At 37.9% G+C, this 57,671-nt stretch carries 57 protein-coding genes; 45 read left to right on the plus strand and 12 right to left on the minus strand.

Translation table 11 applies throughout. From position 1 onward, the window contains the following. Positions 1-141: 141 nt before the first annotated feature. The 3 genes from ACYSNQ_RS15325 to ACYSNQ_RS15335 all read right to left on the minus strand — a co-directional run bounded on the left by ACYSNQ_RS15325 (position 142) and on the right by ACYSNQ_RS15335 (position 2,461). Positions 142-1,164: a peptidylprolyl isomerase gene (locus ACYSNQ_RS15325; protein ID WP_426084458.1), complete on the minus strand. Its 1,023-nt coding sequence runs from the start codon at positions 1,162-1,164 to the stop codon at positions 142-144. Positions 1,165-1,673: 509 nt separating this feature from the next. Then, positions 1,674-2,033 (minus strand): YtxH domain-containing protein, encoded by a 360-nt coding sequence (locus ACYSNQ_RS15330; RefSeq protein WP_426084459.1) that lies wholly within the window; start codon positions 2,031-2,033, stop codon positions 1,674-1,676. Beyond that, complete coding sequence (locus tag ACYSNQ_RS15335) at positions 2,030-2,461, minus strand: HIT family protein (protein WP_426084521.1); 432 nt, start codon at positions 2,459-2,461, stop codon at positions 2,030-2,032. Before ACYSNQ_RS15335 ends, ACYSNQ_RS15330 begins: the two co-directional genes overlap by 4 nt. 193 nt (positions 2,462-2,654) lie before the next feature. Here ACYSNQ_RS15335 and pdxR point away from each other — a divergent pair, with 193 nt between their 5' ends. The 9 genes from pdxR (at position 2,655) to ACYSNQ_RS15380 (ending at position 11,270) form a co-directional block, all read left to right on the plus strand. Beyond that, on the plus strand, positions 2,655-4,043 hold the full coding sequence (pdxR, locus tag ACYSNQ_RS15340) for a MocR-like pyridoxine biosynthesis transcription factor PdxR (protein ID WP_426084460.1): 1,389 nt from the start codon (positions 2,655-2,657) through the stop codon (positions 4,041-4,043). A 92-nt stretch (positions 4,044-4,135) separates the two neighbouring features. Beyond that, entirely contained in the window at positions 4,136-4,555 is a 420-nt protein-coding gene (locus ACYSNQ_RS15345) for a GNAT family N-acetyltransferase (RefSeq protein WP_426084461.1), read from the plus strand. Between the two features lie 165 nt (positions 4,556-4,720). Continuing rightward, on the plus strand, positions 4,721-5,434 hold the full coding sequence (locus tag ACYSNQ_RS15350) for a B3/B4 domain-containing protein (RefSeq protein WP_426084522.1): 714 nt from the start codon (positions 4,721-4,723) through the stop codon (positions 5,432-5,434). 282 nt (positions 5,435-5,716) lie between these two features. Beyond that, a complete protein-coding gene (locus tag ACYSNQ_RS15355; RefSeq protein ID WP_426084462.1) occupies positions 5,717-6,454 on the plus strand; it encodes an ABC transporter ATP-binding protein in 738 nt (245 codons plus the stop codon). 1 nt (position 6,455) lies between these two features. Continuing rightward, positions 6,456-7,673 (plus strand): ABC transporter permease, encoded by a 1,218-nt coding sequence (locus ACYSNQ_RS15360; protein WP_426084463.1) that lies wholly within the window; start codon positions 6,456-6,458, stop codon positions 7,671-7,673. Between the two features lie 4 nt (positions 7,674-7,677). Beyond that, the gene (dat, locus tag ACYSNQ_RS15365; RefSeq protein WP_426084464.1) at positions 7,678-8,532 is read left to right on the plus strand and encodes a D-amino-acid transaminase; all 855 of its coding nucleotides are present in this window, start codon (positions 7,678-7,680) and stop codon (positions 8,530-8,532) included. Between the two features lie 174 nt (positions 8,533-8,706). Further along, the gene (trmB, locus tag ACYSNQ_RS15370; protein ID WP_426084465.1) at positions 8,707-9,354 is read left to right on the plus strand and encodes a tRNA (guanosine(46)-N7)-methyltransferase TrmB; all 648 of its coding nucleotides are present in this window, start codon (positions 8,707-8,709) and stop codon (positions 9,352-9,354) included. Between the two features lie 265 nt (positions 9,355-9,619). After that, the gene (locus ACYSNQ_RS15375) at positions 9,620-10,348 is read left to right on the plus strand and encodes a DNA alkylation repair protein (protein ID WP_426084466.1); all 729 of its coding nucleotides are present in this window, start codon (positions 9,620-9,622) and stop codon (positions 10,346-10,348) included. 328 nt (positions 10,349-10,676) lie between these two features. Continuing rightward, complete coding sequence (locus ACYSNQ_RS15380) at positions 10,677-11,270, plus strand: TetR/AcrR family transcriptional regulator (protein ID WP_426084467.1); 594 nt, start codon at positions 10,677-10,679, stop codon at positions 11,268-11,270. A 247-nt stretch (positions 11,271-11,517) separates the two neighbouring features. Here the strand turns inward: ACYSNQ_RS15380 and galE are convergent, their stop codons facing one another. From galE to ACYSNQ_RS15395, 3 genes are all read right to left on the minus strand, one after another. Beyond that, positions 11,518-12,507, minus strand: a complete 990-nt coding sequence (galE, locus tag ACYSNQ_RS15385; RefSeq protein WP_426084468.1) for a UDP-glucose 4-epimerase GalE — start codon at positions 12,505-12,507, stop codon at positions 11,518-11,520. A 150-nt stretch (positions 12,508-12,657) separates the two neighbouring features. Beyond that, the gene (locus tag ACYSNQ_RS15390; protein WP_426084469.1) at positions 12,658-13,161 is read right to left on the minus strand and encodes an LURP-one-related/scramblase family protein; all 504 of its coding nucleotides are present in this window, start codon (positions 13,159-13,161) and stop codon (positions 12,658-12,660) included. An 88-nt stretch (positions 13,162-13,249) separates the two neighbouring features. Continuing rightward, positions 13,250-13,585: a peptidase gene (locus ACYSNQ_RS15395; RefSeq protein ID WP_426084470.1), complete on the minus strand. Its 336-nt coding sequence runs from the start codon at positions 13,583-13,585 to the stop codon at positions 13,250-13,252. Positions 13,586-13,818: 233 nt separating this feature from the next. On the opposite strand from ACYSNQ_RS15395, the gene pepA reads away from it, so the two are divergent. The 3 genes from pepA to ytpR all read left to right on the plus strand — a co-directional run bounded on the left by pepA (position 13,819) and on the right by ytpR (position 16,030). Beyond that, on the plus strand, positions 13,819-14,895 hold the full coding sequence (gene pepA / locus ACYSNQ_RS15400; protein ID WP_426084471.1) for a glutamyl aminopeptidase: 1,077 nt from the start codon (positions 13,819-13,821) through the stop codon (positions 14,893-14,895). A 9-nt stretch (positions 14,896-14,904) separates the two neighbouring features. After that, positions 14,905-15,216 carry a thioredoxin family protein gene (locus ACYSNQ_RS15405; protein ID WP_426084472.1) on the plus strand — a complete coding sequence of 104 codons (312 nt, stop codon included), beginning with the start codon at positions 14,905-14,907 and terminating at the stop codon, positions 15,214-15,216. Between the two features lie 199 nt (positions 15,217-15,415). Further along, positions 15,416-16,030, plus strand: a complete 615-nt coding sequence (gene ytpR / locus ACYSNQ_RS15410) for a YtpR family tRNA-binding protein (protein WP_426084473.1) — start codon at positions 15,416-15,418, stop codon at positions 16,028-16,030. A gap of 94 nt (positions 16,031-16,124) precedes the next feature. On the opposite strand, the gene ACYSNQ_RS15415 is transcribed toward ytpR, so the two are convergent. Next, on the minus strand, positions 16,125-17,417 hold the full coding sequence (locus ACYSNQ_RS15415) for a S1C family serine protease (RefSeq protein ID WP_426084474.1): 1,293 nt from the start codon (positions 17,415-17,417) through the stop codon (positions 16,125-16,127). 399 nt (positions 17,418-17,816) lie between these two features. Between ACYSNQ_RS15415 and rlmH the strand changes: the two genes are divergently transcribed. From rlmH to ACYSNQ_RS15440, 5 genes are all read left to right on the plus strand, one after another. Next, positions 17,817-18,296, plus strand: coding sequence for a 23S rRNA (pseudouridine(1915)-N(3))-methyltransferase RlmH (gene rlmH, locus ACYSNQ_RS15420; protein ID WP_426084475.1), 480 nt, complete (start codon positions 17,817-17,819; stop codon positions 18,294-18,296). Positions 18,297-18,689: 393 nt separating this feature from the next. After that, positions 18,690-19,790, plus strand: coding sequence for a DUF4062 domain-containing protein (locus ACYSNQ_RS15425; protein ID WP_426084476.1), 1,101 nt, complete (start codon positions 18,690-18,692; stop codon positions 19,788-19,790). 156 nt (positions 19,791-19,946) lie between these two features. Further along, a complete protein-coding gene (locus ACYSNQ_RS15430) occupies positions 19,947-20,741 on the plus strand; it encodes a DUF5677 domain-containing protein (RefSeq protein ID WP_426084477.1) in 795 nt (264 codons plus the stop codon). Positions 20,742-21,209: 468 nt separating this feature from the next. Beyond that, complete coding sequence (locus ACYSNQ_RS15435) at positions 21,210-21,674, plus strand: hypothetical protein (RefSeq protein ID WP_426084478.1); 465 nt, start codon at positions 21,210-21,212, stop codon at positions 21,672-21,674. Positions 21,675-22,031: 357 nt separating this feature from the next. Continuing rightward, the gene (locus tag ACYSNQ_RS15440) at positions 22,032-22,823 is read left to right on the plus strand and encodes a hypothetical protein (protein ID WP_426084479.1); all 792 of its coding nucleotides are present in this window, start codon (positions 22,032-22,034) and stop codon (positions 22,821-22,823) included. 414 nt (positions 22,824-23,237) lie between these two features. Here ACYSNQ_RS15440 and ACYSNQ_RS15445 read toward each other — a convergent pair whose 3' ends face one another. Next, positions 23,238-24,116 carry a hypothetical protein gene (locus ACYSNQ_RS15445; protein WP_426084480.1) on the minus strand — a complete coding sequence of 293 codons (879 nt, stop codon included), beginning with the start codon at positions 24,114-24,116 and terminating at the stop codon, positions 23,238-23,240. A gap of 410 nt (positions 24,117-24,526) precedes the next feature. Between ACYSNQ_RS15445 and ACYSNQ_RS15450 the strand changes: the two genes are divergently transcribed. From ACYSNQ_RS15450 to ACYSNQ_RS15500, 11 genes are all read left to right on the plus strand, one after another. Beyond that, the gene (locus tag ACYSNQ_RS15450) at positions 24,527-26,035 is read left to right on the plus strand and encodes an AAA family ATPase (RefSeq protein ID WP_426084481.1); all 1,509 of its coding nucleotides are present in this window, start codon (positions 24,527-24,529) and stop codon (positions 26,033-26,035) included. Next, a complete protein-coding gene (locus ACYSNQ_RS15455) occupies positions 26,013-26,864 on the plus strand; it encodes an HNH endonuclease (RefSeq protein WP_426084482.1) in 852 nt (283 codons plus the stop codon). Before ACYSNQ_RS15450 ends, ACYSNQ_RS15455 begins: the two co-directional genes overlap by 23 nt. A gap of 241 nt (positions 26,865-27,105) precedes the next feature. Further along, positions 27,106-27,408 (plus strand): hypothetical protein, encoded by a 303-nt coding sequence (locus tag ACYSNQ_RS15460; RefSeq protein ID WP_426084483.1) that lies wholly within the window; start codon positions 27,106-27,108, stop codon positions 27,406-27,408. A 278-nt stretch (positions 27,409-27,686) separates the two neighbouring features. Beyond that, a complete protein-coding gene (locus tag ACYSNQ_RS15465) occupies positions 27,687-28,346 on the plus strand; it encodes a hypothetical protein (protein WP_426084484.1) in 660 nt (219 codons plus the stop codon). A 368-nt stretch (positions 28,347-28,714) separates the two neighbouring features. Further along, positions 28,715-29,542, plus strand: a complete 828-nt coding sequence (locus tag ACYSNQ_RS15470; protein ID WP_426084485.1) for a phosphate acyltransferase — start codon at positions 28,715-28,717, stop codon at positions 29,540-29,542. A 5-nt stretch (positions 29,543-29,547) separates the two neighbouring features. Continuing rightward, entirely contained in the window at positions 29,548-30,624 is a 1,077-nt protein-coding gene (gene buk / locus ACYSNQ_RS15475; RefSeq protein ID WP_426084486.1) for a butyrate kinase, read from the plus strand. A gap of 282 nt (positions 30,625-30,906) precedes the next feature. Further along, a complete protein-coding gene (locus ACYSNQ_RS15480) occupies positions 30,907-31,623 on the plus strand; it encodes a DUF5131 family protein (RefSeq protein ID WP_426084487.1) in 717 nt (238 codons plus the stop codon). 365 nt (positions 31,624-31,988) lie between these two features. Beyond that, entirely contained in the window at positions 31,989-32,693 is a 705-nt protein-coding gene (locus ACYSNQ_RS15485; RefSeq protein ID WP_426084488.1) for a GntR family transcriptional regulator, read from the plus strand. 167 nt (positions 32,694-32,860) lie between these two features. Further along, the gene (locus ACYSNQ_RS15490) at positions 32,861-34,204 is read left to right on the plus strand and encodes a PTS sugar transporter subunit IIC (protein WP_461731387.1); all 1,344 of its coding nucleotides are present in this window, start codon (positions 32,861-32,863) and stop codon (positions 34,202-34,204) included. A 57-nt stretch (positions 34,205-34,261) separates the two neighbouring features. Beyond that, the gene (locus tag ACYSNQ_RS15495; RefSeq protein WP_426084489.1) at positions 34,262-35,647 is read left to right on the plus strand and encodes a glycoside hydrolase family 1 protein; all 1,386 of its coding nucleotides are present in this window, start codon (positions 34,262-34,264) and stop codon (positions 35,645-35,647) included. Between the two features lie 675 nt (positions 35,648-36,322). Beyond that, positions 36,323-37,843, plus strand: a complete 1,521-nt coding sequence (locus tag ACYSNQ_RS15500) for a flavocytochrome c (protein ID WP_426084490.1) — start codon at positions 36,323-36,325, stop codon at positions 37,841-37,843. 313 nt (positions 37,844-38,156) lie between these two features. Here the strand turns inward: ACYSNQ_RS15500 and ACYSNQ_RS15505 are convergent, their stop codons facing one another. Both ACYSNQ_RS15505 and ACYSNQ_RS15510 read right to left on the minus strand, forming a co-directional pair. Further along, on the minus strand, positions 38,157-38,456 hold the full coding sequence (locus tag ACYSNQ_RS15505; protein WP_426084491.1) for a hypothetical protein: 300 nt from the start codon (positions 38,454-38,456) through the stop codon (positions 38,157-38,159). An 80-nt stretch (positions 38,457-38,536) separates the two neighbouring features. Next, positions 38,537-39,439, minus strand: a complete 903-nt coding sequence (locus tag ACYSNQ_RS15510) for a helix-turn-helix transcriptional regulator (RefSeq protein WP_426084492.1) — start codon at positions 39,437-39,439, stop codon at positions 38,537-38,539. Positions 39,440-39,862: 423 nt separating this feature from the next. Here ACYSNQ_RS15510 and ACYSNQ_RS15515 point away from each other — a divergent pair, with 423 nt between their 5' ends. Further along, positions 39,863-40,099 (plus strand): hypothetical protein, encoded by a 237-nt coding sequence (locus ACYSNQ_RS15515; protein WP_426084493.1) that lies wholly within the window; start codon positions 39,863-39,865, stop codon positions 40,097-40,099. A 245-nt stretch (positions 40,100-40,344) separates the two neighbouring features. Here the strand turns inward: ACYSNQ_RS15515 and ACYSNQ_RS15520 are convergent, their stop codons facing one another. Next, complete coding sequence (locus ACYSNQ_RS15520; RefSeq protein WP_426084494.1) at positions 40,345-41,499, minus strand: ROK family protein; 1,155 nt, start codon at positions 41,497-41,499, stop codon at positions 40,345-40,347. A 286-nt stretch (positions 41,500-41,785) separates the two neighbouring features. Here ACYSNQ_RS15520 and xylA point away from each other — a divergent pair, with 286 nt between their 5' ends. The 9 genes from xylA to ACYSNQ_RS15565 all read left to right on the plus strand — a co-directional run bounded on the left by xylA (position 41,786) and on the right by ACYSNQ_RS15565 (position 48,956). Next, positions 41,786-43,093: a xylose isomerase gene (gene xylA / locus ACYSNQ_RS15525; protein WP_426084495.1), complete on the plus strand. Its 1,308-nt coding sequence runs from the start codon at positions 41,786-41,788 to the stop codon at positions 43,091-43,093. A 118-nt stretch (positions 43,094-43,211) separates the two neighbouring features. Next, entirely contained in the window at positions 43,212-43,445 is a 234-nt protein-coding gene (locus ACYSNQ_RS15530; RefSeq protein WP_426084496.1) for a hypothetical protein, read from the plus strand. Between the two features lie 274 nt (positions 43,446-43,719). Next, complete coding sequence (xylB, locus tag ACYSNQ_RS15535) at positions 43,720-45,219, plus strand: xylulokinase (RefSeq protein ID WP_426084497.1); 1,500 nt, start codon at positions 43,720-43,722, stop codon at positions 45,217-45,219. A 255-nt stretch (positions 45,220-45,474) separates the two neighbouring features. Continuing rightward, a complete protein-coding gene (locus tag ACYSNQ_RS15540; protein ID WP_426084498.1) occupies positions 45,475-45,990 on the plus strand; it encodes a YehS family protein in 516 nt (171 codons plus the stop codon). 340 nt (positions 45,991-46,330) lie between these two features. After that, on the plus strand, positions 46,331-46,789 hold the full coding sequence (locus tag ACYSNQ_RS15545) for a DUF1310 family protein (RefSeq protein ID WP_426084499.1): 459 nt from the start codon (positions 46,331-46,333) through the stop codon (positions 46,787-46,789). 44 nt (positions 46,790-46,833) lie between these two features. Next, positions 46,834-47,286, plus strand: coding sequence for a DUF1310 family protein (locus ACYSNQ_RS15550; protein ID WP_426084500.1), 453 nt, complete (start codon positions 46,834-46,836; stop codon positions 47,284-47,286). Beyond that, positions 47,279-48,544, plus strand: coding sequence for a hypothetical protein (locus tag ACYSNQ_RS15555; protein WP_426084501.1), 1,266 nt, complete (start codon positions 47,279-47,281; stop codon positions 48,542-48,544). The genes ACYSNQ_RS15550 and ACYSNQ_RS15555 overlap by 8 nt, the downstream gene beginning before the upstream one ends. After that, on the plus strand, positions 48,541-48,684 hold the full coding sequence (locus tag ACYSNQ_RS15560) for a hypothetical protein (protein WP_426084502.1): 144 nt from the start codon (positions 48,541-48,543) through the stop codon (positions 48,682-48,684). The genes ACYSNQ_RS15555 and ACYSNQ_RS15560 overlap by 4 nt, the downstream gene beginning before the upstream one ends. After that, on the plus strand, positions 48,681-48,956 hold the full coding sequence (locus ACYSNQ_RS15565) for a hypothetical protein (RefSeq protein ID WP_426084503.1): 276 nt from the start codon (positions 48,681-48,683) through the stop codon (positions 48,954-48,956). Before ACYSNQ_RS15560 ends, ACYSNQ_RS15565 begins: the two co-directional genes overlap by 4 nt. 194 nt (positions 48,957-49,150) lie before the next feature. Here ACYSNQ_RS15565 and ACYSNQ_RS15570 read toward each other — a convergent pair whose 3' ends face one another. After that, positions 49,151-49,642: a cysteine hydrolase family protein gene (locus tag ACYSNQ_RS15570; protein ID WP_426084504.1), complete on the minus strand. Its 492-nt coding sequence runs from the start codon at positions 49,640-49,642 to the stop codon at positions 49,151-49,153. Between the two features lie 156 nt (positions 49,643-49,798). Between ACYSNQ_RS15570 and ACYSNQ_RS15575 the strand changes: the two genes are divergently transcribed. The 7 genes from ACYSNQ_RS15575 (at position 49,799) to ACYSNQ_RS15605 (ending at position 57,628) form a co-directional block, all read left to right on the plus strand. Beyond that, positions 49,799-50,731 carry a helix-turn-helix transcriptional regulator gene (locus tag ACYSNQ_RS15575; protein ID WP_426084505.1) on the plus strand — a complete coding sequence of 311 codons (933 nt, stop codon included), beginning with the start codon at positions 49,799-49,801 and terminating at the stop codon, positions 50,729-50,731. Positions 50,732-51,184: 453 nt separating this feature from the next. Next, positions 51,185-52,117 (plus strand): PLP-dependent cysteine synthase family protein, encoded by a 933-nt coding sequence (locus tag ACYSNQ_RS15580; protein ID WP_426084506.1) that lies wholly within the window; start codon positions 51,185-51,187, stop codon positions 52,115-52,117. Position 52,118: 1 nt separating this feature from the next. Beyond that, positions 52,119-53,264, plus strand: coding sequence for a cystathionine gamma-synthase (locus ACYSNQ_RS15585; protein ID WP_426084507.1), 1,146 nt, complete (start codon positions 52,119-52,121; stop codon positions 53,262-53,264). A 2-nt stretch (positions 53,265-53,266) separates the two neighbouring features. Then, entirely contained in the window at positions 53,267-53,908 is a 642-nt protein-coding gene (locus tag ACYSNQ_RS15590; RefSeq protein WP_426084508.1) for a class I SAM-dependent methyltransferase, read from the plus strand. A 16-nt stretch (positions 53,909-53,924) separates the two neighbouring features. Continuing rightward, positions 53,925-54,386 (plus strand): S-ribosylhomocysteine lyase, encoded by a 462-nt coding sequence (locus tag ACYSNQ_RS15595; RefSeq protein WP_426084509.1) that lies wholly within the window; start codon positions 53,925-53,927, stop codon positions 54,384-54,386. A gap of 850 nt (positions 54,387-55,236) precedes the next feature. Further along, on the plus strand, positions 55,237-56,391 hold the full coding sequence (locus ACYSNQ_RS15600) for a hypothetical protein (protein WP_426084510.1): 1,155 nt from the start codon (positions 55,237-55,239) through the stop codon (positions 56,389-56,391). 184 nt (positions 56,392-56,575) lie between these two features. Next, on the plus strand, positions 56,576-57,628 hold the full coding sequence (locus tag ACYSNQ_RS15605; RefSeq protein WP_426084511.1) for a serine hydrolase: 1,053 nt from the start codon (positions 56,576-56,578) through the stop codon (positions 57,626-57,628). Positions 57,629-57,671: the final 43 nt, after the last annotated feature.

Below are 57,671 nucleotides of genomic sequence, written 5' to 3' on the forward strand. Positions count from 1 at the left end.
TAAAAGCACGCTCCTTTTGATTTGGTTTAGTCACTTTAATCTTACACGGTTGCGTGCTTTTTGTGTACCCTAAAATCAAAAAAGTAGGACAATAATCAGATTTTCTTCTGACTATTGTCCCACTCCCATTTTTTTATGTCATTATTTAGAAGAGTCCTCTGTTGAGCTTTCTTCTGTTTCAGAAGAATCAGTTGAAGCAGATTCTTTTTTACTTGAAGAGCTTTCAGTCTTATCGTCAGCAGATGTGCTGTCAGTTGAGCTTTCTTCTGTTTGGATATATTGAGCTAAGACGTCTTTGAAGGCGTCATCTTTAATTTTCACGTTAGCAGCTTTCAGTTCATCACTGATTACTTTAGCAGTAAATGTCTGATCAGAAGCTTTTGCTGTTTCAGCAATTTCTTTCAGCTGTTTCTCATAAGGCTTCATATCGTTGCCTTTAGCAGAAGTTTTTGTCATTTTTACTAAATAGTAAGTTGTTTGATAGCCAGTACTGTCAGTTGCTGGGATTGGCTCGCTGACTTCACCGTTTTTCAGAGTGAAGGCTTCAGTTTGAACAGCAACTGGAACAGTTGTTGATGTTGAATCAAATTTAACTTTTCCGCCATCTTCTTTTGTTGTTGTATCAGTAGATTTTTCTTTAGCAATCTTTGTGAAGTCGCCGCCGTCATCTAATTGTTTTTTGATTTCTTTTGCTTCATCTTCAGTAGCAACTTGAATAATTTGTGCTTCTACTTCAGGGTGGAAGCTTTCCCAAGCTGTTTTCACATCTTCATCTGTGATATCGATGTTTGCTTCAATCCCTTTTTGGTAAGCAAGACTTTGTTTGATACGTGCTTTATAAGATTCTACAGTAAAGCCGTTTTGTTTCAAGTAATCTTCAAGATTGGTTCCTTGAGATTCAGCAGACTCTTTTGCTTCGTTGTATTTTTCATCAACATCCTTGCTTTTAACCTTATCGCCGTATTTATCTTCAAAGACTTTAAAGATAATCATTTCAGCAACTGTTTGTTGACTTGTACTGTCACTCTTGATACGGTCATAGAAATCTTCTACAGTGATTGTAGAACCTTTCATTGTTGCGATTTTTTCAGAACTGTTTGAACAAGCAGCTAATGCAAAGACAGAAAACATACCTGCAGCAGCTAGAATTAGTTTTTTCTTCATTAATTTAGCACTCCTAATAGTTGATTTGTATTTTTTATTATGTAGAAAAGAATTTCTCACGTTTACTACTATACCACAATCTTTCCTATAAAAGAAATAGTGATTTGATACTTTCGAACAATTTTCAAATTTTGGACACAATTTAAGAAAGATGTGAATTGTTATGAAATTTTTGATTTTTTAGTAATATTTATCATCCTTTTGAGCGATTATAAATATCTAAAAGAAGAGAAAGACGTTGTTGGAAGATATTCGTTTTTAGAAGTTTTTTTGCGGCAGATTGAATGTGTAGAAGGAGAATTTATTTGAAGTCCTTAGAATGTCCTGCACTGATTTTTTTGAATAAGGGAGGAGCTATTTGAAGTGCTGCTATTCAGAGTATAAGGTAAGAACGAAATAAGAGAGCTTAGTTTTGAGAACTAGGCTGCGTTTGCGGCTATCTGTTAGTTTTTCAGAATTAAAGAGCGAAACAAAACCGTTTGGCCGTTTAGTTTCGCTCTTCTCCAGAACTATTTCACGTTTTGTTTTAGTTCGGTTTCCGGCATTTCAGGAAGCTCGCTTTGAATTTTCTCCAGCTGCTCCTGCAACTGTTCAATCCGTGGTTCTGCCTGAAATTTGAAATTTTCGATGTCCCTGTTTAATCCCTCTACAAAGGGAGGAATAACTGTTTCGGTTGTTACCTGAAAGTCAGTCAAGGCTGATTTGAATCCTTCCAGTTTATGATTGAAATCCTCTGTTAAGTATTTCCAATCATCCAGCTCATCAATAATTTTTTCCTGCGTTTCTTTTCCGCTTCTTGGGGCAAGCAATAGGCCGCCGATTCCTCCGACTACAGAGCCGAAAATTAGTCCTTTTAGAAAACCCTTCATCCGTTAGTCACCTGCTTTGCAATTTGTGCTGCTGTATTCTGCATCTCTTCAGCAGTGTATTTCTCTTGGTTATTTTCAAAATGCATAGAGAAGCCGTCCTGTTTGCTGTATCTTGGGATTAGATGGATATGGGAATGGAAGACAGACTGATAGGCCAGCTCTTTATTATTGTTAATGATATTCAAGCCTTCCATTTCGGGAAAAGCCTGTTCAAGCGCTTTAGCAATTTTGGGGATGCGGGCAAAAATATCAGAAGCTAAAGCAGCATCGTAGTCAAAGATATCTGTTACGTGGGTTTTAGGAACGACTAGGGTATGTCCTTTCGTTGCCTGGCTGATATCTAAAAAGGCATATACTACATCATCTTCGTATATTTTATAGCTGGGAATTTCCTGATTAATAATTTTACAAAAAATACAATTTTCCATCATAAGCCTTCTTTCCTGATTGTTTTTCTTCTCCTACTTTACCATAGATAGAATAGAATGTGTAAAGTTTGTTTCAGGAAAGGAGCAGGCAAAAGCTGGTCTTTGCTGGTTTTTCTGCTAAACTGTTCTTGTCTCCTCGTACAGAGAATGAACCAATAGGAAACATAGAATATAGGAAAGCAGGTAGCCCAAAATGTATCATTTAGATCGGATGATTTCAAAACCGATGTATCAGCAATTATATGAACAGATAAAAAAGGAATATCAGGTGGAAGCAAAACAAGTAAAGCTGCCTTCTATTCGTGAACTGGCAAAAGAGTTGAATATTTCTAAAACAACTGTTGAGCAGGCCTATAATCAGCTGGTTGCAGAAGGACTGCTGCTAAATATTCCTCAATCAGGTTTCTATTTTTTACCTGCAGAGCCGGATTCAAAATGGGAACAGGAAATAGACAATGAAGTACTGGAACGAAGACAGCAAGTGGATTTCGATTTTCGATATGGGACAACATTTTTTTATACCGCTTCGTGGAATAGCTGGAAACGTTGCGTCAAAAAAGCAATGGAACAGGAATTTCTGGATGAGCGATCAGCTTATCAGGATGTGCAGGGAAACGACAGACTACGGTCTGAGCTGGTTAAAATGCTGGGACGAACGAGAGGTGTCCGCTGCCGCAAAGAGCAGATAGTTATTACAAGCGGCAGCTTGGATTCACTAGATATTGTTTTAAATCTGCTAAAAAGGAAAAGTCGGCATTTTCAAGCAGCTATTGAAGATCCTGGCTACTATGCAGCTGGACATATTTTTACCAGAAATGGCTTCCCTCTGCAGAATATCCCTGTTGAATCTGAAGGAATATCAATAAGCAAACTAGCCCTTTCGGCAGCTGATTTAGTTTATGTTACGCCTTCCCATCAGTTTCCTATGGGCTATCGAATGTCTGTAGCCAGACGGCAGCAGCTTTTACAGCTGATTCGTGAGCGTCAAGGCTACATTATTGAAGATGATTACGATAGTGAGTTTCGCTACACGACACAGCCGCTGCCCTCTCTCCAGTCTTTGGACCGACAGGATTGTGTTATTTATCTGGGGAGTTTTTCAAAAACGATTAGCCCTACTCTGCGTCTCGGGTATATGGTGCTTCCCAGACATCTAGTAGGAGAATACCGGACTTTGTATCAGTTTGATCATGAACGAGCGGCGTACATGATTCAAGAAGGTATGGCGGAGTTTCTTTCTTCCGGCAGCTATTATCGGCATATTAGTAAGGCAGTTGGAACGAACAAAGCAAAGTATCATCTATTGGAAGATCAGCTGAACTTGCTAAAGGCAGAGGGTAGGATTGATTGGATACCATCGGATGGCGGATTACATGTTGTCATGGAAGTACTGAATTTGCAGGAAACAGATGTGTTTTTACAGCAGCTGCAGCAGCACAGCTTACGTCTTTATCCTTTGTCGAAATACTCTTTTTCAGTATGTAGAGATCAGTTTTTCCTTTTAGGATACGGTGGTCTTTCTTTAGAAGAACTGACCCATGGATTAAAGCTCTTAAAGCAAGTTGTTCAAAATTTGTCGTAACTGTCCTCTATAAAAGAAAAAAATTGTCTATTTTTTAAAAGTCACTCTATTGATAAGCTAGTTGGTACAACAAAGGAAGTGGAGTGAAGACAATGGTTAAATATAAAATCAATGAACCAATAACAGTAGAACAGTTTAAGGAAATTATTCAGCAGACAGGGCTAAAGAGAAGACTAGATGATCGCAAAAAATTGATAAACATGTTGAAAAATGTTGATTTTCTGATGACTGCCTGGGAGGATGAAAAGCTGGTTGGTTTTGCCCGAGGCTTTTGTGATTTTGGCTCTATCGTTTATGTGGCAGAGTTAGGAGTTCATAAAGATTACTGGAAGCAGGGGATTGGCCGGAAATTAATGGAGGCAATAGTTGCTTATGTAGGAACAGATATTCATATTGTTCTGCTGGCATCAAAGCTGGCAGAGAATTATTATAGCAAACTGGGCTTTGATAAAGATCCCCGAGGGTATGTCAAGCTGCCCGAGCCCCTTCATCCAGATGACTGGCAAGTATAATGAAAAAATAAGTACAACAATTAGCAGAGAGTATTTTTAAATCAGTAAAAACAACTGTAGCGAATTTTATCGCTATAAAGAGAAAAGATAAAGATAGCTGGCTTTTACAAAGTTTTGCATTGCTTATCATGAGGGTATACAATGAATGGAAGGAGGGATTTTATGATGAAAAAAGTGAGTGTAGAAGATGCATTTTGGGAAATTTTTCCAGAAGCTCAAATCAATATTTTAGTTGTGAAAAACATTGATAATCATGTGTACGAAAAAAATACTCCCTATTTTACTAAGTTGTTAAAGCAGGCCGCAAAGGAAGCGGAGCAGTTTTTAGGGGATGAGAACTTTAGCAGTAACCAAGTCGTTGCCCAATGGCGCGACGGGTTTAGTCAATTTAAAACGAAAAAGGGTGCGCGCTCATCGATTGAGGCTCTGTTAAAAAGAGTGAGTCAGCAGAGAGAATTTCAGCCCATCAATCCGCTTGTGGACATCTATAACAGCATCTCTTTAAAATATGGAGTTCCCAGCGGTGGTGAAGATATAGATAAAATAGAAGGCAGCCTGTATTTAGGCAAAGCGAAGGGCGGCGAAAGCTTTCTGCCTCTTGGTGCTGAGAAAGATGCGCCTGCTTTACCAGAAGAGATTATTTATTATGATGATGAAGGAGCTATCTGCCGCTGTCTGAACTGGCGTGAAGCGCAGAGAACCATGTTAACAGAAGAAACCAAAGCTGCGGTTCTGGTGATTGAATCCATCAATGAGGAACAGAGCAAACGTGCCGATAAGGCAGTGATTGAACTGAAAGAATTGGTAGACGCTTATTTTAATTCTGAAAGTACGATATATAAGCTATCGCAAGCGTCGGCAGAAGCCATATTGGAATAAAGCAGCCTACTATAATATAGTAGCTTTAGTTAGTGTAAGCAGTATTTTTCTAATAATACTAGAGGAGAATGACCGATTCAGCCCCTTCTGTTTCATTTACTGCAAAGAGCCCTCGTTGCTCGGTTTTCATTTTTTGATTCTTTCTATGCAGCTGCTTCAACAACAAGTGATTAAAGTGAGTTCGCAGCAAAAGCCTGATAGAGTATTCTATTGCTCTCTTGGGTTTTGTTGTTTTATGGAAGATGTTATAATGAAAGCATTAAAAAATTTGGAGGCAATGAAATGAGCTTGAAAATTGAGCATTTAACTGGCGGTTACGGTCACGTTCCCGTCCTAAAAGATATAAATTTCGAAGTTAAAGCGGGTGAAATGGTTGGACTAATTGGACTGAATGGTGCTGGGAAAAGTACGACAATCAAAAATATCATCGGTCTGCTGACTCCGCAGAAAGGGAAAATTTCCATCGACGACCAAACGCTTAGTCAAAGTCCGGAAAGCTACCGAAAGAAAATCGGCTATATTCCCGAAACGCCTTCATTATATGAAGAGCTGACATTGAAGGAACACATTGAAATTACTGCGATGGCTTACGATATACCTGTAGAAGAGGCTTTCAGACGTGCAGAAGTACTATTGAAGACGTTCCGACTGGAAAATAAACTGGAATGGTTTCCAGCTCATTTTTCCAAAGGCATGAAGCAGAAGGTTATGGTTCTCTGTGCCTTTCTGATTGAGCCAAGCTTGTATATCATTGATGAGCCGTTTTTAGGTCTGGATCCGCTGGCGATTCATGCACTGTTGGAGCTGATGGATACAATGCGCAATCAAGGATCGGCTATTCTGATGTCTACGCATATTCTGGCGACTGCTGAAAAATATTGCGACCGTTTTGTTGTGCTTCACGAGGGAGAAGTGCGGGCAATCGGCTCAATGGATGAACTGAGAGCAGAATTTAATTTACCGGACTCTTCTTTAGATGACATCTATCTTGCATTAACTAAGGAAGAAAAGGTGGGGTAACATGGCAGATTTATATCGGATGCGATTATCCCGTCATTTGAAAAAAATGATGAAGTATATGCAATACGTTTTTAACGATCACTTTGTTTTAGTCTGTATTTTTCTGCTTGGCGGTTTAGGCTTCTATTATTCAGAAATTTTGAAAAATTTACCGGAGGAATTCAGCTGGGGCAAACCACTGATTTTACTAATGTGGCTAGCTGTGTTGTGGATTGGTCAACTGGCAACCTTGACTCAGGAAGCAGATAAGGTGTTTATCCTGCCGAAGGAAGCTGAAATGAAAGGCTATCTGCAACGGGCGCTGCGGCATTCCTTTATTCTTCCTGCTGCATGTTGTCTATTGCTGGGTGGAATAACGATGCCTTTTGTAGTTGTGGCGACGGGTCAGCCCTTCAGTTCTTTTATTTTTTATCTGATTATGCTGTTGCTTTTGAAGCTTAGTCATCTGAAATGGCAGGAATATGATTTGTATCAAGTGGGTACCAATGAAAGCCGCCTTTGGCTGTTAATCTGGCTAGGCGCCAGTGCGGGAGCGATTGTGGCCAGCTTATATATCCAGCCGCTTATCGGATTAGGCGCTGCAGCCGGAATATTTGGGCTCTTTTCAGTGCTGCTTGCTCAGAAGCTGCAGGGTGTATCTCTGGATTGGGAAAAAATGATTCGAAAAGAAAACAACCGGCTTCACCGGATTTACCGATTTATTCATCTGTTTACAGATGTACCGGAAATTACCGGGAGCATCAAGCGTAGGAAGCTGCTTGATCCTCTATTGAAACAAATTAAGCAGACCACTAAAAATACCTATCTCTATTTATATACCCGCAGCTTCGTAAGAGGTTCGGAATATAGCGGGTTATTTCTCAGACTGCTGGGCGTGGGCGGGATTATCCTGTACTTCTCCAATGAATTCTTGATGTCCTTGGGAATTGCAGCGATTTTTATCTATTTAATGGGTTTTCAGCTAATCCCCATCTATTCACAGTTTGACTATATGGTCATGACCCATCTTTATCCGGTTTCTATAAAGCAGAAGAAACAGGCAGTTAGCTTTTTACTAACAGTCATTTTATCAGTAGCAGCCGTTGTTTTTAGTATTCTTGTTTTAGTGGTTCTGCCGAATAAGCAAGAGGCACTAATTGTAGTGGGCGTCTTAATAGCTGAAATAGTTATTTTTACAAAACTCTATGCACCACAGCGTTTGAAGAAAATGGAGGGATAACTGTATGAAGGTTTTATGGAAGGATCAGATTGTCGAACGGGAAGAGGTTCAAATTGATATGGAGGACCGCGGCTATCAGTATGGCGATGGTCTGTATGAAGTTATTCGTGTGTACAATGGCCAGCTCTACATGCTGACTGAACATTTGGACCGTCTTTGGGCCGGGGCAGAAAAAATCAAGCTAGTTTTGCCTTTTTCAAGAGACGAACTAACCGATCGTCTAAAGAAACTGACAGAAGTTGAAAAAATACAAGAGGGAAAGCTGTATCTGCAGGTTACCCGCGGCATTGATTCGCCCCGCAACCATGCTCTACCTGATCCTAAAAAAGTACAGGGTGTGTTGACTGCTAATATCATTCCATTTGCACGCCCGATTGAAAAACAAAGTAAGGGCATTAGCTGTGGTATCGTTCAGGACACCCGCTGGCTGCATTGTGACATTAAATCACTCAGTCTGTTGGGCAATGTTCTGGCGCTGGATGAAGCACGGAGCAGAGGCTTCGATGACGCGGTACAAATCCGTGACGGCAAGGTTACAGAAGCTTCAGCTGCTAATTTCTGGATGATTAAGGATGGGACTGTCTACACACATCCGGATGGGGCATTGATTTTGCCTGGCATTACGAAAATGAAGCTGTTAAACGTGGCGCAAGAGCTGAAAATTCCTGTAAAGGAAGAAGCTTTTAACGAAACAGAGCTATTGGCAGCGGACGAATGCTTTATCTCCGGATCGCTTATTGAAGTGGTTCCAGTGGTAAAAATTGAAGATCAGCTTATCGGCAGCGGCAAGCCGGGAGAAATCACGAAGCAGCTTCATAAGAAATATCTGGAAGCTGTCGAACAAGGAACAAATCGCTAGAGAATAACCTTGAAAAGCAGGACTGTCTACGGCGGCTGTCTTCAGATAGTTCCTATTTTTCCCGGGTTGACATTCTTATAAAAAGCAAGTATAAATGAATAGAACTGTGAGGCTGGGTGAAATACCTCAGTCTCTTTTAATGAGAAAAAGATAAAATAAGCGAGGAAAAAACGAATGCGTGTAAGAAAAAGACCAGGGGCAGCGGAACTGCTGGCTGCTCATCCAGAATATGTAGTTGCGGGACCAGAACAATGGCAAGGGAAATGGCAGAAACGATTTGGAAATAATCACCCCATTCATATAGAAATAGGCACAGGCAAAGGTCAGTTTGTCATGGGAATGGCAAAAGCCCATCCGGAAATTAATTATATAGGGATTGAAATGCAGGTTAGCGTGCTTTCTATTGCGTTGGAAAAGGCATTAGAGGAGGAACTTCCCAATCTACAGCTGCTTCATGTAAACGGTGAGGAGCTGACGCAGTATTTTGCTGAAAATGAAGTAGATCAGATTTACCTGAATTTTTCTGATCCATGGCCGAAATCCCGTCATGAAAAGCGCCGTTTAACATCTAAAAGCTTTCTCACGGTGGATGAAACAATCTTGAAGCCGAATGGAGAAATTCATTTCAAAACAGATAACCGCGGATTGTTTGAGTATTCTTTGAGCAGCTTCTCTAAATACGGTATGGTGCTTGAACAGGTTTGGCTGGATTTACATGACAGCTCCTATGAAGGAAATATCATGACAGAATATGAAGAAAAATTTTCTGCTAAAGGACAGCCGATTTATCGGGTTGAGGCCCGTTTTCAAAGTGAAAAGTAACCGTTGCTACGGGTTTATCAGGTGCGTAGAACAGATGGATTAAAATGAAATACTTAACAGAAGTGAAGTAGCAAAATGCTAAAGAGCTTCTGTTTTTTGCGTGGAAATGGGGAAAATAGTCTAGCCAATAAAAGCAGCTGGCAGGAATCGATTAAGTTATCAGGCGTTTATTGTAATAGCTATAGCTTTATAGACGTACATACAGGATGTATGTTATTATGAATGTAATAAGTACAGACATAAATAAGTGGAGGTGAAAAGAAAGATGAAGCACAAAGACCATTATAATGATCAGTATATTTTAGATTTTTCATCAAAGCTATCTTCTGTTATTCAAGATTTTGATGGGACTGCCTTTTCTAACGAGCTGCTTGGACAGTTGGAGGACAAAACGCTGTTTGAACGGTTTGATGCCATTGTGGATGGGATGGAAAGACATTTAGGAAACGACTATACAAAAAATATTTCAGCGTTCTATGGTATGCTGGGACCTGAGCTAACTAAGTCAGAGGGCATGTTTACTTTTGGCTGGTGGTTATGGCCGGTGGGCAGGTATGTTGAGCGCAACGGCAATCAGGATTGGCAGGTCTCTTTAGCTTTTTTGAAGGAATTAACCAAACGGTTTACCGGCGAGTATGCGATTCGTCCTCTATTGCAGGAGCACCCGGCAGAGGTGCTGGAGGAGCTGATTATCTGGACGAAAGAAGACAATGTTCATGTGCGGAGACTGGCAAGCGAGGGCGTTAGAATTCGTCTGCCGTGGTCGCCCAAGCTGTATACTGCACTGGAGGAATTTAACCAGTATGTTGTGCTGCTTACCAATCTAAAGGATGATGACGAAAAGTTTGTACAAAAGAGTGTAGGTAATAATTTAAATGATTTATACCGGGAAGCACCCGAAAAAGCCGAATACATTATCGAGGAGTGGAAGAAGACGCCGGGCAGTAAAGCTCAGGACTGGATTATTAAGCATGGGATGAGAAATCAAAAATAAATAAGCGGTTTGACTGAGGTTGTGACAAAAGTGTTCAACTCCGAGAACCAAGTAGGTACTGTTTAACATCAGCTCGTCCCTCACTGTGTTTCACAGCAATAAGAAGAATAATCCGAAAATTGTCAAGAAACACTACGAGGGAACCGAGTGACTGTTGATTGATACCTACCTGGAGCTTCTCATATTTTTGAGATTATTCGGCTTATTTCCGAGAAAAGCTGCTTTTGGAATGCCGTTTATTCGGTTTTAGGGATGTCAAAAGTCTGGGATTTTGTTTATGTCCCAGACTCAGTAAAGTAATAACGAGCTAGTTGAGAGGGCTGAATAGATGAAAAAAGAAGAAGCAAAGCAGAAAACAATTGCCAGTCTGCTGAAGATTGCGCGAAAGCATTTTACAGATCAGGGATACTATGATGCATCTCTTGAAGAGATTGCTGAAGAAGGCAATGTAACTAGAGGCGCAGTCTATCATCATTTTAAGAATAAAAAGGGGCTTTTTCTGGCAGTTTTGGATAAGGTTCAGGCAGATGTGGCTCGCCAAATCGAAGAAGAAGCCATGAACAGCACTGATCTCTGGGAACAGTTGATTTTGGGAAGTGTGGGCTTTGTTAAAGGAGCGAACACAAAGGAAAGCCGTCGCATTTTACTGACGGATGCACCAGTCGTAGTTGGCTGGGAGGCTTGGAGAAAGGCAGATCAGGAAAACTCGATGGGCGTTCTGCAAAAGCATCTTGATGAGCTTAAGGAAGAAGGATACCTGAAGGAAAATACAGAGACAAAACTAATGACATATGCAATTTCAGGTGCATTAAATGAGCTGGCTTTGAACTATTCAACGAATAAGGCCGAAGCGTACGATCAAAAGGTTTATGAGACAATCAGTCAAATGGTTGGCGGGTTTCGAAAAACAAGTAGTAAATAGACCTATGCCGGAATACTTAGCTGCTTAACTTGCTGAATAAAAAACACCGCAGTCACTGACAGCGTTTCAGCACAAATTAGACCAAGGAATCAAGCAACGTTGGTTAGCCCAGTTTTCAGGGATGATGACAAGAGGTGCAAGCTTCTGTCATCGTCCCTATTTATTTCTGCGGGTAGAATGTTAGCCAGCTAAAGCGTTCAAACGCAACAGCCATTCTCTTGAGAACATTTTTCCTATTTATCCTCAGTCAGTCCTCGTAGCCATTTGGATGATTTTTATGCCAATTCCAGGCAGTGCGGATGATAGTGTCCAAATCTGTATATTTAGGCTGCCAGCCTAACAAATCTTGAATTTTTTTACTGGAGGCAACAAGTGAATGTGCGTCCCCTGATCGCCGCTCTCCATAAGTAATCGGAATAGTTGTTCCCGTATATTCCTCCACTTTACGAATAATTTCCAAGGTGGAAAATCCAGTAGCACTGCCAACATTGAATAGAGTACTTTCATTACCCTCAAGTAAGTACTGCATAGCGGCTAAGTGTGCATTAGACAAATCTGTAACATGGATATAATCTCGTACTGTCGTTCCATCTTTTGTCGGATAGTCTGAACCAAGAATAGTAATTCCTTCCCGCGTTCCTAGTGGTACTTCAAGAACTACTGGAATTAAATGTGTTTCCGGGCGATGGTCTTCTCCGATTTCACCTGCTAAATCAGCGCCGGCTACGTTAAAGTAACGTAAAATCACGTAGTTTAAATCATAAGCTGAATGGCACCATTGAAGAATAGTTTCCATCATATGCTTGCTTTCACCGTATGGATTTTTAGGTCTAACCTCAGTTTCTTCAGTGATTGGTCCTTCAGAAACGTCCCCATAAACAGCGGCAGTAGAAGAAAAAATCAAATTCTTTACAGAGAACTGATTCATTGTCTCTAGAAGAGCGAGCAGACCGCCGACGTTATTATCAAAATATACTAACGGTTTTTCTATAGATTCACTGACAGAAGCACTAGCAGCTGTATGGAAAACCATATCAAAGGACGTGTCGGAAAAAATCATTTTAAGTAGTGCTTTGTCACGGACATCTCCCTTGATAAAAGCAGCAGCCTTATGGACAGCGGCTTGATGTCCAGTCTGCAGATTGTCCAGAGCAACTACTTTATGATCAGCTTCTATAAGCTGTTTAACAATATGAGAGCCTACATAACCAGCTCCTCCTACAACTAAAATATTCATCGTATCCTCCTGACTAAAAATCATCTGTACTGTGTGGTAAGTCAAACTCTGATTTTTAGTATACACACTCTAATGGAAAAATGCGTCTGAAGAGCTTTGCTGCTTCCTTAGAAAAAACTACAAGTAGCGGAGAGGTAGCGGTTTCTACGCTTAATTTGAGGTATTGTTAGAGCTGGATGCTGCACTTTCCTGCTGTTTGACGAAGTCAATGGCGATGACTAAGGAAATAATTGTGTGTTCTAATTCGTCATCGAAAATATCTATTTCAAAGGAGTCCCCCCAGCTGAACCATTTTTCAGAAACACTGCCGATGCGGCTGCCGTTTTTTAAAATCTCAAAATTTTTATTCCACCAGTCACCTTGAATTTCCAAATCTTTTGCGGAGATATGGTAGCGGGATTTAAAGAGTGTAAACTCTTTTTCAATAACTAGAGCCTCTTCTCCGTCGATTTCTACAAAGAATTTTGGCAGCAGGCTAAAGACCTTCTTAGTAATCGTACCCACAGTCTGTCCGTTCATATCCAAAATAGTGAAGGTTTTGGGAACAGAAAGAAAGCTCCCCTCTACGATATACTGATCCTGCTCACGGCTGTCTTTTACGGTGTAATGTCCGCCTAAACTAAACACTTTCTGTTTAATATAAAGCTTTTTCATCAAGTACGCCTCCTTGGAATTGCTGCTTTTTTGGCTAAAACAAAAAGATGAAGTGTGCAGCAGCATACCACCTCATCTTTTTTTGTTTTTATAAACGAGTAACCTCGATTACTGTACCAGTTTGTGCATCCGCAACAAAAGCATACTGAACAAGTGTGCCGTCTTCTACACGGGAAACACCGCCGTTGTATGTTTTGGAATGAATCGCAAACTTTCTCAGTGGTTTTTTCTCAAACTCAATCCAGGAGCCTTCAATTGGTCCCTCTTTCAAAAAAGCGTCCTTTACATTTTCCAGTACAAGATCTGCATCCAGCGTGCGTTGCTTTTGATACCATAAGGTAGACAGGACACCGCTGATGACCCCTAAACCAGCTCCTAAAGCCAGTCCGCTCTTGAAATAGCTTATTTCGTTTTCTTCACCCATCAGGAACCCCCTCCATCTATTCCCAAATATTGATAAATCAATGTTATCATAATACTATGATAACACAGTCTACCGAAAATAAAAAAACGAAAAAATGTTCATTGAAATATTTTTGCGTTATAATGGAAACGATTCTTGAAACTGAGAGAATAAGTCGTTTTTGGCGGCTTAAAATGGCTGAAAGTCGACAGTTCAAGTTAATTAAATGAACAAGATAAGGCAGGGATTAGAAAATGGAAGAAAAAACATTCCAACGAATCAAAGAACTGACAGAATTACAGGGAACCAGCGGAGCAGAGGACGATATCCGAGCGTATATGAAGCAGCACATTACACCGCTAGTGGATGAGGTTCAATATGACGGACTAGGCGGCATATTTGGTATTAAGCGTGGGAAAGAAGCTGACGGACCGCGGGTAATGGTTGCTGCACACATGGACGAAGTCGGATTTATGCTGACCCAAATCAAGGATAACGGATTGTTCCGAGTAGTTCCTTTAGGCGGCTGGAATCCCTATGTGGTTTCTGCACAGCGCTTTACGCTGAAAACAGCGAAGGGAGATTATCCATGTATTTCTTCTTCTATTCCCCCTCACTTGCTGAGAGGTACTAATGGTCAAAAACAGCTGGAAGTAACAGATGTTTTGTTTGATGCCGGCTTTGAATCAAAAGAAGAAGCAGAAAGCTACGGTGTTCGCCCAGGAGATACGATTGTTCCTCAAACTGAAACAATAAAAACAGCGAATGGCAAGAATATTATCGCCAAATCATGGGATAACCGCTACGGCTGTACCTTAGTTCTTGAAGCGCTGGAAGCTTTGCAGAACGAAACACTGGGGCATACACTAATTGCCGGCGCTAATGTTCAGGAAGAGGTTGGGTTACGCGGAGCTAAACCATCTGTGCATAAATTTAAACCAGACTTGTTTTTTGCAGTAGACTGTTCGGCTGCAGATGATATCAATACTAAGAAGGACACTTATGGTCATTTAGGTGAAGGAACGCTACTGCGTATTTTTGATCCGGGAATGATTACACTACCGCGTATGCGTGAATTTTTATTGGACACAGCTGAAACCAATAAAATTCCTTATCAGTATTTTGTTTCAAAAGGCGGCACGGATGCTGGTGCTGCCCATACTACAAATGCTGGTGTACCAAGCTCTGTGATTGGTGTCTGTGGACGCTACATTCATACCCATCAAACAATGTTCAGTATCAAAGACTTTGAAGCAGCGAGAGAAATGCTGATTCAAGTGTTGAAAGGGCTGGATAAATCTACTGTTAACACGATTATTTACGGAAAGTAGAGGAAATCAATGATTATACCAACGAGTTTAGAGGAATTAGCTGAATACGTAGAGAATGGCAAGAATGTTTTCTTTTTCACGGCTGACTGGTGTGGCGACTGCCGGTTTATCAAGCCTGTTCTGCCGGAAATTGAAAATGAATTTCCGGAATATCAGTTTATTCAGGTGGATCGGGATGAATTTATCGATGTTGCGGCGAAATGGAATATTTTTGGGATACCAAGCTTTGTTGTTTTAGATGAAGGCAAAGAATTAGGTCGTCTGGTAAATAAAGACCGCAAAACAAAAAAAGAAATTACTGATTTTCTTCGGAGCTTGTGAGAAACAGAGAGGGTGGGAGCGGATGATTCTCACCCTTTTATTGTATTGAAAAATAGTAATAACAGGGATTCCCACCCTTTTTTGCCTAGCAGCTGTCGGTTAGGTTTATTAGCAAATCGAGATGTTGCCTAAAAATTGCGTGCACCCAAATGCTTTTTTTGATAAGATTAGACAGGAAAACAGTCAAGGAGGAGAATAAATGATTTTTTCATATAATAAAGAACATGTAGGCGACACCTTACTGGTGATTGTCGCAGATGATCTGGGACAGGAAAACAGTGTAGAGCGCAAGGGAAATGTTGCAAAAGTAACTGCGGGTTCTAATCAAGTGGTTGCCTGGAACATTTTTAATGTTTCTTCGATTATTTCTATTGAGGGCAGTGGACAGGTAGAATTAACAGAAGAACAACTAAATCGCCTGAATGAAGAATTAAAAGCAAATGGATTTTCTGAAGAGCTGATACTGGATGAAACACCTAAAATTGTTGTTGGATTTGTTAGATCCTGTAAAAAACACCCGGACTCGGACCATTTATCTGTTACTCAAACAGAAGTGGATAATGGCGAAGTTCTGCAGATTGTCTGCGGCGCGCCGAACATCAAAGCCGGACAAAAGGTTGTTGTAGCGAAACCGGGAGCAATGATGCCGGATGGTATGATGATTTGGCCAGGAAAGCTGCGGGGAGTAGAGAGTTTGGGTATGATTTGTTCTGCTAGAGAACTGAATGTACCCAATGCTCCAGAAAAGAAGGGAATTATGGAACTGCCGTTTGATGCAGTAGTTGGAACTCCATTTTCAGCTGAGGATTATTGAGAAGAGTAATAATTGCTGACCTATTTTGCTCAGTGTGCATTAAATAAAAAAAGCCGCCTCCGTCGATGGTCGACGAAGGCGGCTTTTTCCTGTTTTATTCTTGTGATTGTAATGCTGTTTGATCAATAGTTAGTTCGATTTTTACGGTCTGTTCTTTAGAACCGCGGTAGAAGGTAACTTCCATCGTATCACCAACTTTTTTCTTATAAAGAGCACTTTGAACATCCGTTGAAGACTCTACGTCTTCGCCGTCAATTTTAGTGATAACATCATATTTTTCAAGACCCGCCTTGTCTGCTGGAGTTGCTGATTGTACAGAACGAACGACTACGCCAGTCGTTAATTCCTCAGGCGTCTTCAGAATCTGCTCTCTTTGCTGAGTAGAAATGTTAGTCATATCAACCATAGATACACCCAATGCCGGACGAGTAACTTTACCTTCTTTTTCCAGCTGGTTAATAATGTTGACTACATCATTACTTGGAATCGCAAAGCCCATACCTTCAACACTGACAGAGTCGTTGGATTGGACAATCTTCACAGAGTTAATCCCGATAATCTGACCTTCGATATTGACTAGCGGACCACCGGAATTTCCTGGGTTGATAGCTGCATCTGTTTGAATCGCATTGATACTAATTGTTTCACCATCATCATTAGTATTTGTGATATTTCTGTTTAAAGAAGAAACAATCCCTTGTGTCACAGAGTTTGCATAGTCAGAGCCCAAAGGAGAACCAATCGCAATTGCAGGCTCGCCGATTTTCAGACTGTCGGAATTACCGAATTCTGCAACCGCATCAATATTGTCAGAAGTAATCTTAATCACTGCAAGGTCAGTATAAGAATCTGTTCCCACAAGCTCGCCCTTTACTTTAGTACCATCATGCAGAACGATTTCCAAACCTTCAGCACCGCTAACTACGTGGTTGTTGGTAACAATATAAGCTGTTTTTCCGTCTTTCTTATAGATAACCCCGCTGCCTTCACTGGCCGCCTCTAAATCCGCCCCATCAGCAGCATCAGAATTGCTGTCGCTGCCGCCGCGGTTGCCTTCATCAAACAAACCGCCGTAGAGTCCAGATTGTTGATTGCTGACACTCTGCATATTGATAACTGAAACAACTGCGTTCTGAACCTTATCCACAGCTTTTGTGATGTCGCTGTTGACATTCACATTTACGTTGCTGACTTTTGTATCCCCGTCATTACTTTCAGGCGTCAGCTGCTCAGATGAGCTAGGTGTATTGTTATTGGACATATCGGTTACTGCATATAGACCGCCGAAGGCCAACGCACCACCGAGCAGACCGCTTGCAAGTCCAATACCAAATTTTTTAAATAAACCATTTTTATTTGAATTAGGTGTAACATCTCTTCTATCCATTATAAACATCCTCCGATTTATTATTCATTTATCTAATTAATAGTATAGCTTTCCTAGACAACATTAGTCTACAGGATAGCTTTGAACTTTTTATGAAAAACTTTGGTAAAAATTCATTTAAGTGAGAAAAAAATAACCCTAATTATGAAAAAATAAAGAAGAAAGATGTGGAAAACATCTAAAAAAAGTTATCCACAGAATTGTGGATAATGTGTATAAATCAGCAGGGGAATACATGTTTGTATTGAAAAAGTTGTAAAAATAGTGCTGAAACGATGTCTAAACTGTGGATAAGTCTGTGTATATGTGCATAACTTTGTGGAAATTCTGTGGAATACAAATCTCCTTCATGATAAAATTAGTGGAAAACATGAGAAAAAGAAGAAAAGATGTGAAGAAATGCGTATAAAAATCATTACTGTGGGAAAGCTAAAAGAAAAATATCTGGTTCAGGGAATTAATGAATACCTGAAACGTCTGCAGAGCTATAGTAAAGTAGAAGTCATTGAAGTACCCGACGAAAAGGCGCCGGAAAAGCTTAGCGAAGCCGAAATGCTTCAAGTGAAGGAAAAAGAAGGCGAACGCATTCTTGCCAAGCTCTCAGACAGCGACTACCTGTTTGCCCTAGCCATAGACGGCAAACAGCCCAGCAGCGAAGACTTTGCCAAAGACATCGAGCAGCTGGGCATCTCCGGCAAGTCACAGCTGGCCTTCGTCATCGGCGGCTCACTAGGACTTAGCGACAAGGTATTAAATAGAAGCAATCAAAAAATCTCTTTCGGCAAAATGACTTATCCACACCAGCTAATGCGGCTGATTCTGGTGGAGCAGATTTATCGGGCCTTTCGGATACAGAAGGGGGAACCGTATCATAAATAGGGATATAAATGATAATAAAAGGAATCGTACTTGTGTCTTATCAGGTACGATTCTTTTTTATTAGGAGAGAAGAATCAACGGATTAATAGTATTGTATATGATATAGTCCGTTACGATTTTTCTCATATTGCAAATAGCTGAGGTGATCGTTACGGAGGTGCGTAACGACAAATTGAATACTATTTATATGGAAAACTATTCTCAAAATAAATAATGATGCTATAATTATTTTAATGAAATTCTTTTTTTTGTTGGAGCAGTGGATTTAGCATAAGACGATGAAAGCGTATTACTATCAAGTAGTGAATAAACTAGATGAAATTCTAGATTTTTTGAAATATCAGTTTTATTGCTAGTAAAAGAATACAAGAATATCTGGAGGCATATTTTATTATGAATAGCGAGAAAAAGTTACAAGTATTTATTTCTTCTACGTATAAAGATTTAATAGATGAGAGGCAGGCTGCTGTTGAAGCTGTGTTAAATGCTGGGCACATCCCAGCAGGAATGGAGTTGTTCAAAGCAGGGGACCAAACTCAGAAAGACATCATAAGAGAGTGGATAGAAGAATCAGATGTATATTTATTAATATTAGGTGCTAGATATGGTTCAGTGGATTCCGAGCTGAATATCAGTTATACAGAATGGGAATATGATTTAGCTGGTGAATTGGGTATCCCTAGATTTAGCCTAGTATTAACAGATGATTATATAAATGAAAAAGTTAAAAAAGAGATATTAAACATTAGTGACATAGAGAGGAATATAGCACCATTTAAAAATTTTAGACTTAAAGTCGAATCTCATATGGTCGAGTATATTGATCATAAACAGGCAATTAAAGGTGCTGTTCTGGGCTCTCTTAATAACACAAATAGAAGAAATCCTGATTTAAAAGGCTGGATTAGATATTCTGATAAGGTTGACGAAGGAAAATTTTATCAACTGGTTAAAGAAAATCAAGATTTGAAAGATCAACTTCAGAAAAGTAAAATAGCACTAAAAAAACAAACTGAAAATTTGAAACAAGATGATGATATTATTGTAGTGGAAATTCATTTTGACATTTATAATAAAACGACAAAAATAAATAAAAATGGTAACTCATATGTTAGGTATGAATATTCTAGTTCTGATGTTACAAAAATAGATGTTTCTGTAAATGAAATGACACGAGCTTTGCTACCTGTGCTGATTCAATATGGAGAAAAAGGTTTAATTAAGAGAGAATTTGATAATATATTGGAGGAATTAATATTTTCTAAGGCTGGTATTCGTGAGTCTAAAGAATACTTTAATGAAAAAGAAGGCTACAACTCCGATTTTAAAATTCCAGAATTGGATCGACTGATTACTCAACTAAAACTATTAAATTTTATTGATTTTAATCAATCGATAGATAAGGATTCTTATTGGACAAAAACGAATGTTTATATCTATATTACTGAATTAGGTACGGAAGAAATCCAGAGGTTGTTTGCTTACAAAAAATAAAAAATATAAAGTGAATATAAAATTTAATTAAACGCGAGAAAAAGCTTAGTCTCTGCGTTCTATCCTTTGTTTAGCTAATTTTTTTCTTATAGATAGAAATAAAATTGAAAAGAAGTGTATTTTAATATAATGAATTGAATGGAAGAGGTTTATGAGATGATGAAAACACCTACTTATGAAAAAATATTTGAATCGACTATAAGAAGATTAGATAATCTAAGGGCTTTGGGTGAAAAGAAATCAAATCCTTTAAATCGTGTGGACATTTTTCTGTTTTTTATAGTGGGAAATATTAATCTTCGTTTAAAAACCATTTTCTTTCTGTTGGAGAATGGTATTACAGATGGTGTGCTGCCGTTACAAAGGACTGTCTATGAACTTCAACTGGCTTTTCAAGTATATTCAAGTGCTACTGCTGAGGAGAAGGAGAGGTTTATTCGGATATATTTGAACAAAAAAGGGTTCGAGTCTGCCGTAAAGTGGGATAAGCTTTTAACGGGTAAAGATTCTATTTTGTTTACAGATATTGATCGTGACATGGTATCAAGTTTTAAACAGGAATTCAAAAAAAAGATTGAAGTTGATTCTGATAAAAAGCTTTCGGTCTTCAAATTGTGGTATGAAATAGCTAGTGGAAAATCATTCAAAGAGTTAAGTGATGAAATGTATTCTGGAGTAGAATTTTTTTCGAGTTATGATGAACTTTCAAATTGGTTACATCCACAGCGGTTGCAAGAAAATTTGAATCCTGAGAATTTTGAACAACAGTTGCCAGATGAATATTGGAAAATGCTAATAAATGTTTCAATATGGAGCGTAAACTCATTAGCTGAAGATATGGTTTTCATGGCAAAGCATTTTAATTTAGACTCAAGTCCAAGGTTTTTCAAATATGGTGATAATGTTTTTGAATTTACTAAGAAGTTGAATGAAATAAGAGATAATATTTAGAAAAGAATCGTTAAGATTCCTAAAGAAATTTTTCGGATGATAGTTGTGGGCTTTCCAATTACATGTAATACGGACATAAGTGTCACAAATAATGAAGTTTTTTTGAGTGGTAGGAATTCAGAACAAAAATCGATAAAATGATGTCCGTTATAGAATTCTCCAAATATCATTCACTTACGATACGGGGAACCGTATCATAAGTAGGGGTATTTTTTTGGAAAGATGGCATAATATCGGCGGTTCGATGATGAGAATCACAGGGAAAGTGATACGGGAGTCCTTGTTGATCTGAAAAAAACAAATGGATATGGGATAAGAAATACATATAAAAATGATTTTTGCTTTCTTTTAATATTGATAGAAAAGACTCTCGTTCTCATTAGTTATCAGCAGGAAGTGTTTTATGTGGAAATGTATTTTTTAAAGCAGAAGATATCAGTCTAGAGTTGTTGATGAGGAGATGATTCGTTGAAGAAAACAATCAAAGTGTTTATGTATTTATTTCTGGCGACTATTTTACTAGTGATAACAAGTCCAGTTATGGGAATTCCATTGATAAATAATATTGTTGCGTGGAGAATGGAAAGTGAATTGAAAAATATTCCAGTACCGAAGGAAACGAAACAAATTCAACATAAGAGTATTGTAGGTAAGCTGAACGGAAACGGAAATGGGATGGACTATTTAGCTACTTTAGTTGTAGAGAGTAAACAGAGTTTAGAAGAACTACAAGCATATTATAAATCACACAAACAAGGAGTGGCTATCATGAATCAAAAAAGTGATAGGTTTAATGGGAACCCTTTGGAGCATGGTGAATTAGTATATCAAAAATTAAGAGACCAGACTGAATTTTCAAATTATTATACAATCTATTTTTATCGTTCAGCTAAGTCTGGCTCAATCCTTGAAAGTGATATTCGAGGCCATTGATAAGAGACATTGCTAGTAAAGGATAAATTTTGTGCTTCAGTAATTGTTTAAAAAACTTTTGACAGACCTTTTATAGAAGAAGTATATGGAGAACTTATTTCTTCTTCCTTATTAAGTTAGTAACATGACTGTATGTTTTTTTGAAGACCGTTGATTTATTGGGTTTAAGTAAATACAGGGTAGAATGATGTGGGTGTTGGTGGTAATCTGGAAATATTTAAAGGAAGAAAATGAATTTATAAGATACTACATTGATGTTTTGGCCTTTTCAAACATTAAACAGAAAAAGATTAAAAATAACTGATTTTTTAGTAAATCGCTAAGATTATATTTTCTAGGAATGGAGTTGTTAGCATAGTGTTTAAAATGTTTAATAATGAAACAGAGTGGGAGATATTTCAAAACGTTATACAATCTAATAAACCAGTTTTTGTTAAATCCAAAAAAGAAAAACTGCTATTAAAAAAAATAAAAGAATCTGAATGGAATGATAACACAAGCACAAGGCCAGATTTTATTGCGAATGATTTGATGATTGAAATGTTTGAGATAGACGATATTGTTACAACAAAAAAAGGAAAGAATAATCCACAACGAAAAGCAAATGCAAGAGCCTTGAGAACTGTTGAGAATTGGATGAGTGAGTTTCCTGAAGGAACATTTCATCCTAATCCAGTGATTATTGGCAATGGAGATACAAGGTACAACCCTGAAACAGATAGCTTTACTCCTGATGATTCAATAAGTCATCATAACTATGGGGCATACTTAAATAATTTTAAGAGAATATGCCAAAAACACTTGGACAGTGTAGATGCTTATAAAAAGAACTACCCAAATAAACAACTTGGGTTTTTAATAGTAGATGATTCAACATATTATGTAAGGAAAAAAGAAACAAATAGGATTTCAACACGTGAAGCAGTTTTCAGTCTTCCATTTTTTGATAAAAACTTTATGAAATTATTTATAAAGTCGGAAGTTGATTTTGTACTATGGGCATTCAACAATAAATATTTCTATACTAAGGAACATCCACATGGTGAAGAATCATTTCTTCCTGAAATAGTTTTGCTCACAAAAGATAATTATTATAGTAAACATTCTAAACGCTTCGATATTAGTTCTATGATGTCACTAGAAGAATAATGAGGGTAGATGAAGAATGCGGGAAGCTTTTTTATAGTGTTTTTATCTATACATCACATCGTATTGAAAGTTTGAATAGAGTGCAAAAAAGACAGTTTAGTTTGTGTCACTAAGTTGTAACAACTTATAAAATAACTATATATTATAACTATGAAGCCCTATCATCTATATCGGTGATGGGGCTATTTTTGTGCACAAAGAAAGGAGATTGGAAGGAAGTATGGAAAAATCCCATACTTCTTTTTGAGTTGAATTAAGTAACACTCAACTGTACGTTTACTTTATAACTTTATATAGCTATCGTTTTAATAGAAATCAAAAATAGGAATGATGTGAGATACAGATATAAATTATTGAGTATTTACTATTATTCATTTGGAAATTTGTAAAATAATTTATGTGAAATATGTGTCTTTATGTGTCCATCATATCCCAATCGCTGCCTAAAACCCAACGTAATGCTGAAAGTTTTCCATTCAGCATACCCCATTCAAAATCGCTATATGGTCCAAGCGCATCTTCCCCATATTTGTCAATCATCCTTTGCGCAGCTTTCAGTGCACCTTCCCAAATATCTGAATTGATAGTGGTTTGTCCATTTTCAACTCGGCTCTTTAATAACAAATGCCTATCGAACCATACTTTTTCATAGAATTCTTCAGAAGCCTTGATGATTTCATCTAATGTACGTCCATCATCGTTTTCCAAATCATCAGTATTCTGATGATGAGCAACTTTGTATTCCTCTAAGCCAACTGTCAGGTCTTTTAATGCAGATTCAATATGAGACATACGTCGGTTTTGAGAAGCAAAAAAGGCTAATTGTTCTTCCCTCTCCATTTCGATATCTAAAAACTCCATACGTATACCATAATAAGAGGGGGTATTAAGTAGTGAAGTGATTTTTTCCAAATGATATAATTGCACATCTATAGTAGAATCAATTTGTGTTAATTTTTCCCTTTCTGAAAGAGTTAACTCTTGGTTAGTGAAAAAAGCAAGGCCTTTAGAGTCGTTAGATTTAACTCCACAGAGATCATGTTGGAATTTTACTCGGACTTCATTATATGTTTTTTGACCGCGAGGAAAATAGACGGCACCTATCCATTTCTTCCCTTCATACGTAAATGCTATATCCTTGAGGCCGTCAGGGCCTCCTAAAGGATGAGATGGATCAACATTATGAAATCCTTCATTTGACAAAATGATGGCTGCTAATCTTTCAGCAGGAGTTTGTCCTCTATCCCAGTTTAATAGTCGATGCCAAGTCTCTTTACCTTCATTCATGCGCATACTTTCACCTGCTCAATCATTATTTTACTTTATAATATAAATGTATCATAATTTAGACAATAAAGGCATAATGTAATTAGAAAATGATGGAAATTTAGGTAAAGGAGGTAGTCTGAAAACTTAATTGTAGGAAATAAGGATTGTTTAGAGGTCATAAAACTGCCTGGAAATGCGATGATTAAAGATCAAAAAATATTGAAGAGTGTTAAGATAAAGATTTGTTTTAGAAGTATAATATAGATGTACCTTTGAATTGATAGGGAAACTATTGATTAGCTAAACTATCCATAAACGTGTAAGATTTTTGAATTAGATTCAGAAAAAAATAATTGCAAACTCTACATCTTTTGAAGAAGTAACATCTATAGTTATTAAAATAGATTAAGAAAATTTAATTAGGAGGATTTGAAATGATTGAATTGAAATTGACATATATTCCTTGGAATGACTATGGCTTCTATACTCATTATAAATTATTTTTTTCTTATAAAGTAAAAAAATCTAGAAGTGAAAGAAATGTTTCGTTAGGGAGAATATTAATAGTTAATCCAGAACTTGCGAAGTTGAAAAAAGAGGAAGAACCTTACCACAATAGCAAGGATATAGAAGGAGATGTGGATAGTATTGGAACGAATTATATAAGTTTAGGATATTCTAAAGAGTACTATTCTAAACTTTATTCCTATGATAAAGAATATCCTGGATTGATAAAACTTATCAAAGAGAAGTTGAATGATATTGTTCTTAATGAAACGGTTGATAGATATAAAGATTATGATTTTTTTAAGCTCTCCTTTACTAGAGCTTTTTCACTTCATATGATTCAAAAAGTGTATCCAAGAATTGTCAGTATTGGTAACGAAAAAAAAGATTACTATTTAAAATTTAAATTTAAATCAAGAAAATTTAAAGGGTATGTTGAAATTGATACAAAGGTAAATAATTTGCTTTCAAACAATATTTATGCAGTTATTGGAAATAATGGGGTAGGAAAAACGAAATTACTAAAACGAATAATAAAAAAATTAAAGAAGAACAATTATGAGGTCAAATCAGAAGATGAGTATTTTGATATCAATAGAATATTATTATTGACAATGAGTTCTTTTGACGATCATGAAAATTATATTAACGATGATGATAATATAGAGTATATAGGAATTAAGGATTATAACAGTATTGATGCATTAAAGTCGACCGAGTTACTTTTATTGGAGCTGTATGAATTTTTGAAAAGTATAAAATCTGATGAAAATAAGTATAAAGAACTAGAGTATATACTTAATCAACAGATTGCTACTTTTGATTCATTTTTAAGAGATTTCATAGAAGATTCCATCCTTAGTTATGAAATAGATGATGAAAGACAAGAAAATAGAAACACAAAAAATAAATTTCAAAAATCATTAAAAAATAAATTTCAAGAGTTGAGCTCTGGACAAGCTAATTTACTATATATGACTTTCAGTTTAATAGCGGTGGTAGAGGAGGACATGTTTGCCGTTATCGATGAACCCGAATTGTATTTACATCCTTTATACGTTATGGGATACATTAATTTATTGAATTATATTTTTGAACGTCGTAATGCTATTGCGTTTATTTCTACACACTCACCTTTAATAATTCAACAGATTCCAAGTAATTGTGTGTATAAAATTACTTTTGATGATATTGAAGAAAAGAGAGCTATAGAAAAAATAGATTTTCCTTGTTTTGGTGAAAATTTAAGTATTATCAATGATAGAATTTTTAATATCAAAAAGTTTGAGGCAGGTTTTTACAGAGAACTTGCAAGTAAAAAGATTGAGGAACTAGAAGAGATATATGAAAATAATGATATTGGTATAGAAGCAAAAATATATATTAAGCGTAGGATAAGAGAGGTCGTAGATAATGATGAAAATTCTTCCTCCTAAAATTACGGTTGAAGATGTTATAGAAAATCTTTATATCAGTAATGTCGAAAATAAAAAAATTATAGAAACGAATGGGTTTAAAAGAGTTGTTAAAAAGTCTGAAAGGGAATTGAATGATTTTTTTTGCCAAAGGGATCTATCCTCTAAAAATCCACTATATCCAAAGAAAAGCAAACCGTTTAGTGTTGCACTTGGCAATAAAAAGCGTGTGACTGTCAAGAAAGATAAGATGCATACACTCTATAATCGGCTTAGGGGAGGCGCATGGGGAAACTTTAAAAAATACTTTTATCCTCTTCATGAGAGTAAATGTGCTTATTGTGGTGTATTACATGCAGGCACACTTGATCATATTTTTCCAAAGGAAACTTACTATACCTTTTCCATAATCCCAAGCAACTTAGTCCGTAGCTGTTCTTATTGCAATGGTAAAAAAAATACTTTTGTATCTGAAATTATGGTTTATTATCCATATAATGAAAAACCACTGTATGATTTTTTGCAGGTCAAGAATCTAAAGGTTGATAATAGTGGTCTCAATACTGAGATGGAAAAAATCTCCCCTGCTGTATATGAAGATTACATTAATAAATTAAGTCTAAAAGATAGATTGGCTGATATAATCGCAGAGGAAATCACACCTCTAATTGCTTCTTTTTCAAAAATATACGATATAAATAGTGACTATGAATTGTTTATTGAAGAATTAAAACATCATAAGTCTGTTACTCTTTCTAGAAAATACTTAGAAGATGCACTAGATAAGCTTGATACAGACGATTTGAAAGCTGGTATTGTAGATTTAGTATTTGAACTTCTGAACCAATAAGAGGGATTTGAACTGTCAAGTGTGTAATTTGCGAATATCTTTACCTTGTACTTGTGAAAATATCATTTTTCATGACAACTGATTTATGCCAATTTTGATGATGTCTATTGTATATCGAAAATTATAATTCAGTGGCGTGAAATCAAATATTACAAAGGAGAATTTAGAATGTCATGAATAATCTGATTTTTGGAAGAATATTCATTTTTTATTGTACCTAAATATAGAAAAAGGAGAAATCATGGAGCTTATTGATCAAAAGGAAATTAAACGTTTTCGGAAATTATTTCTAAAAAAGCAAGGCTCTTTAAATAAGATTGAATTTTTGAAAGAACGATATGAGGCTGAAGGGAATTTATTTCATAAAATCCTTTTACATAGTGGTATAATATACAATTTGAGCTTGATGGAAATCGATGAATTAGTAGATTTTGTTAACACTTTGAAACTGGATACTTCTGAGGAAATGAAAGAGGATCTATTATTTTTGCAGTATTTGTTAGAAAAAGAATTTATGTATGCAAAAGAAACAGACAGTATGTAGAAGAAAATCTAAAATCTATCCGCATTGAAGATACTCTCAGTTATTTAGAGTATGTAAAATTCAATTTTATAGTAAATGGGATTAGCATAGATGGAGAAAAATATATTTCATCTATAGCTAACTCTCAATACGACCATCTATTGGACAGCTTTCCTGGAATTGTTGAATACATACGAAAGTATGATATACAAAATGCAAATAAAGAAGTAAGAAAACTTAATGCAGCTTGCAAGAAACTTTATCAGTTGGAAGCACGCCGGAACTCGATAAGGAGCTTCATGAATTCAGTAATGATGGGACTTGAAAAACCGAGGAAAATTGAAAAATATGTACACGGGGACAGAGACTTTGGAACTGTTTATTTTATGTCATCTAGGCCGACATATTGGCCTGTTTTAGAAATACATCGGGACTTAAATTTTATTTACTATAGCGAATTAGAATCGAGTATTCAAACTTCTTTGGCTGAAGAAACAGGTTATATGAACTCGTTTATTAATGGAGATATGATAAAGGTTGACATTGAAAATGGAATAGAGTGGCTTGTAGAGAAGGATGTCCTTCGAGAATACAAGCTTATTTCTCCAATGTATGGAAGTACAAACAATTCATTTGTATATAAGAATATAGAATATAAAATTATTGATTTGCTAAATGTTTATAAAGCGCTAAAAAGATATAATTATAAAAATAACGATCTGTGGATGGATAATTTTAAGTGTAATGGAGATATAGGTTCTATTAAAGCAGTTGGTGAACGGGGATTGATTAGGATGTTAGGACTAAAGTATACAGAAATAGAGCTAGTGAGATTGTTATCATTCGATATTAAAGGTGATGAAAACAGTACGCTATTAAATTACAAACCTTTAATTCGTTCTGGTTCTGTCTATTATTTGATGTCAACTTGGAATATGTTTCTTTTGGACGAGCAATAGATAAGATATTATCTGATTATAAGAATGTAGAAGTTAAGTTGGAGGGACAAGACGAAAAGGGGATACTTTTCGAGAATACTGTAGAACGTTTTTTTCGAGATTGTAATATAACTACTTTGCTACATAAAACATGCAAAATTATCCCTTATAGGACCTATTCCCTTTTGTAATGAAGGTTACCTCTTTGACTATTAATGGTTTAATCAGAGTAGGAATAGCAGGTGAGCGTACCGCCTTGAAGTCCTCACTTTTAGCTTACAGCATATATCCGATAAATGAGACGCATAACTAAAAGAGGATATAAATATCTATGTGCGTAAGCGCTTTCTTTGTGGTATGGTAGAGAAAAGTGCAGAGGTGAGTTGAAGATGACGAATGTTGCAGTACCGGGCGGATCTCAGCCAGAAATACTGGAACTGGTAAAAGCTGCTAAAAGGAAGTATGGTTCAGCGGTAAATTTTTATATTTTTGATGAAGCTGAAAATATTGACCAGGATAATTTGTGGACGTACATTTCCTGTGAAAAAGGAACAATGATTCAAAAAGCAGTCCAGAGTTTAACGGACGGGCAGACGCAGATTCTTTTAAAAGGAATCGTTCAAACCCATGACATGCTCAAAGAGGTGTTGAAAAAGGAGCATGCATTAAAAAGCCAGTCTTTGCTTTCCCACGTTTCAATCATTGATATTCCCAAATTAGGCCGTCCTCTATTACTAACTGATGCTGGGATGAATATCGCACCCACTAAAGATCAGCAGATTCAAATTATTGAAAATGCCGTTTCAGTTGCTGAGAAAATGGGGCTTGCAAAACCGAAGGTTGCCTTGCTCAGCTCTGCGGAAACCTACAATCCTAAAATGCCTTCCTCCATTTTGGCTCAGGAAGTCACCGAGTATTTCCGTAATCAAGAGGAGTTTATTGTTTATGGTCCTTTGTCCTTAGACTTGGCCTTGTCTAAAGAAGCGGTCGCTCATAAAAAATTTACTGGCCCAATCGAAGGGGATGCTGATATTTTAGTTGTTCCTTCGATTGATGTGGGCAATGTCTTTTATAAATCGTTACTTCTATTTGGAAATGCCTCAACGGGGGGACTTATCGCTGGAGTCAAAATACCTATTGTTTTAACGTCAAGAAGTGATTCTGTAGAAAATAAGCTTTACTCATTAGAATTTGCACTAGAGCAATTAAAGGAGTGAAAAATATGCTGGAGGTAGTGTTAGTTATTAATCCCGGGTCCACTTCAACAAAAGTGGCTCTTTTTGCTGATGGACAGGTGCTTGCGGAACAAAAAATCGATCATTCTAGTACAGAGCTATCTGAATTCCCCGGAGTTATCCTTCAAAAGGATTTTAGGAGACAGGCAATTCAAACCTTTATCAGCACAAAATTGGAGCAGCCCTTTATTATGAAGGCGGTTGTCGGACGAGGAGGGCTGCTGAAGCCGATTCCCGGCGGAACCTATGTAGTTAATCAAGATATGCTGAATGATTTGGAAACAGAAAAATATAATACGCATGCCTCCAACTTAGGGGCTATTTTAGCAGCTGATTTTGCCAAACAATATGGTGTCGCTGCATACATTGTTGATCCTGTGGTCACTGATGAGCTGCAGCCGGTTGCTCGGATTTCCGGACTTAACGGCATTGAGCGGCGATCAGTGGGACACATTCTAAACCAAAAAGCGGTGGCTCGGACAGTGCTGGCAAAGCACGGTAAAAAATATGAAGAAAGTCAGGTCGTTGTCGCTCATCTAGGCGGAGGAGTGAGTATCGGGGCTCATAAACTGGGGCGTATCATTGATCTATCCAATGGACTTGATGGAGAAGGACCATATACACCAGAACGAACCGGCAGTTTGCCTTTGGTCAGTTTTGCGGAAAAGGTAGTACAGGAAAAATTAACATTACCAGAAATTAAACGGATGCTTGCTGGAATTGGCGGCTTAAAATCCTATTTAAATGAAATCGATATTCGGGCAATTGAACAGCGGATAGCCGCTGGGGAGGAAAATATTAAAATTTATTTAGATGGTATGAGCTATCAGATAAATAAAGAGATTGCTGCGATGGCCGCTGTACTGAATGGACAGGTGGATTTAATCATTCTCACTGGCGGAATTAGTTATTCTACTTATATTGTTGAAGCAATCGAACAGGGGATTGGCTGGATTGCACCAGTTGAGGTGTTGGCTGGAGAAATGGAAATGGACGCATTGTACCAAGGAGTGGTACGTGTACTAAGCGGTACTGAACAAGCAAAAGAGTATAAGAGTGTATAGACCAAGTTCTCAAAAAGAATACAAGTAAACTGTAAAGAGCTGTGACTGTAGTATGCCATAGCTCTTTTGACTTGAATAACTGATACTCCAGTCCGTCAATGATTCTGTCTGTGATTGGTCTTTTACTGGTTTGATGGGAAACTATTCTCTTTCAAGGAGCAGTTCATTCAGTCAAAGAACCTGTCTCTGTTTTTATTTTACAGAACTTGGGTCAAGAAAATTATGATATTATTAATAGAATAGAGCTATGTTAAAGATTGAACAAGGGAAGGAGCAACTATCATGGCATTTTGGAATCCGTGGAGCGGCTGCAAGCGAGTCAGCGAAGGCTGCCGCTATTGTTTTATTCATGAAGGAGCTAAGAAAAGACAGCGTGAAGCCGATAAAATAGTAAAGGCACAGAGCTTCGATGCGCCAATAAAAAAAAGCAAGGGGACTTACGTCATCGAATCCGGTTCAACCATTTATACGTGTTTTAAAAGTGATTTCCTGCTTGAAGAGGCTGATGAATGGCGAGCTGAATGCTGGGCTATGATCCGGGAGCGTTCCGATTGCCGGTTTATTTTCCTGACTAAAAGAATCGAACGGCTGCAGGAGTGTCTGCCTAGTGACTGGGGTTCCGGATATGAAAATGTGACTATCGGTGTCTCTGTTGAAAATCAGCAGATTGCTGATAAACGTCTTCCGATATTACAGTCGCTGCCCATTCGCCATAAAAATATTATTTGTCAGCCGCTGCTGGGACCAATTGATCTTTCTGAGTATTTAACAGGAATTGAACTGGTTATGGCTGGAGGAGAATATCACAAAGAGGGACGTCTCATGGACTATCAATGGGTCCTTGACATCCGTCAGCAATGTATCGAGCAGAATGTATCGTTTGAGTTCCGCCAATGCAGTACACATTTTATTAAAGATGGCATCACTTACCGGCTGAATTATCGCCAGCTGTTTTCCCAGGCGAAAAAGGCAGCAATCAATTGGTCTTCTAAAGATTAACAATTGCCCTTTCAATCTCTAAATAGGGACTGCATTCTAGGATGAGAATGCCAGTTTTAGTAAAGTTGCTTTTTAGGTATGAACACTGGAGAAGTGATTATTGGTTTTTCTACAATTCATTTAATTTTATGTAATCTGCTGATGGTTGTTATGAGATTCTACAAATATTAGCCTTTTACAACAAGGATAATCCTATTGTAAATAAGGCTTTCTTCATCAAAGCAGCTTAAAATTCGGGAATTGATAACTAAAATGGCAAAGTAGAAGTTTTCCTCTTCCAAATTCTTTATAGTTGTATAGTTTGTTTACAAATTAAAGATATTCTATTACTATATAAGTATATACAAATTTCGAGGAGGATAAGAATGCCTAAATACAAAGAAATTGCGATTGCCTTAAAGAAAAAAATTGTTGAGGGTGATTTCAAGGAAAGCGAACTGTTGCCTGATCAAGAAACATTGGCTAAATCCTATAATACAAGTCGAGTAACCGTCAGAAAAGCAATACAATTGCTAATCGATGAAGGTCTATTGTATACGAGACGGGGATCAGGGACGTATGTCAGAAATAATATCAAAAAGAACAATAAGAATGTCACGCAAATCAATAGCGTATTTGGTACATCTGTCCAAGAGGGTGTGGCGGTTACCAGTAAAATCATCCGTTTTGACGTTCGCTTTCCGACTCCGTATGAGTCTGAGGAACTGAAGATAAAAACGACCGACCCGGTCTATGATATTAAGCGTGTGAGATATGTAAATAACGAGGCAAGAAGTATAGAAACATCAATTATGCCGCTAAAGTACATCAAAGATTTGGATGAGAAGATTTTGATGGGCTCTATATATAATTATATACGGGATGAGCTAGGTTATATAATTAGTGCTGCGCAGCGTGTGATTATTGCTTCTAAGGCAAATGATTTGGATAGTAAAGAGTTTAATATCGAAGTAGGGGACCCAATTCTGGAGACGAATCAGGTGGTCTTCTTTGATGATGGGACCCCGTTTGATTTATCTGAAACAAGATATCCCTACACTTCAGGAAAAATAGTTGCTGATATAAACTAGCTAGGTATGTTAAAGAAAGGACTTTACTTGTAAATGTCGAGTAGAGTCTTTTTTTATTCCATAAAATTAGTATACACTTATTTTAATTATGTATTTACAAAAATATTTGTAAGTGTTATCATGTGTTAAAGGTTAGCGCGCAGCTATAAATAATTTGGGAGGTACAAATGGTGGATGAGAATAAAAATCAAAAAAGAGAAGTTTTGATGGGGAAATTTGTTCAGACAGCTCAAAAAATTGGAAATCAGATTTATTTAAGAACGTTACGTGATTCGTTTGCGACTATCATGCCTTTATTCATTTTAGCTGGTATTGCCATTCTGATTAACTCGGTAGTATTAGATTCTACTGGGTGGTTCAAGGATATTATTAGTGCGGATACAATGTCGACTTGGCAAAATTGGGGAAATATTATTGCCAACGCAACGTTAAATATCACAGGTATCATCCTTGTGATTGCCATTGGATATTTTCTGGCAAAAAATAGGGATTATGACAACCCAATAGGGGTAGTCATCGCTGTTGTTCCGGCATTTCTGACGTTGCTTCCGCTGATGATTGAGACGACGCCAATCGATGCAGAAGCAGCTGTAACAATCAATGGTGTTATCAGCTATGGAAACATCGGCTCAAAAGGGGTTTTTGCCGCAATCATTACAGGTCTGTTAGCAACTGAAATGTATATTCGTCTCACTCGATCTAAAAGATTGAAAATCAATTTAGGCGACAGTGTACCACCAGCAGTTGGGAAGTCCTTTAACACAATGATTCCTTTGATTATTGTCGTTTCACTATTTGCCTTAGCTTCATTTCTAATTCAGCTAACTGGAAATGATTTTATGTCAATCATTGAGCGCTTCATTCAAGAACCTTTACGTGGTGTTGGAACATCGTTGTTTGGCTATTTATTCTTAGTTTGTCTGGGAAACTTGCTGTTTTCTTTTGGTATTCATCAATCTGTAATCACAGGACCGATTCTGGATCCGCTATTGATGGTAAATATGAATGAAAATATGGATGCAGCGGCAGCAGGGCAGGATGCTCCTCATATTATCAACTCAGCGTTTCATCAAGTATATGGTGCTTTGATGGGCGGAACGGGTTCAACGATTGCGTTAATCCTGGCAATCTTGATTTTTAGCCGCTATCGAGCGTATAGAGATTTGTCCAAGCTGGCTTTAGGACCTAATCTTTTTAATATTAATGAGCCTGTCATCTTTGGTTTGCCTATTGTATTTAATTTACCGATGATTATTCCTTTCGTTTTATCTCCTATTATCGGTACAGGTATTGGATATTTTGCAACAGCGGTAGGGCTGGTAAATCCATGCGTTGTCACAATTCCTTGGACGACACCGCCATTTTTAAGCGGCTTTTTAGCAACAGCGGGAGATTGGCGAGCTGTTATTGTTCAAGCAATCATTATCGTTGCACTGGTATTTTTCTATCTGCCATTTTTGAAGGTCAGTGAACGGGTTGCTCGTGCAAGTGCTGAGATGACAATTTCTTAGTCTGTTAAAAAGTTGAAAGAACGATTGATAAAGAAGAATGATGATTGGAATGAGATGATGAAAAAGAAAACATTTTTTTGGGGAGATTCCTCATCAAGTATGCAAACCGAAGGTGCTTGGAATGAAGATGGAAAAGGCCATTCCGTTTATGATATTCGTGAAGCAACGGAAACTACATCAGATTGGAAAGACGGCATCGACCGATATAACCGATACGAGGAAGATCTCGATTTGATGCAGGAGATGGGGATGAACTTTTATCGATTCCAAACATCTTGGTCGCGGGTTAATCCTACAGGTGATGGAGCATTTAATGAAGCAGGACTCTTGTTTTATGACCGCTATATCGATGCGATGTTGGAACGAAATATTGAGCCGATGCTATGCCTTTATCACTTTGACATGCCTCTTCACTTAGCACAAAATTACGAGGGGTTCATGAGTAAACATGTTGTAGAGGCCTTTGTAGAATATGGAAAAAAAGTAGTAGACCGCTACAAAAATAAGGTGAAATACTGGGTTACCTTTAATGAGCAAAACTTGTATTCAACCCCGTTGGCACTACTATATGGCGGTACGTTAACTACAGAAGATACAACAGAAAATATCCATCAAATTGCACATAATATCATGGTGGCACATGCAAAGATTGCTAACTACATCCATGAAACGACAGATGGTGAAATTGGCGGGATGCTGGCCTATTCGAATATGTATCCTGCGTCAAATGATCCTAAGGATATACGCATAGCAAGAGAATGGGACGAGTTTATCAATCAAAACCTTTTAAATGCTTTTTGTGGACGCGGGTATTCCAAACAAGTTCGAACGTTTGAAAAACAGCAGTTAGATTTAGATATATCAGAAGAAGAACTTGCAGAAATCGAAAAAGTAACGAGTGACTTTTTAGCATTTAGCTACTATTGTACTGGTTCCATCAGTCATAAAAACATTCCGTCAGATGCAGCACCAAATTATTATTTATCTTTTGGCGATGTTGAGAACCCTTTTGTCTCAAATAATCAGTGGAATCTTGGGATAGATCCTCTTGGTTTTAGGGATATAATCAATAAGATGTACCAAAAATACAATATACCGATTTTTCCTGTAGAAAACGGAATAGGCGTAAAGGAAGAATGGGATGGGAAGACAGCAATTCAGGATGATTACCGAATTTACTACCATGAGCAGCATATCAAAGCGATGAAGGATGCAATGATTATTGATGGATGTGATGTGCTAGGATATCTTGGGTGGGGACTAATTGATTTGCCGAGCTCTAAGGGCGATATGGAAAAGAGATATGGGATGGTTTATGTCAACAGAGGAAATCATGAGTTGCGGGATATGAAGCGAGTACCTAAAAAAAGCTTCTATTGGTTCAAAGATTTTCTGAAAAAAGAACACGGTATGCTAGGTTGTCAGAAGATTGAAGAGAGATAGAGTGTAAAGCTTGCTATCGAGGGAAGGTATGAATCGAAAGTCAATGGAATATAATTGAAAGAAAAGCTGCTTTCCTATTTTCCTAGGTACAATGTAAAACGTGGAACTTATTCCAAGCTTTATTTATAACTATCTATCAAAGCTAAGTCGGTCAATGGGTATTCTATAATTAACTGTCAGCTCACTACCATCATCTTGAAATTTCGCAGTGTGTCAGCGTATCATACATGTCGCTGAATAAGGACAAAGTATTCAGCTTTAGAAGCATAAAAAACAGTATTGTTTATTGACTAGAGCGTGTCGGAACAAGTTAATGGCGAATAGTTTCAAACCTGCTGGGAAGTTGTCGGCAGAACTACTCGCTTATACGTTACATAAGCCGTGTTTGCTTTTTGTTGTCCACAATCGTTCCTGAAAGTTTCAGCTGCCAAGCTACTTTTTAGTCATGCTCTAATATATCGAGAATAGGGCAATAATCAGATTTTTCTTCTGATTATTGTCCAAAATCTGTTATTGCGGGAAGAAATGATATCAGCTATACTTGATTATGGTAGAAAAAACTTTTTTGCTCAAAATGTCAGGAAGAACATTGGGTAATTATTTATTGAGTTTTCTTGCTCATTTAATCACATTTAAGTTACTTCTATTGTATTTTAATTATTGGGGGAATAATAAGTGAAGAAAAGTGTGCTAAAAAAAGGATTCATCGGACTAACAACGTTGTTTTTACTAGGGGCTTGCGGCGCTGACTCTGCTGGAAAAGGTGCCACAGAGAAAAGTAAAGAAAGCTCCAGCTCTGCTGAAGTAGCATCAGGGGCTTCTGCAACAGAATATACAGATCCTTCTGAGCTAAAAGACAGCTATGATATTATTATCGTTGGTGGTGGTGGTGCCGGAATGGCAGCTGCTTTATCAGCCAAAGAGGAAGGTATGAATCCGGTGATTTTAGAAAAGCTTCCAGTTGCCGGCGGAAATACGATGAAATCTTCAGGAGGAATGAACGCCTCTGAGACGAAATTTCAGGAAGCACAAGGAATTGAAGATAGTAATGATTTATTTTTTGAAGATACTCTAAAGGGCGGAAAAGAGACGAACGATAAAGAATTACTGCGCTATTTAGTGGATAATTCTTCACCTGCGATTGATTGGCTGGATTCAATGGATATTACACTGGATAATATCAGTTATAGTGGTGGAGCAAGTGTGAAAAGAATTCATCGTCCGAATGATGGGTCTGCAGTTGGCGCTTATCTGGTAGATGGGCTTGTAAGAAATATCTACGAAAAAGACATTCCTTTGTTTGTTAATACAGAAGTTACCAAAATTATTAAAGATAAGGAGCAGGTAACAGGGGTAGAGGTAAAAATAGATGGAGAAACCAAGACTATTTCTGGAGATGCGGTTGTTATTACGACTGGTGGATTTGGTTCCAATAAGGAAATGATTGAGGAATATCGTCCTGAGCTGAAAGATTATGTAAGCACAACATCGGAAGGTAGTACAGGTGACGGTATACGCATGGTCGAAGAAGTCGGCGGTGCAGTGGTTGACATGAAACAGATTCAAGTGCATCCGACAGTTGTACAGGATTCTGGTATGTTGATTAGTGAAACTGTCCGTGGTGAAGGCGGAATCTTGGTTAATCAACAAGGTGAACGTTTCTATAATGAGTTGGAAACTCGCGACAATGTATCTAAAGCCATTACAGCTCTTCCAGAAAGCTATGCTTACCTTATTTTTGATGGTGCATTAGCTGAACGTGCTAAACAAGTAGATTTCTACAAAGATCAAGGTGTTGTCATTGAAGGTGAGACAATCGAAGATTTGGCTAAAGAAATCGATATGACTCCTGAGACATTAAAAGAAACAGTTGATACATGGAACAAAGCAGTAAAAGACCAATCAGACGAAGCATTCAAACGTACAACCGCAATGGATTATGACTTAACAACTGGTCCATACTATGCGATTAAAATTGCACCAGGTATCCATCATACAATGGGTGGTGTTAAAATCAATACTAAAACAGAGGTTTTAGATAAAGATGGTTCTGCAGTTACAGGCTTATATGCGGCTGGAGAGGTTACTGGCGGAATACATGGACAAAACCGTATTGGTGGAAACGCAGTTGCTGACATTATTGTTTTTGGTAGACAAGCTGGAACACAATCGGCTCAATTTGCAGCTAAGAAATAGATTGTATTTTAGACCTTGATTTTCCAAAAAAGCAATGAAGCTGGAAAAAGGCGTTTTTATGTCAAATTCTGGTGCTAGGATAAAAGCTAAATAACGTCGTAAAGCTTGGAACAAAATCAGAGGCATCCTGATTTTGTTCCAAGCTTTTCTGGTAGTATGAGAGGATTTCGTCAATTATCAGGACAACGGGCTGGATAATTGGCAAAAACAATATCAAAGCCACTCTTACCTCATAAACAGGAACGACCGGATTTTAGTTTGACTGAGAATCGTGAGAACCAACCAATTTAATAAAGAAACCTTCTGAAATAAATCAGTGACTTTCCTCAACAGAAAATAGCTGCAGCTTACAGCTTTTCATATTTATGAAAGAATAAAATTCGCGGGCAGCAGAGCTGTTTCCACCAGCAGTTTCGCCATTTTTTGCATCTTCCGCAGTTTCCCATTCAACCAAATCAACCCAAGTTTCCTCATCTCGAAGTACTTTCCAGGAAATAAATCCTTTTTGCTTCGACAACACTTCGTCGTTGCAGCTTTTTGAAGCAAGTAGAAAATCTTCTACTGATACATTTTCTTTAAGCGTGTACGTGATAAACCAAATAGCCTTAGACATGGTAAAATTCCTCATTTCTAAATTTTATTTTGTTTTGCTATTTGAGTATATCAAGGGAAATGTGACAGCAGTGTGTCACATTATAAATATTTTTGTGAAATCATTTTTGCTTCATTTTTTATGCTGACACGAATATGCTCTGGCTCCAATACTTCCGCATAACGGCCAAAAGATAAAATAAACCCATACAGCCAGTTATTCTCTGGCCAGAAGACTGTTACAATGAAGCCGCCATCCGACTGTTTTTCAATCATGCTCTCATGAAAATCATCAAACACTCGGAAGGCTCTTTCTGGTTCTATCCGAAGCTTGATTCTGACCAGATTCGGTTCTTTCTGGTTGAGAGAACCAGCTTTAGTTGATAGTAGCAGGGAATCCCGCGCAGTAAAGCTTTGGTCAGTGACAACCAGGTTTTTGATTCGGCCTATTTTGAATAACCGTATGTCCTGCTTCGTTAGAGAGAATCCCTTTAGATACCAGGCTTTAGATTTAAACCAAACTTGTATAGGCTCTACACGGCGAAAGGTTTTCTTTCCTTCTTGATTGTAGTAATCAAATTCAATAATTCGTCGTTGGACGATTGCTGTTTTAAAGTCATTGAAAAAATCATTTTCATGGCTCCAGCCTGAAAAATCCACTTCCATCCAGTTTGTTATGGTTTTGTTGAATAGTGTAGATAATTTTTGCAGTACTTGGTTAGTATCTTCTGTTTTAATACTTGATAAACCATATAATGCAGATAAAATCTCTGTTTGCTCGCCTTCGTTTAATAATGATTTGTTCAGTACAAAATTAGGCAAAAGACTGATACCGCCTCCCTTTCCTCTTTTCGTATAGACAGGAATTCCTGCTGTGCTCAAAGCGTCTATGTCACGGCAAATAGTTCGTCTTGAAACACCGAAGTATTCAGTCAATTCTCTTGCTGAGACACTTTTCCTATCCAAAAGGATATAAACTATTTCGAATAGCCTGTTGATCTGCATACTTATCACCTGAAATCATTTTTTTATTCGTTAAATATACTATATCATAAGAGAGTGTGACGGAGCTCCTCCATGGGAAGAGGAATCGCAGGAACAGAAGGGTTTTGTCTTGAGACTTGACAGTAGGTACGCTTATCATCGAACTAAGCCATTGTTTTAGCTGAGCTTCTTCAATCGTGGGAAATCTTCAAAATAAATGCAAAAAGGCAACATGAAAGGGAAAGAGTCTGGGACATAAACTGAGGTGCCCTACAAATGTTAGACAAGAAAATCTAATGATTATGGGGTATTTTTATGTCAAAATAGTCAAGTGAATTCAAATTGGAAGTCGTAACAGAATACCAAAAAGAAAAACTATCTTATGAAGAATTAACTTAAAAATATGGGATTCCTTCACCAACACCCATTAAAGGATGGATAAGATTGGTTGAAGTTCAAGGAAAAGCCGCCTTGATGAAACGTAAACGCCAACATTTTTCTGATAAACAAAAGCTGACTGTAGTAGACTATACAGAGTTGATGGCGGAATATGCTAAACTTGGAGAAACAATAACAAATGCAGGGGATGATTTTTCCTCCTCATCTGCGATGGCTATTTATACAAACATGTTGACGAAATCAACGAAACTAACGGAGCTTTATTTGCAGTTAGGCCAATAATAAGACTCTATTTAGAACGAACCATTACTGGAGGCTATTCTTTTGTGTCTGGGCGCTTAACTAAAAGCTTGTTGTCTTCAAAAAAATCCTAGCAGGAAATTTTCCTGTTAGGATTTTTTGTTATTTATCTTTGCTTATCCCCTGTCGCCATTTGACTAATCAGATTTTGAAGAAAAGCCAACTGTTGAAAAGCGTGCTTCAATTATTTCTGTACATCTAAATTAAAATTAATGAGTTGAAAAAAACTAACCAATGAGTTTCACTCGTTCTACGTCTAAAAAATGCTGCAAGTTTAGTACAAGCCCGCCCAAAAGAGTTGCTTTGTCATTTAAAGAGGAATTTCTGACAATGACTTTATTTGAAAAACGGTTTTTCAAGCTGCCTTTTAATTGCTGAATCATATCAGGGATTTCACGATAAAGGGAGCTGTTCAGCACGATAACTTCAGGGTCATAGTGGGCAATTAAGTTATTAATGCCTATGCTTAAATACTGGCAGTTTTCTTTAACAACCTGAACAGCATCAGGGTCGTTATTCTGGTAATATTCCCGAAGAATGACGGAATTGACGTAGTCCATTGATTTAATTTGTGCAAATTTTTCAAAACAAACTTTATTGGCTGCATACATTTCTAGACAGCCATGATTTCCGCAAGGGCATTTCTCCCCATTCATAACTACAATTTGGTGACCTATTTCACCGGCAAACCCATGAGAGCCCACTTGTAGTTCGCCGTTTTGAACAATCCCGGCACCAATCCCACTATGCATGTTTATGCTGATTAGACTGGAAGAATCGGAAGTAAAGGTGTATTCGCCCAAAGCAGATAAATTCGCTTCGTTTTCTAGATAAACGGGATAATCACTTAGCTCTTCCGCAATTTGCCGAAAAGAAATTTGTTCTAAATTATGATGAGGGGTAAAAATGATATCGCCATTGTAAACTGGTCCGTGAATGGCAAGGACGACGCCGATAACCCCGTAATTGGTCTTGGGTAATATTTCGTTAAATGAAGTGAAGATTTCCGCAAAATATTTTTTTATGGTCTCTTCATCCAAGGTAATTGGTTTCTTTTGAAAAATGCTGACTTCTTCTCCGTCAAGATAGGTTAGTAGCGCATTAATATAATTATAGCCAACATCAATCGAAATTGACAGACCAGCTTTACCGTTGTACTTCAAGATGATTGGTTTACGGCCTCCCGCGTTGCTGGATGAACCGATTCCTGTTTCCAGCACTAAATAATCCTCAATCAATTTTTTTACAATGACAGAAACAGTTGCCTTTGTAAGGCCTGTCATTGTGGCTAAATCTGCTCGAGAAAGATTTCGGTTGTTCATAATAAGCTCGAGACACAAGGATTCATTAGGTGTACGTCGGGTGTAATGTAAATTTTCCATCGAAAAAACACCTCCTATTAATTTGTTTGTTATATATACTTAATACAGTATACATATAATTCGTGCAGCTTACTAGTTTTTTTGTATTTCCTAGTTTGTTTGTAAAATGAACATACTATATTGAGAATTAAAATATAAAAACTATAATTTCACTAAATAAATCTTTTTTAAATGTAAAAAGAGACTTGACTAATATAGGATAAACGGTTAACATGATGGCGTTGAATTAGTTTGTAAAAAGAACAAACTAACGTGAATGTCATTTTATTTTTAGGAGGAAGAAATAATGAGCTATTTTCCACGCGTAGAAAAAATTAAATATGAAGGTCCCAAAACAACGAATCCATTTGCTTTTCGTCACTACAATCCAGAGGAAATAGTTGCTGGTAAATCAATGAAAGAGCATTTACGTTTTGCTGTTGCATACTGGCATACGATGACACAAGATGGCAGTGATCCTTTTGGATTACCAACAAATCAGCGAACATGGATTGCTTCTACTGAAATGGAAACTTCACGAAATCGAGTAACTGCATTTTTTGAAATTTTAGAAAAATTGGGTGTAGAGTATTTTTGTTTTCATGATGTTGATATTGCTCCAGAAGGAGACAGCTTAGAAGAATTCTATAAGAACTTAGATGAAATTACGGATTTGATTAAGGAACAAATGGATCGGACAGGAATCAAACTGTTATGGAACACCGCAAATATGTTCAGTCATCCAAGGTATGTCAATGGAGCTGCATCAGCTAACCATGCAGATGTATTCGCTTATGCCGCTGCACAAGTGAAAAAAGGGCTGGATATTTCGAAAAAACTAAATGGCGAGAACTATGTATTCTGGGGCGGACGTGAAGGCTATGAAACCTTATTGAATACAGATATGGCATTTGAGCAAGACAATATTGCACGTTTATTCAAAATGGCCATTGCGTATGGCGAAAAAATTGGGCATAAGCCGCAGTTCTTAATTGAACCAAAGCCAAAAGAGCCTAGCAAACATCAATATGATTTTGATGCAGCAACTGCCCTGCAATTCATCCAAAAGTATGGATTGGAAGGTGAATTCAAGCTAAATCTGGAAGCCAATCATGCAACGTTAGCTGGTCATACATTTGAGCATGAAATTGAAGTTGCCCGAACCAACAACGCGTTAGGTTCGCTAGATGCCAACCAAGGAGATGTTCTACTAGGCTGGGATACAGATGAATTTCCAACAAATGTGTATGATGTGACATTAGCTATGTACGGTGTTTTGGAAAATGGCGGAATTGCTCCAGGCGGAATTAATTTTGATTCAAAAGTACGCCGTTCAAGTTTTGAAATGGAAGATTTATTCTTGGCTCATATTGCAGGTATGGATACTTTTGCACGAGGCTTGAAGGCTGCAGCGAAATTAAAAGAAGATCGTTTCTTTGATGACTTGAAGGAAAAACGATATGCGACCTTTAAAGAAGGAATTGGGGCATCGATTGTTGCTGATAAGGAAAACTTAGAAAGCTTGACGGAATATGCGTTGAAACTAAAGGAAATTAAACTGGAATCAAGCCATATTGAGTACGTGAAATCTTGTCTGAATGATTATTTAGTGTAAAAGATAAAAGTTCTCTACAATTGGCTGCAAAGTTATAAAGGGAGCTTGAGTTAGTTTTTGATAGGAATATTAAATTGTTTGGATTGTAGAGAGTTTTTCTTTTGTGAAGTAACTAAAAATGATAGGAATGGAGCTGCCGATGAAAATGCAAAATCCTATTAACACAGGGGGGGCTGCCAATAAAGAGGACGTAACAGTCTTTTCATTAGGCTCTGAAGGTCCTGATGTAGGTGTGATGAGTGTAATTGAGTCGCAAGGAAAATCTGGAAAGATTCTTCATTATGGATTTGATTATACCGATACATGGCTAAAGGGCGTTGATAATGGTCGAATCACTGCTATTGTTGATTAAGAGGCCTACCAATTTGGTTATCAAGTAATTTAAAATTTAGTTAAATCGATTGATGGGAGAAAAACTTGATCAACCATTCCAATTGATGTGAAATATGTTCAGGCAGTAGACCTGCAGAGTTAGGTAAATGAAAAAGTAAGGTGAAAACCGATTTAGTAGAGGATTTAGCAAAAGAAAGTACCGATGAATCTGAAAAATAAAAAATTATAGCTTAGCTTTTGGGGATGAACAAGTTGCTTATCTCCCATCAGCTATCTTAAGAAGAGGTGAAAAGATGGCTTATGTTTTAGGGCTTGATTTAGGAACAAGTGCGCTTAAAGGATTAGTAGTTGATAAACATGGACGAGTAGTAGCTGAAGCAACAGCGTCTTATCCATTAGCTACTCCGCAAATCGGATATAGCGAGCAAAACCCTATTCACTGGACTGAAGCAGCTGATAAGGTTATAAAAGAACTGCTGACAGTAATTCCTGACATGAAAGATTTATTAGAAGGGATTAGCTTTTCAGGACAAATGCATAGTTTAGTGCTGCTTGATGAGGAAAATGAGCCGTTGCGTCCGGCAATTTTATGGAATGATGTCCGCACGACAAAGCAATGCAAAGAAATTACAGAAACAATGGGAGATGTTATCCTCGCCCATACAAAAAATATTGCTTTGGAAGGCTTTACTCTACCTAAAATTTTGTGGGTGCAGGAAAATGAACCGGAGATTTGGGCACAGACGAAACAAATTCAGCTACCCAAGGATTATTTGCGTTTTTGGCTTACAGGTGACTACAATATGGACTATTCTGATGCGGCTGGAACATTATTATTGAATCAAGAAAGTCAACAGTGGGATACAGAGATCTTAGAGCAATGGAACATTCCTATTTCGATTCTTCCAGCACTTGTTGAGTCTGCAGAGGTTGTAGGTCTTCTAAAACAAGATTTAAAAGAACGTTATGGATTTACTAAGGACATCAAGATTATTGCTGGAGGAGCAGATAATGCTTGTGCGGCGGTAGGCGCTGGTATTGTCAATGAAAAAATTGGTCTATGCTCCATCGGTACAAGTGGTGTGTTCCTTAAATATGAGGATGGAGTAGACAAGGATTATCAGGGGAAATTACATGTATTCCATCATGCGATAAAAGATGCTGCCTATTCAATGGGGGTTACTTTAGCAGCGGGAAACAGTTTGGATTGGTTCAAGAAGACGTTTGCGCAGAATCAGTCCTTTGACACGCTGTTAGCAGAGATTGATACGGTACCAGCTGGAAGTGACGGGCTGCTCTTTTCACCTTACATTGTTGGAGAGCGTACCCCATATAGTGACAGTCAAATTCGCGGAAGCTTTATTGGTATGGATACGCATCACCAACTGAAGCACTTTAGTCGAAGTGTTTTAGAGGGGATTACGTTTTCGCTAAAAGACTCCCAGCAAATGATGGAGGAAGTAACTACCGAAAGGCTGGAGAGAATCGTCTCCGTAGGCGGGGGTGCAAAAAATGAGAATTGGCTGCAAATGCAGGCTGATATTTTTAATACACCCATCGTTACTTTAACGACAGAGCAGGGACCTGGCTTAGGGGCGGCTATGTTGGCAGCAGTTGGCTGTCAATGGTATTCAGATTTGAATGAATGTGCGAGTCAATTTGTCACGTATAAAGAAGTAGTTCAGCCTCAAAGAGAACAAGCAGCAGCATACAAAAAAGTGTATGCACGCTATCAAATGGTATATAACGCAACAAAAGATATTTGCCATGACTATTTTTCTACGCTTGATTAATTAGAAGATGAAGCAGGAAAAAACTTTATAACGGTTTTCAATATAATTTTTTTAAGTCAAAAAGGGACCTTAGTCACTTCGATTAATAATTGGAGTAGCTAAGATCCCTTTTTATATTCGATTCATAAGGTATTAATACTGTGAGTCAATGAATTGAATTCTGTAATCAGCCATTGGGTCACTACTACTGTCAAAGAAACGAACAGCTATTTTTATGATATAGTAAGTGTATCTGGAAAACGATGGAGGAAGCGAATGAATAATAATGATAGATTACTGCGTCTGAGATATGCATTGGACATGAAGGATGCAGATATAGTAAAAGCTTTTGAACTAGGTGGATTAGTTGTTTCTAAAGAAGAAGTGAAAGAAATGCTGACTAAAGAAAACAGCCAGCAGCATGAAGAACACGATGATTTTGAAAAGAATATCTATGTCAAAACGATTAATAATCAAGTACTGGATACGTTTTTGAATGGATTTATTACTTTAAAACGTGGTGAGCCTAAGAATGGAAAAGCTGATACCCCACAATTAAAAAGCAATGAAATTCGCCACATTAATAATATTCTTTTGAAAAAAGTGAAGATTGCCTTAGCCTTGACCAGCGACGACCTGTTGGATATTTTAGCTGAAGCTGGTGTCTATCCTTCAAAAGGAGAAATGAGTGCTATTTTGAGAAAAGAAGGGCATCGCAATTTTAAGCCTTGCGGAGATAAATATGCGCGTAATTTTTTGAAAGGCTTAGGCTTACGTTATCGTAAATCCTAGCATAAATAAGTAAGCTGTTTAGCAACATGATAGGTATAGAAAGTTGAGAAAACGCAGTCTACTTAAGAACCAAGAAGATCAATCATCATGAATCGGTGATTGGTCTTTTTGTCATTAATAGGCAGAGAATGTGGTCTACCACTTTAGGTTGAAAGTTAGCAGATTACGTGATACTCTGTGTGAGTATTAATTTTCACAAAAAATAACATATATTTGAAAAAGTTATTTAATCTTATGAAATTAATAATGAAAAGCAACAAAATTTTGTATATCTATATTATAGAGGAGCTATTAAGCAAGATAGTTAAAAATGAATGATTAATTAGGAGAAAGGCTATTTATGGTTAATCAAACGAAAAATGAAAAAGAAAACACAACTGATTTAGAAATAAAAAGGATAAGGAAAAGTGTTGTTTATAAAATTGTTGGATTAATTGTCGTAATCATTGCAGGAATCGGAATGAAGGTATATATGAATGAAAAGAATTTTAATGATGAGATGATGAAGGTTGTGAATAGTGATGAAGCTAAGAAAATATATGAAGAAACTATAATTAATAATGATCCTAGTGCCTTTACGCCTAATGGAGTTATTCAAAGTTATAAAATCGACTACAATTCTGTCAAACATAATCCGATGGGAGGGATTATGCTCATTCTAATTATTAATAATAACGAGAATCTCTATATTCATGTAACTTTGAGTAAAGATTATGAGGGCAGTTTGGATAACAGCTCAGGAGGTGCTTCTTCAAAATTAGACGATTTATTAAGCATTATGAACCTAAGTGATAATTAATTATTTTATAAAGAAGTAGAAATAAACTAGGAGAAATGATATCTATGGATAATCATAATAAAACTGAAAAAAACAATACAGTTAGCTCAGAAATAAAAAGGATAAGAAAGAGTGTTTTTTATAAAATTGTCGGGCTAATTTTGGTGATTATTGTAGGAATTGGAGTGAAAGTATATATGGATGAAAAAAAGTTTAATGATGAAATGATGAAGGTTGTAAGAGAGAATAAATCATTGGTAGAAGAAGAAATAAAAAAAGATGATTCATTTAGAAAGATAGAGACGATTGACATTGATTATTCTACCGTAAAACATAATCCAATGGGAGGAATTATGTTTGAGGGGTTCGTTAATGGGAATGAAAAACTCTCATTTTCTGCTGGTTTTAGAAAGTATATTAGAGCGGAAGATGAAGAGTATAGTGACTTAGAATCTACTGGAGTAGATTTTTCTAAAGAATTAGATGATTATTTAACAAGTGGTGATTCCGATGAATGATAATTATTTAACTGATGAAGATAGAAATAATATCGCTTGGAAGCAGTATTCGAATTATAAAGAAGGGGCAATTGTCAATATACCTGACAAAGGCAAAATGGGCTACGTCTCAAAAGTAGTAAATAACAAGGAAACCGGTGAACAAGCCTATATTGTTACTGATAAGAAGCTACCTAAAAATCCAACCTCAGAAGATTTAGCGAGTGTGGGTAACGTAACAGTCTTATATCGAGGATCTACCGCTCCTTCTGCGGGCAATATTGTGAATCCTTGGAATAATGATTTCTCAGATGTCCGAAAGGATTGGTTAGATAATGATGCCGCTATTGCTAAACAAATCGCAACGAATAATTTTACAGGTCCAACACCTCAATTGATTTCGGCTGCGGAAACACTGAATGAACAAATGGCTTTGTATAAGAATGCCTATTTTGATATTTACGGACACTCATTAGGGTCTATGAATGGTCAATATGCAGTTTCTGCAAGTAATTATCCTGAACGTATTCGTAGTGCCTATCTGTACCAAGGACCAAATATTTATGGCTTGTTGTCAGATAAACAGAAAAAGCAGGCAGATAAGCTGAGGGAGCGTATTTTTAATTATGTCGATATGAAAGATTATGTTCCTATCGGGTACGATCTCAAAGGTATAGGAATCATTATCCCTGTAGATTCCAAAGAAGATGTGGGATTAGTTGACCGTCATATGTGGGGTGGTTATGATTATGACGACCATGGAAATCTACGTGTGCCGCAAGGAAAAATGATCGGCATAAGGACTGCTCAGACCAAGATATTTATTCAAGGTCAGCTGAATACGTTAGATATATTGGCAAAGAAATTAAAAACAAGCGGCGGTGGATTATCGGCCTCTGAAGAAGCTTATTTAGACAGTCAGCGTGTATTGGCAGTTGTGAATGGGGTTTATCAGTTAGTGGAACAAGCGATTCAAGATTTGTCTGTAGAGTACAAAAAAGAAATAGGAGAAATTGAAAAGCTATGGGAAGAGACGCTTGCGGCTGCCCGTGACGTAGGAGCACATTTAGAAGAGAATGAAATTCTTTCTGCTTTAATGTCAGGAGGATGTACAAAAGAGACACTGGTTGTTCAACCAATTGCAGAGCTGGAAAGTACCTTTGCAGAAATTGCAGCAATTGGTGCAGACTTTGTTTCATTAGTGAATCAGATTAAATCAAGCGTGGCACAGCAATTAGCAACGGACAAAGAATTAGCTGAGCAAGTGGGCATTTTATGACAGAGGAACAAGTGAAACGAAATTTGACAAGTGAGTTAGATGAAATGGCATCCGACTTTGAAAAAAATCAGCAAATATATCAGAGAAAACGGGAGAAATTAGAAGAGCAATTATTGGAAATAGGAAGAGAGGAAAAATGACAAAAGAAACAGTTGATATAGAAGCACTGGCGAAAAAGATGATGAAGCAAATAGAAAAAATGATTATTCAATCTTCTATCGCAAGTACAGCACATGCAAAAGTGAAAACGAAAAAAGAAAAGTTAAAACAAAGTACTAAAGATACCTTGACTGTGACTAAAGGAAGTTTGGATGGTGTAGGGAGTGATTTATCTAGTTCGCTAAAAGGTTCATGGGGAACTCAAGCGAAGGAAAGCTTAACACGCAATAGTGAAAAATTAACAACATTTTAGATTGGTATTAGCAATTATACGGAGCAAAAAATGAAAGATTGAATTGTTTGGAATCAATTGTGTTTTCCAATCAAAAAGATCAGTTACTTTAGAGTTACGCTACTCTAAAATAACTGATTTTTTTTATAAAAAATTATCGATAAACAAACAGAGAGACGGCCATCGCTTTATGATACAGCTGCTATAGAATTTACTCAAACCAATAACTCATCCAGGCAAGAAATAGTACTGCCTTTACTTTCATAATAACGTATCATTTCGTCAATTTTCCTTCTATCGTAGCTGGTAATGCAGTCTGACAAAATCGTGACGCCATAGTCTGCTTTGCGCAGGTTATAACAGGTCGATTTAACACAAGCGACAGCATCTGCTCCTGTCAGGTAGAATTCGTTGATTTCATTAGCATTAATAAAGTCTGCAAATTCTTCGCTAGTCAATGCGTTGCCTTTATATTTGGTAAAAACATTTTCCGATACAATTTTCAAGTCTGGAGCTAATTCAGCACCCTGAGTATTGGTTTTAAAGGTTCTTGTCCCTGCTGATAAATTTTCATGCCTGATATAGATGACATGCATATTACTGTCAACGGCCCAATCAATCGCTGTATTAATGTTATCGATGATATCCTTGTAATTTTTTGTTATATCATTTTGAATATCGATAATTACTAATGCTTTGTTTTTCATAATGTCTCCTCCTAATTGTCTATAACTTCCACATAAAATTTTGTAGGGTATATAATGTTTGATTTGTTTACTCCTTTATTATACGAGGAGATTGTTGACATCAGTATGGCAACAATCTATACTGACTAAAAAGAAATTTTGAAAGGCGGCCATCCAATGAAGGTAGACAGGCTCGTTAGTATTATTATGATACTGCTAGATAAAAAGCGTATAGGTGCAAAAGAGCTGGCTGACAGGTTTGAGGTTTCAACCCGTACGATTTACCGTGATATAGACTCCATCAACATGGCAGGAGTTCCTGTTCGTTCAACATCGGGAGTATGCGGCGGCTTTGAAATCATGGAGAATTACAAGCTGGATAAAAAGGTCTTTTCAACGGATGAGCTTTCTGCTCTCATGATGGGGCTTTCCAGTCTGTCCAATATGATGTGGGGGGATGAACTGGTACATGCCCTTGCAAAGGTCAAAAGTTTTATCCCGGCTGATAAAGCAAAAGATATTGAGTTAAAGTCCAATCAGTTATCTATAGATTTAAGCCCATGGATGGGCAACAAGAACATACAGTCATATTTAGAAATAATCAAAGCAGCTTTAAAAGAAAACAGACTGCTTTCTTTTGACTATGCAGATCGCTACGGAAATGAGACGACTCGAACCGCTGAGCCCTATCAGTTGGTATTGAAAAATAGTCATTGGTATTGGCAGGGATACTGCTATCAAAGAAAGGATTTTCGCTTATTCAGGTTATCCCGTATGTCAAGCTTGAACATGCAGGAAGCAATTTTCTCACCGCGGGAATATCAAAGTGCACAGTTGGATTTTACAGATATTCTGGCGACCATGCAGACAGAAATCACTATTCGAATCCATAAGTCCATCATGGATAGTGTCCTTGATTATTGTACATATGAACAGTTTTTACCAGACGGTGATGAGCATTATCTTGTCCGCTTTCCTTTCATAGAAAATAACTACTACTACAGTATCCTTCTTAGCTTAGGGAATAAATGCGAATGTTTAGAGCCGGTGTCTATTCGCAAAGAAATCAAGCGCAGAATACATGAGATGGCGTCAATGTACGAAAGCTAAGTAATGGAGGGCAAGAAAGAGGGCAAGAAAAAGGTAAACAGGTTTTATCCAGCTATGATGAAGTGGAAGGAAGTACGGACCGAGGCTTTTTTTAGTGCTGAATAGTCTAAGTGCTTAATGAGATTACCAGAACCTCAGATATTTAACAGAGGTTATTTATTGACAGAGTTATTTTCCCATGTTAATCTGTTCAACATCATAAGAACAAAAAAATTGGAGGGAATCGACATGACATTCAGCAAAAATTTTGCAGTTAAATCTTGCTGTTGTTGTATGGTGCTAAAAAGCAGCATACCGCTTTGTCATGCCTGTTAACTGCCCAATTTTCGCTTATTTTTGATACTCGGAGTAGGAGTTTAGCCTCTTCTGGTGTCAGTCTAACGGAATTTCAAGGTGCTGATTAATAGTCAGCGCCTTTTTTTGTTTTTCAAAAATTTGTCAAAGGAGCCTACAATGATTATTAATTCTATCCAAGCGGCTATTGGTCATACGCCGTTATTGCGCTTCACACATCACGATTTTCCTGAAATCCCTGAAGGGTCTGCGGTTTATGCTAAGCTGGAATATTTGAATCCCGGCGGCAGTATTAAAGACCGGTTAGGTGTTTATCTAATCAATGAAGGATTGACCAGCGGCAGGATAACTAGAGAGACAACGATTATCGAACCTACCGCCGGCAACACAGGTATCGGAATTGCTTTGGCAGCTTTAGCTGTTGGGTTGCCAACAATTTTTGTCGTACCAGAGAAGTTTAGTCTAGAGAAACAAGCCTTAATGCAGGCTTTGGGAGCCAAAATTATTCATACACCTACTGAAGCAGGGATTACAGGTGCGATTGCCAAAGCAAGAGAGCTTCAGGAGGAACTGCCAGACAGCTATTTACCGCTGCAGTTTGAAAATCCTGCCAATCCTCAAGCCTATTATCAATCACTTGCTCCAGAAATAACCGCTGATGTCGGAGCGGAAATCACCAGTTTTGTAGCGGGAATCGGCAGCGGAGGGACGTTTAGCGGGGTTGCCAGTTACCTTTTGGAAAGAAATACAGCCGTTCGTTTAATTGGTGTAGAGCCAGAAGGTTCTATTTTGAATGGTGGATCTAGTCATAGCCATGAAATTGAAGGTATTGGCGTAGAGTTCATGCCGACTTTTCTGGAAGGACTGCCCATTACCAAATATGCAACTATCAGTGATTCAGAAGGATTTGCTATGACAAAAAGACTAGCAAAAGAACACGGACTTTTAGTGGGAAGCTCTTCAGGAGCCGCAATGCAGGCAGCGTTAGCAGAAGTAGCACAGCTGCCGGCCGGTAGTCAGGTTGTGACGATTTTTCCTGATGGGGGCGAACGTTATTTATCTAAAAATATTTATTCACGGGAGGATTATTAATATGCATATCAATACGAAGCTGATTCATGGCGGAATTTCAGAAGATAAAACGACTGGAGCTGTTAGCGTACCTATCTATCAGACCTCCACCTACAAGCAAAATGGGGTTGGACAACCGAAGGAATATGAGTATTCCCGCTCGGGCAATCCAACCCGTCATGCCTTGGAGGAATTAATCGCAGATTTGGAGGGTGGTGTGCAGGGCTTTGCTTTTAGCTCTGGTTTAGCAGGAATCCATGCAGTCTTGTCCCTGTTTTCTCCAGGAGATCATCTGCTTATGGGCGATGATGTTTATGGCGGCACTTTCCGTATTTTTGAGAAAGTGTTCGTTAAAAATGGGTTAGAATATACAATTATCGATACCAGTGACTTAGCAGCTATTGAAGAGAAGATACAGCCAAACACTAAGGGGCTCTACTTGGAATCCCCAAGCAATCCGCTGTTAAAGATTACTGATATTAAGGCTGCTGCGGCTCTTGCTAAAAAGCAGAATTTATTAGTCATGGTGGATAATACCTTTGCAACTCCTTATTTCCAGCAGCCTTTGGCATTAGGGGCAGACATTGTGATTCACAGTGGAACAAAATATCTTGGCGGACACAGTGATGTTGTCTCTGGGTTAGTGACAACGAATGATTCTCAGCTTGCACAAGAGCTTGCTTTTTTACAGAATGCGATTGGAGCTGTTCTAGGTCCGCAGGATAGTTGGCTGATGCAGCGGGGAATTAAAACGTTGGGTGTACGGATGGAAGAACATCAGCGTAATGCATTAGCTGTGGCGGAATTCTTGGAAAGCCATCCTGCTGTCGTTAAAGTTTATTATCCTGGATTAACCAGCCATAAAGGACATGAATTGGCAGAAAAACAAATGAGTGGTTTTAGCGGCATGGTCTCTTTTGAACTAAAGAACGAGCGCGCTGCGGTACCATTTGTAGAGGCCCTGCAGCTATTCACTTTAGCCGAGAGCTTGGGCGGTGTGGAAAGTCTGGTAGAGGTTCCATCTGTTATGACCCATGCGTCTATTCCAAAAGAAAAAAGGGAAGCAGCAGGAATTAGGGATGGTTTAATCCGTTTATCGGTAGGGCTTGAATATGTAGAGGATTTGCTAACTGATCTGAAACTAGGACTTGCAAAGGCTGGTGTTTAGGTATGGGTTTGGAGTTTATGCCGATTTTTGAAGAGTGGGCAGCAGATTATGATGATGAGGTCAATGGCGGTAATCCAGAGTATCAGGAAGTGTTTGCCGACTATTGGAAAATATTGGATGAAATCACCGCAGCTGCTGGAGATGTTGTGCTAGAGTTTGGAAGCGGTACTGGCAATTTGACGGAAAAATTAGTCGCTGCTGGAAAGACTGTGTATCCAGTAGAACCTTCTGTGGAAATGCGCAAGCTTGCTAAAAGAAAGGCAAGCCTTCAAAAGTTGAATTTCTTAGCAGGGGATATGGAAAACTTTCCTGAACTACCGGAAGCGGTGGATACGATTGTTTCAAATTTAGTGTTTCATCATTTGACTGCTGCTGAAAAAACAAGGGCACTTGAGCGTTACAGTCAGCTGCTGCCGAATGATGGGAAAATCATATTCGGTGATACGATGTTTCTATCTCAGGACACTTATGCTAAAATATTGGAAGAGAAAAAGGCCTTGGGGGAGCACCAGCTTGCAGCAGATTTGGAGCGGGAGTATTATCCGTTACTATCAGACCTGGAAGAGAGCTTCACTAGGAACGGCTTTCGGACGATGTATCGGCAAATGAATCGCTTTGTTTGGCTGGTCATCGCAAAAAAATGAGCGGAGGAAGAACAATATGAGAATGAATGTTGAAAGCTTTAACTTGGATCATACGAAGGTTAAGGCACCTTATATCCGTGTAGCGGATAAAAAAACAGGGGCTAATGGAGATTTGATTGTAAAATATGATGTTCGCCTGAAGCAGCCGAATAAAGAGCACATGGAAATGGCGGCGCTGCATTCATTGGAACACTTAACCGCAGAATTAATCCGCAATCACGCAGATTATATTGTGGACTGGTCGCCAATGGGCTGTCAAACCGGCTTTTACTTAACTGTATTAAACCATGACAACATTGATGAAGTTATGGAGGTTTTAGAAAAAACGATGAAGGATGTCCTACAGGCAACTGAAGTTCCGGCAAGTAATCCGGTTCAATGCGGCTGGGCAGATAGTCATACGCTAGAAGGCGCCCAAGCACTAGCGCAAGAATTTCTGGACCAGCGTGCAGAATGGGGCAACGTTTTTGCAGATTAGTGTTGGCAGTAAAAAAGTTAGTTGTCAGATTTTGTTTCAATAAGAAATGAAAAACAGTTAGGCACTTTGTAGCAATCTTCAAAAGTTAGACCAAAAATCTAACCTTTGGGGGTTGCTTCACTTTTGCCTAGCTTTTTTGTTGCTTTCTTAAAGGATATCTCTTTTCTTTTTGAAATATATTACGAGGTTGCAACAGAAATCGTTAGCTTCAAGCACCAGGTAGGTACTTTTCAGCATCTGCTCTACTTACGCAGTAAGTAATCACAGTGGTTCAAAGCACCAGGTAAGTACTTTTCAGCATCTGTTCTACTTACGCAGTAAGTAATCACAGTGGTTCAAAGCACCAGGTAGGTACTTTTCAGCATCTGTTCTACTTACGTAGTAAGTAATCACAGTGGTTCAAAGCAATAAGCAGGAAATTACGAAAATGACAGTCAACATGAAGGTAAACCATTCGATGTTGACGGCTTCCTACCTGGTGCGCCACAAATGTTTGCTAAATTCTGACGTATTGCCGAAGCAGCTGCTCCTGCGGTTACTCGTCGCAATTCAGTGCTTTGTGAGTGCTCCTGCGGTTACTCGTCGCAGTTCAGTGCCCGTATGTGTGACTGTCTCACTGTTTATTCGGTTTTAAACATATTAAAAGTTTGAGAATTTAGTTAGGTTCCAGATTCATTACTATGTTCCTATACCTCTTAGAGCTTAGCTTCTTACTATTTAGCTTGACGTTTTTCCCATTTTGAGTGTTATTTGTATATAGGATTTGATAAATTCCTCCTTGAGTATCATCTGGAAGCTGGCTTTCTTACATGCTATACTTTCTTAAAATGAACAAAAAGGAGAAGGACTGTTGGGAGAGAAACACAAAAGGAAATGGAGAATAACGATTCTCGGGTTGTTGGTATTGCTTTTATTGAGCGGTTGTACAGAAGACCGTGTGAAAGCAATCAATATAAAAAATACAGAAGTCTTCACTATAGGAGAAGAGGACGTAAATAAAGAATTGGAAACCAGTAATCAGACATTTTCAAATTACCAGTTTGAAGGGCTGACCTTCAGGAAGACTTATGGATGGGCTGACGATTCGTTTATATTGCGGCTGACTAAAAACTACCGCGATGAAATTTACGAGTACAATACAGCAAGTAGAGAATTTACACACATTACTGATTTGTCCTTGGCCTCAAATGAAATCCAAGCGGATTTACGTATTGGCGATTATTTGTATTTGATTGTTGCTAAGGAAATTAGAAAATCGAGTACAGGATATGGTGTTTTTAATTATTTACTTATGACTATTAACAGTAAAACCAAGCATGTTGAGACCAGAGAGATTGCGACTCTACATGAGGCTCCGCTTTTTAGAAGTATCGGATTTCAGATTAAAGAAGGTATCTTAGGGATTCGTTATGGGGAGGCGTACATAGATGAGATGGACTATATTTCTTTGGACCTAGTTATTAGTAAAGAAGAACAGGCGCAAATTGAATTGGAGAAAGAAAAAGAAAATGAGATTTTCGAAAATTCTTTTGAAGTAAAGCTGGGAAATTCATATATGGATATAAGTGAATTAGATAAAGAAGAGTGGGATCGGATTGAAGGATATCTTTGGAAAGACTCATACTTACTATATATTCCACAAAAGCTGGAAAGAGAACCGGGAATCCCGGATGATGAAGAAAGTGAGTCTGTGTATCAAGGGCAATACTATATCTATAATTATCGAACGAAAGAGAGACTGAGAGTCGCTTATCTGAGTTTGGACAATCGAGAAGTCGTCAAGATGACGGATAATTTTATTATGATTACGCCGGAAGATGGCGACCGACGCTTGATTCGGCTTCGTGAAGAGGAAGGGAAAGTTCTCAAAGAACAGATTGAAATTCCAGGAACAGAGGATGTTCGTTATGTGAAAATGCTGACTACGAGAGCTGGGAAAACACTTGTTTTAGTGAATTTAGGAGACAGTACAAATGGGAATCTCCTAATAATGCAGGAGAATTGAAGGGGCATTTTACTGTGCAATCCTCCGAAAAGTAACTGCTGCCTGTAGTAAGAAGTAGAGAGGAAGATAATTTGTGTGTATCGAGTAAATCTATTCACCATTTTTATAGATAAATACATAATCCAATTCGTATACTAGCAGTAGAGAAAAAGAGAAATAGAAAAGCTAAAAGGGAGCTGAGCGAGTGAAAAAAATAAAAGGGGTGCGTCTGCTATTGGGCCTGTTGGGTTTAGGTATACTATTGGCAGGTGCGATGTATTGGCGGCTTCAGCTGCCTGACAAGACCGCAACGATTTCTACAACTGAAAGCAGCAGAGAGCCTCAAGTGTCGTCCGTGCAAAGTACGGAAGTATCGACAACCAAAGCAATAGAAGCTTCTTCAGAAACTATTGAAAGCAGTACGGAGTCTTCCAGTAATCAGGCGGAACCGGAGGCAGTATTCCATACAAGGGTCAGTCAAATTGCCAATGAATCAGTTAGTCATTTAACTGGCAAAAAAGGAATTTATGTCGCAGATGTCAATCAAGTAGCGGATATCTATCTGGAAAATAGCGACAGCCCGATTCGAGCAGCTAGTATTATCAAGCTGTTCCTGATGGATATGTTTTATTATCAGGTTCAGGCAGGGCTGCTTCAACTAGATACAAGCTATGCGTTAAAAGCATCTGATAAGGTTGGCGGCTCTGGAGTGATTCAACAAATGGCGGAAGGCAGCTTGTTTACGTATGAAGAGCTAGTTAATTATATGATTACGGTGAGCGATAATACAGCCAGTAATATCTTGTTAGACATATTAGGTGGTACAGGGACGGTTAATCAATTCATTCAGCAGCAAGGCTATCTGAATACTCGATTTGAACGGCGCTTTTTAGATACAGCAGCATTAGCTAGCGGTTTAGATAATTACACTTCGGCTGGGGATGTGGGAAGATTATTAACGGCAATCTATCATAAGCAGGCGGTTTCCCCTGTCTACGATCAGCAAATGCTTATGGTACTTGCAGGCGGTCAAAACCGGACAAAACTACCGGCGCAAATCGGTGCTGAGGTAACGGTCTATAACAAAACCGGTGAATACTCCGAATATGGTGTACAAAGCGATGCCTGTATTTTTGAGAAGAATGGCAAGGCATATATACTGGTTATCCTATCGCAGGATGGTAATGAAGGGGAACAGTTTCCGGCGATGAACCAATTTGGTTTGGCAATCTACAATGAATATTTAAGCGCAGATTAAATAAAAGGCTGCGGTTTAGCCTGAACTCATAAGTTGCAGCTCT

This window comes from Enterococcus sp. LJL51 (assembly GCF_054871795.1).

Bases quoted from the DNA above. Each gene is read 5' to 3' on its own strand.
- ACYSNQ_RS15415 (WP_426084474.1), bottom strand. From the start codon at position 17,417: ATGGATAGAAGAGATGTTACACCTAATTCAAATAAAAATGGTTTATTT.
- ACYSNQ_RS15550 (WP_426084500.1), top strand. From the start codon at position 46,834: ATGGATAATCATAATAAAACTGAAAAAAACAATACAGTTAGCTCAGAA.
- ACYSNQ_RS15590 (WP_426084508.1), top strand. From the start codon at position 53,267: ATGGGTTTGGAGTTTATGCCGATTTTTGAAGAGTGGGCAGCAGATTAT.
- ACYSNQ_RS15585 (WP_426084507.1), top strand. From the start codon at position 52,119: ATGCATATCAATACGAAGCTGATTCATGGCGGAATTTCAGAAGATAAA.
- ACYSNQ_RS15560 (WP_426084502.1), top strand. From the start codon at position 48,541: ATGACAGAGGAACAAGTGAAACGAAATTTGACAAGTGAGTTAGATGAA.
- ACYSNQ_RS15510 (WP_426084492.1), bottom strand. From the start codon at position 39,439: ATGCAGATCAACAGGCTATTCGAAATAGTTTATATCCTTTTGGATAGG.
- ACYSNQ_RS15445 (WP_426084480.1), bottom strand. From the start codon at position 24,116: ATGCGCATGAATGAAGGTAAAGAGACTTGGCATCGACTATTAAACTGG.
- ACYSNQ_RS15325 (WP_426084458.1), bottom strand. From the start codon at position 1,164: ATGAAGAAAAAACTAATTCTAGCTGCTGCAGGTATGTTTTCTGTCTTT.
- ACYSNQ_RS15565 (WP_426084503.1), top strand. From the start codon at position 48,681: ATGACAAAAGAAACAGTTGATATAGAAGCACTGGCGAAAAAGATGATG.
- ACYSNQ_RS15450 (WP_426084481.1), top strand. From the start codon at position 24,527: ATGATTGAATTGAAATTGACATATATTCCTTGGAATGACTATGGCTTC.
- pdxR (WP_426084460.1), top strand. From the start codon at position 2,655: ATGTATCATTTAGATCGGATGATTTCAAAACCGATGTATCAGCAATTA.
- ytpR (WP_426084473.1), top strand. From the start codon at position 15,416: ATGATTTTTTCATATAATAAAGAACATGTAGGCGACACCTTACTGGTG.
- ACYSNQ_RS15580 (WP_426084506.1), top strand. From the start codon at position 51,185: ATGATTATTAATTCTATCCAAGCGGCTATTGGTCATACGCCGTTATTG.
- ACYSNQ_RS15465 (WP_426084484.1), top strand. From the start codon at position 27,687: ATGAATTCAGTAATGATGGGACTTGAAAAACCGAGGAAAATTGAAAAA.
- ACYSNQ_RS15575 (WP_426084505.1), top strand. From the start codon at position 49,799: ATGAAGGTAGACAGGCTCGTTAGTATTATTATGATACTGCTAGATAAA.
- ACYSNQ_RS15545 (WP_426084499.1), top strand. From the start codon at position 46,331: ATGGTTAATCAAACGAAAAATGAAAAAGAAAACACAACTGATTTAGAA.
- ACYSNQ_RS15355 (WP_426084462.1), top strand. From the start codon at position 5,717: ATGAGCTTGAAAATTGAGCATTTAACTGGCGGTTACGGTCACGTTCCC.
- ACYSNQ_RS15530 (WP_426084496.1), top strand. From the start codon at position 43,212: ATGATAGGAATGGAGCTGCCGATGAAAATGCAAAATCCTATTAACACA.
- ACYSNQ_RS15460 (WP_426084483.1), top strand. From the start codon at position 27,106: ATGGAGCTTATTGATCAAAAGGAAATTAAACGTTTTCGGAAATTATTT.
- xylB (WP_426084497.1), top strand. From the start codon at position 43,720: ATGGCTTATGTTTTAGGGCTTGATTTAGGAACAAGTGCGCTTAAAGGA.
- ACYSNQ_RS15495 (WP_426084489.1), top strand. From the start codon at position 34,262: ATGAAAAAGAAAACATTTTTTTGGGGAGATTCCTCATCAAGTATGCAA.
- ACYSNQ_RS15520 (WP_426084494.1), bottom strand. From the start codon at position 41,499: ATGGAAAATTTACATTACACCCGACGTACACCTAATGAATCCTTGTGT.
- ACYSNQ_RS15570 (WP_426084504.1), bottom strand. From the start codon at position 49,642: ATGAAAAACAAAGCATTAGTAATTATCGATATTCAAAATGATATAACA.
- ACYSNQ_RS15360 (WP_426084463.1), top strand. From the start codon at position 6,456: ATGGCAGATTTATATCGGATGCGATTATCCCGTCATTTGAAAAAAATG.
- ACYSNQ_RS15375 (WP_426084466.1), top strand. From the start codon at position 9,620: ATGAAGCACAAAGACCATTATAATGATCAGTATATTTTAGATTTTTCA.
- ACYSNQ_RS15595 (WP_426084509.1), top strand. From the start codon at position 53,925: ATGAGAATGAATGTTGAAAGCTTTAACTTGGATCATACGAAGGTTAAG.
- dat (WP_426084464.1), top strand. From the start codon at position 7,678: ATGAAGGTTTTATGGAAGGATCAGATTGTCGAACGGGAAGAGGTTCAA.
- ACYSNQ_RS15345 (WP_426084461.1), top strand. From the start codon at position 4,136: ATGGTTAAATATAAAATCAATGAACCAATAACAGTAGAACAGTTTAAG.
- pepA (WP_426084471.1), top strand. From the start codon at position 13,819: ATGGAAGAAAAAACATTCCAACGAATCAAAGAACTGACAGAATTACAG.
- rlmH (WP_426084475.1), top strand. From the start codon at position 17,817: ATGCGTATAAAAATCATTACTGTGGGAAAGCTAAAAGAAAAATATCTG.
- ACYSNQ_RS15485 (WP_426084488.1), top strand. From the start codon at position 31,989: ATGCCTAAATACAAAGAAATTGCGATTGCCTTAAAGAAAAAAATTGTT.
- galE (WP_426084468.1), bottom strand. From the start codon at position 12,507: ATGAATATTTTAGTTGTAGGAGGAGCTGGTTATGTAGGCTCTCATATT.
- ACYSNQ_RS15380 (WP_426084467.1), top strand. From the start codon at position 10,677: ATGAAAAAAGAAGAAGCAAAGCAGAAAACAATTGCCAGTCTGCTGAAG.
- ACYSNQ_RS15430 (WP_426084477.1), top strand. From the start codon at position 19,947: ATGATGAAAACACCTACTTATGAAAAAATATTTGAATCGACTATAAGA.
- ACYSNQ_RS15395 (WP_426084470.1), bottom strand. From the start codon at position 13,585: ATGGGTGAAGAAAACGAAATAAGCTATTTCAAGAGCGGACTGGCTTTA.
- trmB (WP_426084465.1), top strand. From the start codon at position 8,707: ATGCGTGTAAGAAAAAGACCAGGGGCAGCGGAACTGCTGGCTGCTCAT.
- ACYSNQ_RS15330 (WP_426084459.1), bottom strand. From the start codon at position 2,033: ATGAAGGGTTTTCTAAAAGGACTAATTTTCGGCTCTGTAGTCGGAGGA.
- ACYSNQ_RS15455 (WP_426084482.1), top strand. From the start codon at position 26,013: ATGATGAAAATTCTTCCTCCTAAAATTACGGTTGAAGATGTTATAGAA.
- ACYSNQ_RS15350 (WP_426084522.1), top strand. From the start codon at position 4,721: ATGAAAAAAGTGAGTGTAGAAGATGCATTTTGGGAAATTTTTCCAGAA.
- ACYSNQ_RS15555 (WP_426084501.1), top strand. From the start codon at position 47,279: ATGAATGATAATTATTTAACTGATGAAGATAGAAATAATATCGCTTGG.
- ACYSNQ_RS15470 (WP_426084485.1), top strand. From the start codon at position 28,715: ATGACGAATGTTGCAGTACCGGGCGGATCTCAGCCAGAAATACTGGAA.
- ACYSNQ_RS15540 (WP_426084498.1), top strand. From the start codon at position 45,475: ATGAATAATAATGATAGATTACTGCGTCTGAGATATGCATTGGACATG.
- ACYSNQ_RS15505 (WP_426084491.1), bottom strand. From the start codon at position 38,456: ATGTCTAAGGCTATTTGGTTTATCACGTACACGCTTAAAGAAAATGTA.
- buk (WP_426084486.1), top strand. From the start codon at position 29,548: ATGCTGGAGGTAGTGTTAGTTATTAATCCCGGGTCCACTTCAACAAAA.
- ACYSNQ_RS15335 (WP_426084521.1), bottom strand. From the start codon at position 2,461: ATGGAAAATTGTATTTTTTGTAAAATTATTAATCAGGAAATTCCCAGC.
- ACYSNQ_RS15390 (WP_426084469.1), bottom strand. From the start codon at position 13,161: ATGAAAAAGCTTTATATTAAACAGAAAGTGTTTAGTTTAGGCGGACAT.
- ACYSNQ_RS15425 (WP_426084476.1), top strand. From the start codon at position 18,690: ATGAATAGCGAGAAAAAGTTACAAGTATTTATTTCTTCTACGTATAAA.
- ACYSNQ_RS15405 (WP_426084472.1), top strand. From the start codon at position 14,905: ATGATTATACCAACGAGTTTAGAGGAATTAGCTGAATACGTAGAGAAT.
- ACYSNQ_RS15480 (WP_426084487.1), top strand. From the start codon at position 30,907: ATGGCATTTTGGAATCCGTGGAGCGGCTGCAAGCGAGTCAGCGAAGGC.
- xylA (WP_426084495.1), top strand. From the start codon at position 41,786: ATGAGCTATTTTCCACGCGTAGAAAAAATTAAATATGAAGGTCCCAAA.
- ACYSNQ_RS15490 (WP_461731387.1), top strand. From the start codon at position 32,861: ATGGTGGATGAGAATAAAAATCAAAAAAGAGAAGTTTTGATGGGGAAA.